Source organism: Nostoc sp. LEGE 12454 (assembly GCF_056620565.1).
On the sequence record NZ_JBWQXL010000004.1, the window covers coordinates 173,014 to 230,684 of the forward strand.

Below are 57,671 nucleotides of genomic sequence, written 5' to 3' on the forward strand. Positions count from 1 at the left end.
CTATTTGAAAAACGTGTCATACCATTTTGGATTTTAGATTTTAGATTTTGGATTGTGAAACATCCATTGCATAAGTGTTACAGTTTTCCATCTGTCGCAATCATTTTTCAAATTGGTATCAGATATATTTTGTTTTTCTTTCTCTAGTCTCCTATGGATATTGATATTTGAGGAACTTCCACAAGATGCATTACCGCAAGGCGGAAGTCAAAAGTCAAAAGTTTTGTACAAGGCTTTTGCAAGTTTTAAAATGGTAGCTTGATTTTTGCCGCGCTGTACTCGATTGGGCATGGGGCATGGGAAAGAGGCAGAGGGGCAGAGGGGATGGGGGGCAGAGGGGAAATACTTGCTGTAATTGCTCCCTTGCTCCCTTGCTCCTCTGCTCCCCTGCTCTCTTTCCCCCAGTTCCCAGCTTATTGGCAATGATAAAGTTCATATTCGTAGCCGTCTACGGTTGGCAAAGATTGAGTATCAGATGTTACACATGTTTTCACGGTTTCTGCTACGGGTGCGTGAAAGTTTACTAGCCATAAGTCAAAAGGTCGTGGTAATTTTTTTAAAGTATTTTCCAGAGCAATGGTGGAAGCATTCGGATCTCGATCTTGATGAGCAAGGAGAAACAGAGGATTTTGGAGTGAATTTGCAAGTTTAATCTCCCTTGCAACTCCCATCATTTCCCCAGTGTGTACATAAGTTTTGTGGGTGGTGGCAATCAGTACTGGTGTTGGGGATGTTTGTTGAATTAGTTGCACAAACAGGTCAGGACGATAATATTTTTGATAGCCGAGATTGCAGATTACTGTAACTGCACTGAACAATCCCATTAACCAAATTAAGATTACGGCTTTTTTCCCGTTTATTCCCCATTTACCTATGCTTGTTATTCCATTTTTCCCTTGCTCTGTTTCCATCTGGGGAGGATGCCAACAAACTGCGAGACTTGCGCCTAGTAAAACCACGATCGCGGGAAAGTAAACAAAGTTATATCTAGCACCCCTGGTGAGGTCAATACCCAAAAAGTACGTAAAGATAAAAAATATTGCGATCGCACTGCTCACTACTCCAGCAAACACCTGAATCATCATCCGGTTTTCTGGGTGCTGTAGTTGAATTTTAATCCCACGCAGCAAAATTGGTACTGCCCAAATAAAGAAAGTCAGCATCACTATTCCAGAAGGAATCACAACCAAAGCTTGAGAAGATTCAACTGGTAATAGGGAAATCATTGCAATCAATGTTCCCAATGCTTGAAAAATTGGGCTTAACCAATCTAGTCCAACGCGCGAACCTCGAATCCACTCGGTCAAAGCACCACGATTTTCATTCTCTAACAAGGTTGGTATCCAAATTAAACCCGCCACACAAGTACCTATAGCAACGGCATAGATGCGCCGCCAGGGAGAAGAGAAGAGGAGAGGAAATTTGCTGCTAGTTTGCAATTGAAGCCAAGCCAGAAAAATCAAAACTACGACTTCTGTGCAAAGGGTGAGGGTGAAAAAATAATGAGTAGCAATACCTAAAGCATTAATTCCTATCCAGAAAAGTGCTACCCATATAGGTAAAGGTGTGCGGTTTTGAATATGACGTGTGGCAATTACTAAGCAGGTGAGAGAACCAATTACCCATAAGATTGCCAAAGTGTAATGACGCGCTTCTTGTGCTAAAAATACGCCATAAGGTGATACTGCCATCATCGCAGCAGTCAAGTGTCCCACTAAGCGCGAACGAAAAGCTACTTTACCTAATACGTAAACACACGGGATAGAGGCAGCGCCGATTATCGCTGGTAGCAATCGCGCACCAAACAGCGATACTAATCCTTCATCGCTGGGAAATAATTTCATCCACAGGTAAGCCAGCACAAAATACAGTGGTGGATGACTATCTTGTGTCGCTAAGTTATGAATGACATCACCAATAGTTGCAGCTGGGTTTAGTTGCAGTGGTTGTAATAAGATATCAGGTGCGATCGCTCGATCTAGGGGAACTGATAAAAAAGTATTCCCCAGGCTAAACACCAAGGTGGCAAATTCATCAGTCCAAGGAGGCTTTGCAGTCAAGTTGACTAGGCGCAAGCTGATGCCGACGATCGACCATATTAAGATCGGCAAGAGATGAACCCAGTAAGGAGGAAGGCGAGTCTGCCAATTATGCCAATGCTTGCGTTGTGAGCCAGAATTTTTATCTGCCAGAGGCAGGAAATGTATAGCAGATGCAGGTAGCAACGAGATAATTTGTTTGTAAAAATAAAATGCACCTTGAAAAAAAACTCTCATTGCCAGGCCTCACAGTCATGGATTTGTAGATTTGACGTTTGAGATTTAAGTTCGTTCTAAAATCTAAAAACAAAAATCTAAAGCTCAAATCCCTCGTTGTGATTATTTCACGTCTGTGACGCGCCAGCTAAGTTTCAAATTAACCCAGAAATTCCAGATGGTAGCAACTGCGATCGCAATGAAGTTGGCAATATAACGGTTAGGAATGAGAAAATTGAATATTAAATTTAATATCAGTACGTTCAATATCAGTCCGGCAAGGCAAATAACGTTGAATTTCATAAACCGCTTCAGGCGTTGCTGCCATTCTTGCTGTCTGGCGCTGACATCAGCAAATGTCCAAGCGTCATTCCAGAAGAAATTATTTAAAATCGCAATTTCACCCGCAATAATTTTGCTACGCGTCAGCGGCCAAGCCAAGGTAGTCGGATCGCTGAGTAAGTAAAGTATTGCCATATCCACAAATACCCCACTAAAGCCAACCAACCCAAACCGGAGGAATCGACCAACTGGGAAATTAACTTTTCTACTCAATCGTCCTACTTTCCCTGTGGAAAGCCGCAATCGGACTAAGTGGTGGATGTAATCTATATATTGCTTCCATGTCACCTTACTCTCGCCCTCTTTGCGTTCGCAAAATACATACCCAACCTCGGCAACTTGGTCTACTTTTCCCCGGCCAATTACTTCTAGGAGAATTTTATATCCAACTGGATTGAGTGTTGCACCTGCGATCGCACTCCGGCGCACCATAAAATAACCACTCATCGGGTCAGAAACTCTGCCCAATACCCCCGGTAATATCAGCAAGCCTAACAACTGAGCGCCACGAGACAAGAAACGCCTAACAACACTCCAGCTACTAACACCCCCTCCTTCTACATGACGGCTAGCTACTGCCAAATCTGCTCCCTGCTCAATATTACGCAATAGTTGTATTAGTACCTCTGGTGGATGCTGCAAATCTCCATCAATCACCCCCAACACACTGCCCGTAGCTGCTTGCCATCCACGAATCACTGCTGATGATAGCCCCCGTTCTTGTTGGCGTCGCATCACTCGCAACTGGGGGTATTCTGTCGTCAAAGATTGCGCTATCTCCCAGGTTCGGTCTGGGCTATCATCATCTACTACTATTAGTTCATACTTTCCTGCAATAGATTCATCCAGTAATTGACTCAATATGCTGACTACATTCTTGATGTTGTCACGCTCTTTATAAGTAGGAATTACTAGAGAAAGATGAATAGAATGATCGTCTGTACTTACGGGGTTGGGGGGCAACTCTGAAATCTTTAGCGGGCCTGTTGATACTGTTAACACCGAGTTGGATGAGTTTGTTTTCATATTCCAAATTGCAAAACGAGGGTGTGTAAAGTCCGTGGAAAATAGAATCAAACATCTGGTGATTTTATTGACTGAACCTAGTTACTCAAAAGTTGAGGAATCCTTTTGTTACAGTTAATTGCCTTGAAAGTTTAGTAATTTCCGCACTTGGATTCCCAGTATTTTCCTAAATTCATCTAAATTTTACATCTTACCCCTTATTTTTATGATATTATACGAAAAATTACGTACTTTTAGCAAAACATCCTGTACTTTTAAGTAAACTAAGTCAGCAAATATACAGTTTATCCAGCATATCTTTATAATTCTTTAATGAGACTACGGGGAATATTAATTTAGTATGGAGTATCTGAAATTTTGTTAATGTGCTTATACATTATTGTTTTTACACCAAAGTAAGAATAAAGTGCAAATGCTGATTACATAAGCCTGTTACACCCGTAAAAACTTATTTGTTGATGCAATAAGGAATTAATTAAATACTACAAAACATAGAAAAGTCAAAACATTTTTTTGAGAAATAGTTATAGCTATTTCTTAACTGTAAGAGTAGCTATAAATTACTGTTTGATTTGTGAAAAAGCGAACTGCTCCATAAGGTAAGAAGTAGTTCAAGTTTGTTGATTATCTCTTTTTAGGAGTAATTTGATGAACAAAATGAGACGAGATAAGTACAGTCCCATTTTTTAAGCGTTTAGCAATATAAAAAATAAGCTTAACAAAAATTAATATGTTACTAAATAAGTATACTATTTAGTAGACACTCGATTGAAAATATGTCAAAAGTAACATTATAAAATCCCCCAGTAGGGCATTGCAAAAAAGAGAAAAATTTTGTTTGTTATTAAAATGATGGCGTAGTTTTATTGCTTGTTTTGAGTAAATGAACCTCTAAAAATACAGGGTAGATCATGCATATTCCTGATGGATTTGTTTCTATTCCGGTGGCCGGGGCTACTGGTTTAGCGAGTGCGGCAGCGCTGTTTGTTGCCTTCGGGCGATCGCAAGAGGCTTTTGGTATTCGTCGTGCCCCGATATTGGGACTAACCACCGCCTTTATTTTTGCTGCCCAGATGATCAATTTTCCAGTAGCAGGAGGTACTAGTGGTCACTTGTTAGGGGGAACCTTAGCTGCGATCGTTTTGGGCAGTCCTTGGGCAGGAACATTGTGTCTCGCCACAGTTTTAATTATTCAAGCCGTGCTATTTGCTGATGGTGGTATTACAGCCTTGGGAGCAAATATTTTGAACATGGCAGTAGTTGGGGTTTGGGTTGGCTGGATTTTAACTGAAACCTTGCAACGGCTGTTTGGGGGGTCTAAAGGGCGCTTACCCTTGGCTGCTGGGATCGCAGCTGGTGTGAGTGTAGTGGTAGCTGCGATCGCTTGTGCCATTGAATTAGCCCTCTCTGGAACTGCACCGATAGCGATAGTTTTACCAGCCATGACTGGCGTGCATATTTTGATTGGCATTGGCGAAGGAATGATTACCGGGGGTGTGCTGACTTATCTGGCCAGAGCCAGACCAGATTTGTTACCAGGCGAACAGCACGAGTTTCGCGGCTGGTCAGTGCCTATTGTCACTATTTTTTTGATTGCGGGTGTGCTGTCACTCTTTGCCTCAGCATGGCCCGATGGTTTGGAGAAAGTTGCCGAAAATACTGGCTTCCTCGACTTAGCCCAGAAAGTACGGATAATTGTGCCGACTCCCTTAGCTGACTATGGAATTGAGGGTTTAGGGCCAATTGGCACTAGTATCGCTGGACTAGTGGGAGCTGCGGTTTGCTTTGCTGTTGCCTTTGGAATTGCCAAGGTAGTGAAACCGAATAATGCTTAAACTTTCCTTACCCCTACGCTTACAACTGTCTCTAGCGATCGTGGTGGGAGCAGCTTTATTAAAGCATCATGCCTGGTATGGACTAAGTGTATATGGCGCGATCGCACTTTTATGGGCTTGCTTCTTGCGCGTACCAATTCGCCAATTGGGAGGATTACTCGGCACAGAATTGATTTTTTTATCATTGCTAGCATTGCCTTTGGGATGGGAACGAGCCAGTTTTTTGCTAGTTCGTTCGCTGGTTTGTCTGGTGACGATGAATAGTTTTTTGTTAACCTTACCGCCCCACAGTTTCGGCATTGCCCTTAAAAGCTTACCAGTACCAGCACCTTTAAAGGAAAACTTGTTATTAGCTGGGCAATATATGGAAATTTTGCTCTCAGAAGTAACGCGGATGCGGCGCAGCGCCCAACTACGCGGTCTGAATGGAACTACGGGATGGTTGCGCTATGCCAGTGCAGCCATGATTGGAGCTTTGTATCTGCGTAGTCTAGATCGAGCAGAGCGAGTCTATGCGGCAATGATAGCTCGTGGTTATAACGGACAATTACCCATAGATTCTACCCTTAGACCAAAAGAACGTTTTGCCTTATTACTAGCTTGGGCGATCGCTGCTAGCGTAACCCTAACTTCTTACAAAATTTAACCCACTCGCCAGTACAGACGCGACTAATCGCGTCTCTCCCTAAAACGCGATTAATCGCCTCTCTACTCCCTTACATATTGAGTTTGTAAATTTTGAAATCATTAACTTCTAATCCCCAATTATCAACCGATAATCCCCATGCAGCTGTAGTCGAGGTTAAGAACCTGGTGTATGCATATTCCCACCAGGAGCCAGTATTACAGGAAATATCTTTTACCTTGAACAAAGGCGATCGCGTTGCATTGATGGGAGCAACAGGTTCTGGAAAAAGCACCTTATTGGAGAACTTAATCGGCTTAAAACAACCGCAAACAGGAACAATTACTATTAATGGCATCCCCGTAGAACTGCAAACTTTACCCCAAGTGCGCCGTCAAATTGGCTTTAGTTTTCAAGATGCCAACGACCAACTATTTATGCCGACTATCTTGGAAGATGTTACCTTTGGGCCGCGTAACTATGGAATGTCACCAGCAGAGGCTAGCGATCGCGCTAGGCAGTTATTAGCTGATTTCGGTCTAGAAGCCTACGCCAATCGTTCCGCCCACGAACTTTCTGGTGGACAAAGACGCCTAGCCGCCCTAGCCTCAATTTTAGCCCTAGAACCAACAATTCTAATTTTGGATGAGCCAACTAACGGTCTCGATCCAGCATGGCGTCGTCATTTGGGGCAAGTATTATTAAAGTTACCTGTGCAAGCGATTTTGATTGCTTCCCACGATCTAAATTGGTTAGGCAGAGTCACTCAACGCGCTTTGGTATTGTCTAGTGGTCGTATTCAAATAGACAGCGATATTCAAGCACTGTTACAAGATGGTGCTACTTTAGACCAGTTGGGCTTGCCGATAGATTGGTGATTTGGGCATTGGGCAGGGGAGCAGGGGAGCAGGGGGGCAGGGGAGAAGTTGTAGTAAGTCTTTCCCCTCCGCCCCTTGGTCACTGAGCGTAGCCGAAGTGCTGCCCCTCTGCCCCCCTGCCTCTTGCCCCTAATCCTCCCATTTCCCCGTAATATTGGATACTATATTGTGGGTTGAATTGCTGTTGGGGTGTTAATGTCTGTTTTACATAAATATACTGTTCTTGCTCCTGTGAGCCTAAGTATTGCTTTGTTAGTTACTGGTTGCAGTGACAATAAAGTTGCCCAGTGCCAGCGACTGATTCGGGTTGTGAATGCTGGAACTTCTCTAATTGATAAAAATAAAGGAACGCAAGTGATAACTAGCATACAGTTATCTAAAGATTTAGACTTTGTGACTAAATCCATTGGAGAACTGAAGTTAAAAGATCCGAAGCTGAAAGAATTTCAAAGCGGTTTTGTGAAGATTTTTCAAAATCTTAGTCAAGCGATCGCTAAAGCAGGTAAAGCGCTTGGTGCAACTAAGACAGCACAAGCCTCAGAATCAGGGAGAGAAAAAATCCAAAAGGCAAGAGCCGAAATTGATTCAGCACTGACAACAGCTACAACTCTTGGCAAACAGTCAGATACATTAGTGAATCAGATGAATAAGTATTGTAGCGAGCCAGAATAATTTATCTGGGGCAGAGGTGCAGAGAGGCAGAGGGGCAGAGGTGCAGAGGGGAAAAACTTACTGCAACTTCTCCTCTGCTCTTTCATTCTCCCACTGACACGGTGATGCCTCTCGGATAAGCAGTAACTTTTATCACTTTTTTTCAAAAAAATTCCTGATATACACCAACTTTATCTGTCAAAAGAAGTATTGGTGCAAGTCAAATGAAATACCAGGAGTGATATGAGTCTACTGATGGCGAGTGTTCTGACAACAGTGCCAATATCTGCGGTCAATTTACCAGAAAAGCCGATAATTCTGCTAGAAAACCCGGTGCAGCAGTCAACACAGGATAATTTATCTCAAGTTGTCTCACCTGCTGAAATTACACCACCTGAATTCGTGCAACCAGATATAACCACCTCGTCAACTATAAAAAATAAGTACGAGAATATACTTAGAAAAAGTAGAGAAAAAATTCAACTCATCAGTTCCCCTAACTTACCTGAATTAAAAGATACTCAACCTGTAACAGAAGTTGTACAGAACCAGGAAAGCACAGAAGAATTTTCCCAATCTCTTCATCCCCCAGACTCAGACAACACAATGTCTCAAGTCACCTCAGTATCGCAACTCCAGGATGTGCAACCCTCCGACTGGGCTTTTGGTGCTTTGCAGTCTTTAGTAGAACGTTATGGCTGCATTGCGGGATACGCTGATGGGACTTATCTGGGGAATCGTAGCATCAGCCGTTATGAATTTGCGGCTGGTTTAAATGCTTGCTTGGAGAAGATTAACGATGCGATGCCTGCGGCGGGCTACGCCTACGCTAACAATAAAATTAATACAGTTAATAATGAAGATTTAATCCTGCTGCAAAGATTGCAAGGCGAGTTCAAAGCAGAGTTGCAGCAATTACAGCAGCGCGTCGAAGCTGTGGAAAAGCAGACTAGTGAATTACAAGGAAATCGGTTTTCCACAACTACTAGATTATTTGGTCAAGCCATTTTTAGCGTTCAGGGAACTAATAGCCCCGATGTCGATTTGTTTCCGAGAGATGGAGTACCTGAACGCCAAGGAAAAACCAATCTGACTTTTACAAGTAGCGCCCAACTAACCTTAGCAACTTCATTTACAGGGGGAGATTTGCTGCTAACAGGGCTGTCTGCGGGTAATTTGGGTTCTAATGCATCGTTGTTATCTACCAATATGGGGCGGTTGGGATTTGAGTCAAATACAGACAACAATCTAATTGTTAGTGACTTATCTTATCGATTTCTCGCCTCGCATAACTTGGGAATTGTCGTAGGTACGGCGGGAGTTAACCCGATTAACACCTTTCGCGGTATTAGCCCTTTAGAAGGTTCTAGCGATGGTGCAATTTCTCTATTTGGTCAGCGCAACCCGATTTTAAGTATTGGTAACGGCAGTGGTGGTATAGGCTTTGACTGGCAGATTAGCGATCGCATCAGTTTGCAAGGCGTTTATAGTGCCGAAATACCCAATTTTCCTGGCGATACCAAGCAGGGCGGACTATTTGGCGGTAGATATACTGCTGGCGCTCAGTTAAGTTTAGCACCCACAAATAACATCGATATCGGCGTACATTATCTCTATTCCCACTCCCCAGATGGCTTACTGGGAGGTGGTATTGGCGATTCTCAACTGATTTCACCTTTTGCAAATCCTACAGCTTTCGATACTCAAGCTATTGGTGCTACCGTTGCTTGGCGAATTAACCCTAACTTGCAATTGGGCGGTTGGGGTGGCTTTACTTCCTCCAAGCCATCCAACCTTTCTGGAAGTGTAGAAACTACCAACTGGATGGTATTTGCAGCTTTTCCTAATTTGTTGCGTTCTGGGAATTTAGGGGGCGTTCTCGTTGGACAACCGCCCAAAATTACTTCCAGTACTTTACCCGACGGCTTCAATTTTCCCAACTTTTCTGATGGCGGGACAGCAGGCGGACGTAGTGACACATCAATTCACGTAGAAGTTTTTTACCGCGCCCAACTGAGCGACAATATCGCCTTGACTCCAGGCTTATTCGTTATTTTCAATCCCGATCACAATGCCGCTAACGATGCATTAATCGTTGGGACATTAAGAGCAAGTTTCCGGTTTTAATTTTGTACTGATGTAAACGTTATAAAATACGCTATTTAAATACTGATGAATTCAGTATTAGATGCTTTCACGATCCATCAGGAGCAAGGAAAAGTCATGCGTAAACATACGCGTATTTTTTTTGTATGTGATTAAAGGAGCAAATTTTTCATGAAATTAAATTCATCAGTTCAGTTGGGTTGTATTCTTGTTAGCAGTAGCAGTTTAGCCGCAGTCTTCATCGGTTTAAGTGGAACAAGTGCTTCTGCTCAAATCACAATTCAAAGCACTGGCACATTATCGGGTACTATCCAACTCCCCAGAAATAATCCCAATTTCAATCAAAGGATTACTCGTGTTGATACAGACGATACGGGGACTTACTCTCGGAACTTAGGTACTAAGAACAATCCTAATTATGTTCCTATATACAAGTCAGACTATGTGCAGGTACAAACACGCTCTGATGGTAGTCTGCATTATTTTGTTGACTTTAAAGGCATTCCGATTGTCTCCTTTAATGGCGTTCTCACTTCGCCGATTCTCTCTGGCGGTGAGTTGACACCCTATAAATACCAGGGGCAATTGGCAGGAACCACATTTCAAGGAGTAGTTCAGGATGAATTTAATCTCACCAAAGCCTTATACACTGGTATTGTCACCGATCCAAACACTGGAAACCAGTATCAGGGCACTTTTGAAGTGAGTGGATATGGAGTCAGATATAGCGATCGCAATGGTAGCGCCACCCCCACAGTCTTTGATTTCAAATCCGATCTCCCAGGTTCGCCAAAGGTGACATCTTTGGAAATGACTAACTCACCCCTGGCAAGAATACAAATCAAAGTACCTGCAACTGCAACTCTCATAACTCCTACACCAACTACTGATAGTGGTAGTACAACCACTCCCCCACCAGTAACTAGCAGTGGTAGTACACCCACTCCCCCGCCAGTAATTAGCGGTGGTAGTACACCCATTCCTCCATCAGTAATTGATGGTAGTGCGATCGCTCCTACACCTGTAGTTAGCGGTGGTAGTGCGATCGCTCCTACACCTGTAGTTAGTGGTGGTAGCACACCCACTGTTGCAACGATAGTTGATGGTGGAAACACATTCACTGTTACGCCAATAGTTGATGGCGGTAACACATTCACTGTTACACCAATAGTTGATAGTGGCGCTTCCTCGACACCTACAACGTACACATCTGGGTCTAATTCTCCATCAATTTCTACTACACCTAATATGGAATTGAGTAACGGTAATTTCCTAGAGGTCAATCAAGTAGTTGTCAACCCTGCAACCCTTGCTCAAGCTGCTTGTTCGCAAGATTCTGCCAAGAGTTGTACAATGCCCACTTCACCAAAACAAGCGATCGGCCCTCGTAGTCGAGTGCTACTGCGTTAGTTAGGGACTTTTCAATAAAAAATATCCAACTACTTCTTGTGGGGTGGGCGTCTCGTTCGCCCCTAAGCAAAGGCTAACTTGACAAAAATTTTGAATCCTTCTGGAACTCTAGCAGGGCAAAATGAAATCAATATAATAGTTAGCACAGAGGCATACATTGCAATTAAAAAAGTCCACCATCGCTTATTCGCAGCGTTTTTCTTGCTCAGACTACCTTTCGGTGGTATCTTTTACCCTGATGAGTTTCTGGCTATACTAGTAGACTTAAGCCGATTGATTGATAAATTTCATCCTCCAGCATAAAATACACAAAAACTCTAAATTTTGGACATATATCAGTATGCATTTACTTTTAACTGACATAAAAATCTTGTTCGATCTTGGAGAAAATTAATTTTCTTGGAGGCTACAAAAACTCGATCGCTAAGGTTAACACTAACACTACAGAGTGAATTGACATCAATCAAACATCTTCCGAGTAAGCACCTATGAAAGAAGAATTGATAGCCAGAGTCGTGCAAGTCTTGCGAATTAATATGAGTTGGATGACTTGGAATTTGTTTCTGGCTTTTATACCTTTGGCTTTGAGTGTCTGGCTATTTCGCATGAGGCGCGGTGGCACTTGGCTTTGGTGGCTAGGATTCTTAGTTTTCTATGCTTTCTTACCAAATGCACCGTATTTGTTGACTGATGTAATTCACTTGATAGATGATATCCGCACGATTCAATCGGTGTGGATGATTACCTTAGTACTTATTCCTGTGTATTTGCTAGTAATTTTAAGTGGATTTGAAGCTTATGTAATATCGTTAATTAATTGGGGTCACTACTTACATCGCATCGGTAAGAGCCAATGGATTTGGCGCGTTGAGACGATTACACATTTTCTCTGTGCTGTTGGTGTTTATTGGGGGCGATTTTTGCGTTTCAACAGTTGGGATTTTATTACTCAACCCGATGCCGTAATAACCAAAGGGGTAGAAGAAATTCTGGGAAAACAGCCCCTGGTGATTATTGCTATCACCTTTGTGGTACTTGCAGGTTTGTACTGGATTATGAAACGAGTAACTTTAGGTCTTAGCCAATCAAATGGCAGAATAGGGATAAACTCAGGACGCACAAACTCTAATACGCCAAACATTTGATCGACGTGGCAATTTTGGCTCTTAATTTTGGGGTTTTAATTAGTAATTTCCTTGATGAATATTGCCTATCAAAAGAAAGATGCAACTAAACCCTCCTTGAGGTGAAATAAACTCAGAAGCAAACGGTTGAACTTCAACCGCCATCACCTGAAAATAACGTCCGATCAGATCCTTGAATATCGATGGTCTGGTCTGATGTATCTAGTCATGTTGATAGGAGGGATATAATATGCAATTAATCTCGAAAGAGGAAATCAAGACATTAATAGAACAGCCAAAAGGAAATTGTGTTTCCATTTATATGCCAACGCACCCAGCTGGGCCAGAAGTGCGACAAAACCCAATTCGCTTTAAAAATTTGGTCAGGGAAGCAGAGGCTCGTTTAATTGATGCGGGTTTGACACAGGAAGATGCGATCGCATTGGTGGAAAAATCCCAGGAAATTGATACCCAAGAGTTTTGGGAGCAAATCGGAGAGCAAGGGCTGGCGATTTTTATTTCTGACAATATTTTTCGCTATTATCCGCTACCAATTGATTTTCAAGAGTTGGTCGTGGTTACAGACCGATTTCACATCAAACCATTGCTGCCAATTTTAAATGGCAATGGTCGCTTCTATATACTGGCTTTGAGCCAACAAGATGTTAGGTTCTTTGAAGGAACACGCTACAGCATCAATGAAGTGGAAGTAGAAAATCTCCCTAAAAGTCTAGATGAAGCTCTCCAAAGAGACGATACTGCTAAAGAAGGTCAGTTCCGTATCGCAACATCAAAAGGGGGAACTTCCAATCCTTTTTCGCAACCAGGTTCGTTTCACGGACAGGGAAGCCCTGACAGGGATAGACGCCAAGAAGATATCCTCCAATTCTTTCAAATTGTCGATCGCGCATTACACGATAAACTGAAATTGCAAAAAGCGCCTTTGGTGCTGGCTGGGGTAGAGTATCTCTTGCCTGTGTACAGACAAGCAAATACTTACCAGCATTTGATGGATGAAGCTATTACCGGGAATCCAGAAATTCTCAGCGCCCAAGAATTACACGATCAAGCTTGGCCGATTGTCGAGGCTGATTTCCAAAAGTCACAGCAAGCAGTTTTGGAACAATTTCACGAATTGTTTGGTGGCGATACTGGTAAAGCATCTAACAACCTCGAAGAAGTTGTATCAGCAGCTTATTACCAACGAGTGGATTCATTACTAGTTGCAGTTGGTCAGCAACAGTGGGGTTTATTCGATCCAACCTCAGAAACGGTTTATTTGCACCCAGAAAAAGAAGCTGGTGATGAGGATTTGTTGGATTTTGTCGCTGCTCATACTTTATTAAATGGTGGCACGGTCTACGCTGTTCCCTTTGAACAGATTCCATATAGCACAGATGTTGCGGCGATTTATCGATATTAACAATTTCGGTTTTGCACGCGATCACTACCCCACCAAATGAGTATATTGAGGTGGGGTCTTTTGTAATATCGTTAAAAATTGACATTCCTGAAAGCTTCAGCTATAGCGGTTTATTGTACATGCTGAAGCAAGCCTTGCTTCATTGCCGCCATTTGTAACGGGGAACCCACTGAAGGATTTCTTTTGCAAGTTGAGTGTTAATCAAAGCTTTGTAAGGTTCATTTTCATATTCATCACCTCCGCGCCAATCCACTTCAGGTAGTAGAGATTGAGCCATTTCTTGACTAGTTCGATGCGCCGAAGAAATGTCATCTGCACATAGCAGTAAGGTAACATGACCAGGATTAGGACAGTGTAAAGCGTATCGTGCTGCTTGGGCGGCGTCTCTCACATCCAGAAAAGCGCCGTACTCCCAAAACGGATTCCACTCAAAATCGGGATTAGCTTGCCGATTAGAAATAATAAAATCGTAAGTTTCTTCATCAAATACACCAGGTGGTCGCAGACAAATAGTTGGGATACCTGTGCTATCGGTAAAATATCTGCACATTTCTTCACCAAGCTGCTTGGAAACAGCATAAGGAGTAGTTGGATAACAAGGATGATTGTCATCTAAAGGAAGATAATCCGGTTTTCTCTCACCTTTAAAGATTCCCAAAACATCAACACTGCTGAAGAAAATAACACGTTTGAGTTTTGCTTCTGCTGCTGCTTTTAGAATATGCCAAGTTCCGAGAAGATTCACTGCCATTATTTCATCCGGCAAATCCTCAAAGTTTCCAAGTAGTGCTGCAAGATGAATAACTGCATCGCAGCCAACAATTGCTGAACGAATTTCATCTGGATTCAGAATATTATGACCACTTGCAATATCAAAGCCAATAACTTCACATCCATCAGCACGTAAAACTTTTTCAACAACCGAACCAATCATTCCTTCGTTGCCAGTAACTAATACTTTCATAAAACTCATGATTGTTGATCGTATTTACACAGTAGTTTTTGCGCGAAACTGATTCTATTTAATAGGATTACTTTAATTCACGTCGTGCAGCTGCTAAAATCAGACGTTGTTCAGCACGAGCGATCGCTTGATATGTTCGCTCGACTGCTTCCGGTTCAACGGAAATGGAAGTTATACCCCATTCCACTAACTTATCAATAATTTCTGGATAGAGGGCTGGTGCTTGACCGCAGATTGAACAAGGGATACCAGCACTTTGAGCCATCTGGATCAGTTGAGCGATCGCACTCATAACTGCTGGATGACGTTCATTTAATACTTTTGCTAGCTGTCCTTGTTCTCTATCCACTCCTAGCAATAATTGGGTCAAGTCATTTGTACCAATAGAAATTCCACCCACACCTGCTTTCACATATTCCGGTAATAAAAACAGTACACTCGGCACTTCTGCCATCATCCACAATTGAAACTGCGCTACTTCGGTTAAAAAAGCTTGCTCAACTTTGCGACGGCAAAAAATAAATTCTTCTACAGTCCGCACAAAAGGCAACAGCAGGTTTACATTGGTGTAGCCACCTTGCTGTACGCTTGCCAAAGCTTGCAGTTCCAACTCAAAGACTGCGGGATTTTGTAAATAACTAAAGGTGCCACGTTCGCCCAACATCGACTGGGGCGAAGATTCTAAACTATCACGCAATGATGGTAAATCTTGCGATCGCCAATCTAAAGAACGATAAAAAACTGGTCTTGGGGCAAAGGCACGGGCAAATTGCATAATTTGCTCAGACCATAGCTCTAACAATTCTGCCTGACGCCCGCTTAAAATCCAAGTATTGGGATGTTGCCCGTTCAATATATTTAGTACCATCAATTCGGAACGCAACAATCCCACTCCATCCACAGGCAGGTTTTGCACTTGTTCTATTAAAGTGGACTGACTCAAGTTAACCAGCAATTGGGTAGCAATCATAGGTAGATGAGACGCAATAGCAGAATGAGGCGCTTTCGAGTTGGGGTGATGGGAGGTAAGAAGATTTTCTTCTCTTCCTTTGTCCATCTCTTTTTTTGAGTCTCCTTTGATGCGATAAACTTCTCCTCTGTCGCCATCAAGCAGCAATCGTTCGCCAGTTTGGATTAAAGTTGTGGCAGATGTTGCGTTTACTACTGCTGTGATACCTAATTCTCTAGCTAGAATTGCCGCGTGACTGGTTAATCCCCCTTGTTCAGTGATAATACCACCAACTTGTTGCAATAATGGCAACCAATCAGGTGTAATCGTTGGTACTACTAAAATTACTCCCTTCGGTAGTTGTTCGGGTTTCTGTTGTGGATTAATAATTACCAGGGCAGTGGCTACAAGCCGTCCTCCAGCTGCTCCTAGTCCTCGAATCAAGTGTGAGTGAGGAATTATAGATTGCGAAGGACTAACTTGTGTGATGTAGAGTTTGCCAGATGTAGTTTGCCCGGCAATAGTCCATTTAATGGTAAAAGTTTTACCTAGTTCACTTACCAGTTGAGTTCCCAGAGCAATTATTTGTTGTAAGTATTCTTCTTGTAAAGAGTACTGTTTTTGTTGGGCTTCTGGAAGCATATAGGTAATTAGACAGGTGCGATCTGGTGTTAACGCTGAGTTCGGCACGAGTTGCGAAAAAACTTTAGATGCTGCATCATCAACACCATAAGCCAGCATTTTATTGCCTAGTTGTTGCTCAAGCACAACCCCAGTTTCTGGTTGAATATAGTAAACATCTGGCTGTACTTCGCCAAGAGCGATCGCCATTCCTAATCCCAAAGTAGCTTCAATTTCCCACCCAGAGGCATTGGTTGTGAGCGAGCCGCTGGCGATCGCATTTTCAACAGGTTGCACCAAAATTGCGAAATTAATTTGTTGCAGATTAATTCCTGAGTGCTGCCAATATAATAGACTCCGGGCGCGAAATATTTGACTCCAGGTACGCTTTAGAGCCAGTGCGATCGCTTCCGGTTCGCACTGGCAAAATACCGACTCCAGTAAACCCGATATATTGTTTATCCCTGGAGTAGCAGTTGATACTCCTAAGGAAGGTCGAAGAATTAAACAGCTAGTTTGCCATTCTCTAGCTGCTTGGAAAATTGTACTCACCCACTCCTGGGTTACAGTCGCAGTCAGAATTTCTTGGCGCAAGCGACTAGCCACCTGCTGAAGTTGCCGCCAATTAGTGACATCCAGGTGTAGCGAAGAATGGGGTAAGTCAGCTACTAATGATTCTGAACTATTGAGATTTTCAAGAAATTGCCGCAAAATTTCTGCCGAAACTACAAAACCAGGCATCACCGGATAGCCACGCTGGATAATTTTGCTCAAGTAAAAGGCTTTGTCACCTACTTTGGCGCGGTCTTGTAGTTTAATTTGATCTAGCCAGTAGAGTTTATTCACTCAATTTGTTAGTTGTCTATTTGTAGCCACAGCCATTTCTTTTTGGTATGTTATCAGGTTAATCTACTGACTTCTGAATAAAAAGTATCCAGGGCTGACAGCAGTTTTCTTTTCGATGAATTACAAAGTTACGGGTTTTGAAGCAGGATAGAGGAGAATTCAGGAGTCAGAAATCAGAAGTAAAACAGGCTTTATACCTGGCTTTGAGACGAATCGTTGTGTACTTCAGTAATTTGAAATACGCTGTATAGCTGATTTGCTCTACTTATACATGGTCGTATCATATTTAATTGTTGAGTATATAGGTTAAATCTAACAATTTAAGGTATAATTCTCTGGCTAAGTCATTTTAAATAGCTGAAAAACTATTTAATAAACTTAAAATTCATCTAGTTTACCCAAATTACGATCGTTGCGACAATTTAACAATGCCAATCTCCATTCATTGATCAGAATAATATCTTATTGAAAAATAATCCTAATAATGGAAAATATTAATTCTCAGTTTCACAACCATTACTGAATCTATAGAATCCAAAGATGAGATAGGTTATTGCACTATACCTATTGGATTAAACTCTATTAATAAAACATTAGAATAGTTTTGCACTATTTTTATAAAAATATTACGATTTAACCTATTATATAAAATTCTCCATATCAGACTAAACATTGGCAAACACTTACTACCTTGCAACTGATGATTGGCTGAATATCAGCTTCCGGCTATGTATTGCATTGCTTATTGGAGCAATCATCGGCTTAGAACGTCAAATTAGACGCAAACCAGCTGGTTTAAGAACTCATATACTGGTGAGTTTAGGTTCAGCCTTATTTACCTTAATAATCATGCAAACAGGAGGACTGCAATCTAGCCCTGATGCACTTAGCCGTGTAATTCAAGGGATTGCAGCTGGTGTAGGATTTCTCGGTGCTGGAGAAATTGTGCGCCAATCTTCCCAAGAATCACAGCAACTTGAAATTCACGGACTCACCTCAGCAGCGGCTATTTGGGTTTCTTCTGCATTGGGAATTGCTTCTGGCTGTGGTTTATGGCAGTTAGGATTAATCGGTGCTATGCTGACTTTTTTTGTTCTCAGCGTTTTTAAAAGGTTTGAAAAACATCACAAAAAATCAGAGTAGAGGCATACAGATGGACGCTATAAATACCCGTATGAAATATCTTTAAATCAATACAGTTCAGAATGAGCAACAAAACCATGATTTAGAGACACTATTTATCGCGTTTTTAAAGACCAATTATCTACACAAATAACCTTTAACCCAAAGGGATCTATCTTTAAATAAATTTTTAATTTTTAATTGTTAATTCTCCTTCTTTCACCAAAATAATTTGGGATGAATTCAACCATTGGGAATCAAAAGACCCCAAGTGCGTGGTAGTAATCAAGGTTTGAAAGCGGTCTTGAATGGCATCAAGCAATTGATTTTGGCGGGATAAATCTAGTTCAGCAAGAACATCATCTAATAATAGTAATGGTGGCTCTTTGACGACTTCTTCAATTAATTGTAATTCGGCTAATTTTAAAGCTAGAACCAGGGTTCTTTGTTGACCTTGAGAACCATATTGACGAGCGGGTGTCTGGTTAATAGTTAATTCTATTTCGTCTCGATGCGGGCCGACAAGAGTCGTGCCTTGGTGCATTTCAGCAACGGCTCGCTGCTGAATTTTTGCTAAAAAAGCTTGCTGCACTTCTTCTGGCTGGTTATCCTCTACAGGAATATTCGGCACGTACTTGATTTGTAGAACTTCTGTACTGCCGCTAATACTGCCGTGCCAGGTGGTAGCAATGGGAGCTAATCTTTGGATAGCGCGATCGCGTCGTCTAATTACCCTAGTTCCTGTAGTCGCTAACTGTGCATCCCACAGCGCTAGTTCTGATTGTAAAGATGTTGCATCCAACGTCTCTACATGGCGTTTTAAAAAGGCATTGCGCTGGCGTAACACATGGTTATACTGCTGCAAAATGTGAGCATAAACTGGTTCGAGTTGAATTAAGAGTGTATCTAACCAGTTGCGGCGACCTTCCGGGCCGCCGCGTACTAGTTCTAAATCTAAGCTGGAAAATTGGACTGCATTAAGAACGCCGAGAAAGTCCATTTGACGGCGGATAGATTCGCCATTGAGAGCAACACTACGGCGACCATTGCGGCGCAAGGTTAAAGTCAGGTCGCTAACACCTGTTTGTCGTTCAAGAGTGGCATCAATTTGGGCTATGGCTTCCCCTTCTTGAACCAAATCGCGATCGCGGGTCATGCGGTGCGATCGCAATGTTGCCAGTAACTCCACCGCCTCCAACAAATTTGACTTTCCCTGAGCATTATTACCTACCAAAATTGTTTTGGCAGCATTAAACTCAACCTTTTGGTCTTGATAATTACGAAATTGTCGGAGGTTTAGAGTTTTTAGGTACATAACGAAAAGTTAGGAGTGAGGAATTAAGAGTTAGAAATTATGAGTAAGGAGTGAGGAATTTTAAGTTTTGAGTTTTGAATGCAAAATGTTCTTCAACTCATAACTCCTAACTTTTAACTCCTAACTCCTAACTCCTCACTTTTTCAAACCGCCTTCTTGCCCATAATCCGCAAAAATATCTTCTCCGCTTCAATCCAGACAAACATTAAGGCACTGAAGCCAATACAAACCGCCAATTCTTGCATATTCAGGTAATGAGTACCAAAGAAATCTCGCAGGGGTGGGACATAAACTAGCATCAACTGCAAAATCGTGGTGACGACAACAGCCGCTAATACAAAAATATTGGAGAATGGATTCATCTCGATGGCCAGTCGGTTGTTGGAGCGAATCGCGATCGCATGACCCATTTGGGCGATACACAAGGTAGTGAATACCATTGTCTTCCAAGCATCCCGATTTCCCTGATACCCAGCAGCATGGGTGTGTTGATAAGCCCACCACATCAAGGCAATGCTGATAATGGCAAAGATGATACCAATGCGAATCATATAAGAACCCAATCCCCTAGCGAAAATACTTTCACGGGGACTAAAAGGCGGACGTTGCATGACATCCGGTTCTGGAGGTTCCACAGCTAATGCCAAAGCTGGTAAACCGTCTGTCACCAAGTTCATCCACAAAATTTGTAAGGGAGTAAGGGGAACGCCTCCTAAACCAATTAGGGGTGCAGCTGCAATGGTGATAACTTCGCCAATGTTACTGCCCAGAATGTATTTAATAAAGCGGCGAATATTGGTGTAAACAACTCTACCTTCCTTGGTGGCGCTGACAATGGTGGCGAAGTTGTCATCAAGTAACACCATGTCACTGGCTTCTTTACTGACATCAGTGCCAGTAATGCCCATTGCGATACCAATGTCGGCTTGTTTGAGGGCTGGGGCATCGTTGACACCATCGCCTGTCATGGCGACAAATCTACCCCGGCGTTGCAGTGCTTGGACAATTCGCAGTTTGTGTTCTGGGGAAACTCTGGCATAGATGCTCACCAGGTCAACGTTTTGCTCTAATTCCTGGTCAGTCATCCGTTGCAATTCTTGACCTGTGAGAACGCGATCGCCTTCTTGGGCAATTCCTAAATCGGTAGCGATCGCTCGTGCTGTTAATTGGTGGTCGCCAGTAATCATTACTGGGCGAATACCTGCTTCTCGACACTCTTGGACTGCTGCCCTTACTTCTGGGCGTGGTGCATCTAACATTCCCACCAATCCCAGCCATACTAAATCTTGCTCGGATGTTTCATCTGAACCTTCCGGTGGAATCTGCACCAAGGGTTTGTAGGCAAAACCTAGCACTCTTAGACCTTTACTCGCCATCAGGTCATTTTCTGCCAAAATTTTCTGGCGTTGTGCTTCGGTTAAAGTAGCCGTGTCATTACCCAAATGAATCTGAGTGCAACGTGCCAAGGTTAACTCTGGAGAACCTTTAGTAAACATTAAGTAAGGTTCCGATTGCAGAAAACCAGCGATCGCTGGGTCAATGCCTCTCGAAGATGCGTCACCTGTGGCGACTCCCTCCACCTGAGCGATCGCGCTCATCCGCTTCCGTTCCGAGGAAAAGGGAAACTCCGCAACGCGAGGTAACTTACTGTTCCACTGGTCTTTTTCAATTCCGGCTTTTCCCGCCAGCGTGAGTAATGCCCCTTCTGTCGGATCTCCTAAAATTGCCCATTCACCTTGTTCTTTTTGCAACACTGAATCATTACAAATAGCACAGGCGACTGATAAAGCGGAGATTTCTGGAGATTCTTCTAGGGAAATTTTGTGACCATTGAACTGAAAGTCTCCTGTGGGGGCATAACCTTCGCCGGTGACGCGAAAAGTTTTGTTATTGGTGGAAATCGATTGCACCACCATTTTATTTTGAGTCAGGGTGCCGGTTTTATCAGAACAGATGGTTGTTACAGAACCCAACGTTTCCACTGCTGGCAATTTGCGAATCAAGGCATTTTGGCGCACCATTCGCTGGGTTCCCAGTGCCAAGGTGACGGTAATTACAGCTGGTAAACCTTCTGGAACTACAGCAACCGCCATACTCAAGGAAACTTCCAAGAGTTCTTGAATATTTTTAAAACCCCCGTCTCTGATGACACCGCCAGCGACAACGATCGCCACAAGTATTAAAGAACCTGTAACTAGGACATTACCCAGTTGAGTCATCCGCTGCTGTAAAGGCGTAGGTTCACTTTCCACCGCCTGCAACATCGCAGCAATTTTACCCAGTTCTGTAGTCATGCCAGTGTTCGTCACCAGAACCTTGGCGCGTCCTTGGACTACTTCAGTTCCTTGAAAGACAACATTGAGGCGATCGCCTAATGATGTTTCCTCCGGCAATTTTAGTGATGCCTGTTTATTCACCGCTTCGGCTTCACCAGTCAATGCCGACTCACGTACTTGTAAATTAGACTGTTCGATCAAGCGTCCATCTGCGGCTATTTGCATCCCAGCTTCCAGCAGCATGACATCCCCTGGAACTAGTTCCTTGGCTGCTATCTCCACCAGTCTGGCGTCGCGGATGACGCGTACTAAGGGAGAGGTCATTTTTTTCAAGGCTGCCAAGGCTTTTTCGGCGCGGCTTTCTTGGACGTAGCCGAGTATGCCATTGAGGATGACAATTGCTAGGATAGCGATCGTATCTTTAAATGGCACTTCACCAGGCTTCAAACTGCCCGCCCGTAAAGCCATTAAGTCTAAAAACCCAGAAATCAGAGCCACGCCAATCAGCATCAATAACATAATGTTCTTGAACTGATCCAGCAGAATTTCCCAAGCACTACGGCCAGCAGTTTCTTCGAGTTCGTTGGGGCCGTATTTTTGTAATCTCTGTTGAATTTCTTGGGGTGTTAAGCCGCTGTCTGCATTACTATCAAGCAGGTCTAGCGCTTTATCAACTTCTAAACTATGCCAAACGGCGGCACCTTCAGGCAGAGAATTAGCAGACATCGTATAGGTCACAGCAAATGGTTACAAAATTCGATCATAATTTAGTGATGGCAGGAATTCCATCTTCTAAAGTTACATTAAGCCGATCGCCCAGTTTTATGAGTGTATATGTAATTCTTAACATTTGTAAATTCCTCCTGTTTTGACATAGTATTATTTCTCACGAAAGAGTTTTTCGAAACACATTGTACCGATAATTATTAGTACCCCGCTGTAAACGTGGCGATCGAGAACCACTAATTGATGTACTTAGTAAGAGCAACGCCCATTGTGGGCAGTCTTTTAACTCAGCATTTTTCATCCACCCCGATCGGGGGAGCCATTGCTCGACTAGGATTTTCCATCTCAAGCAATTGGTGTGACGGCGGTAAAACCGCTTGAGTCATGTTTCCTCCCCGACCTAAAGGTGAGGGTTTTTTACACTTACCACAAGGTTTTATGAGTTTTGCACTCCCCACTTTGACCGTTAGCCAGATGTTTGGGCAAAAAACAATTCGACCGCTTACTGCTGCTACCCTCTGTGGCATTACTTTCATTAAAGATAGACTGATTGCCATTGACAGTATTAAAGGGCATCTACTGGAGATCGATCCCACCTCTGACAACAGTAAAATTCTCAATCCCCATCAAGTTGAAGAATTTACCGATGTCACTGGTTTAGCGGTGTGGGATGATACCCTGTGGGTAAGCCGAGAAAATAGTGTTTATTTGTGCAAGCTGAATGCTTTAGGTCTGGAACATTTTGTGACATTGCCTTATGCAGCTGATGGCGTTGCTGTTTGGGAAACAACGGTTTATGTTAGTTGCCAAAGGCTAGGCTACATTCTGGTTTTTGACCGCGAAACGCGAAAAGAAATTACCAGATTTTATGCACCTGGAGTTGGGATAGAGAATTTGGCAGTCAACCAAGAAATGCTATGGATTTGCGATCGCACCGAACAATCAGTTTACGCGATGGACAGAGCCACGGGAGAGCTGCAATTCAGCGTTCTGACACCCTTTGAATGTCCGACAGGCATAGCAATCCATAAAAATGCCGAAACAGGCAAAGAAAGTATTTACGTCGCCTACGCCTCAGAGGAGCCTTATATCCGGGATAACCCGAATGCCGATCCGAGTCATGAATTAACATTCCGCGATCGCACTTTTATTCATCCTCTGTATTATCATTACGATCCAGATAAGCGTTACGCACTTTCTAATGGCTATCTGATTGAAATGTCTTATGCTGAGGAAATTGCACCTCTAGACGAAGTTTTTTTACCCGATGTCGAATGGCGTATTGCCCTACCATCGGAAACTGAGCGTCAAAAGGTGAAACACGTTGAACCTATTGGTATACCCTTCACCGAAGAAGTAATAGAGGGGCAACGTGTAGCAGTTTTTAAATTTGATTCTCTTGCACCAGGAGAACGGCATATATTTGGCTGGAAAGCACTTTTGGAAGTTCGAGGTATTAAGTATCGCATCACACCCAGAGACGTAGAAAATATACCCGAACTGTCCCCAGAATTACAAACACGCTACCTAGTGGACGACGACGATTTAGCAATGGATACTACCATTGTTCGCCGTGCCGCCAGAGAAGCGATTGGTTCTGAAACCAATGTGTTGCGGAAAATGCACAGCATCCGCAACTACGTTTATGATGAGTTATCCTACGGTATTAAACCTTACATTGATACACCAGATACGGTTTTAGAACGGGGGGTTGGTTCTTGTGGCGAATATGTCGGCGTTTTACTTGCCCTATCTCGTTTAAATGGCATCCCCTGCCGTACTGTAGGTAGATACAAATGTCCTCCCCATAGTGACTTCGTAGGAGTACCGCTACAACCCGACTTTAATCATGTTTGGCTAGAATTTTACGTCCCAAATTTTGGCTGGTTGCCAATGGAATCAAATCCTGACGATATAGGTGAAGGTGGGCCTTATCCGACGCGCTTTTTTATGGGCTTATGCTGGTATCACATTGAAATTGGCAAAGGCATCACCTTTGAAACCGTGACAAGTAAAGGTGCGCGGCTAACCAAAGAAGATATTCCCATCGGTGATTTGGCAATAAATCATATCCGGTTCACAATTCTTAAAGAATTACCGCCTTTTTGAATTAGGGCATTGGTTATTGGGGAAAGACCCTGAGAAAATGAGTAGGGTGTGTCATGCCGTAAGCTAACGCACCTTAATACTCTCTGTTTAATCACAAATTTCGTCTACTTCTGAACTCTTGTTCTTATTCAAATATTCTTCAAATAATTCAAAAAATTTCTGTAGTGCCTCATGCTCATCTACAGAATAGAAAAGGATTATTTTAGACCATGACTGACCTGAGTTAATTCCATATTTTTCTTCAATCCATGATTGAAAACCTTCAAATTCTCTTTCTGGCTCAGTTGGAGTTACGCCAACTTCTCTTCGAGCCAGACTATATCCTCGCAAAAGCATATCAAGTCTAGTAATTGAACTACTTCCTAAATACATTCCTGGTCTTTTCTTTATAGCACCTAGAATCTCCTTGTAAATATTAAACCGAGGAAATATCAAATCCTGACGAAGCCTTAAAAGGTCTTCACTTCCTTGAATTTCTGAATCATTTTTCTGTTTTATAAATTTTTCAAATAGTTCAAAAAAACTATAGAAAGCATTTCTGTCACTACCACAGGAAAATATAAGTATTCCAGCCCAAGATTGAGTCAAATTAGTTTTTGCTCTTTCTTGTATCCATTCTTGAAATCCTTCCATTGGGTCGCCTTCAGGAGTTAATCCTAAGTCACTTAGTTGACTTAAATACCCACGTACAAAGAAATCAAGACAAGTAATTGATGGCTTATCTATATACATAACTGGATTTTCTTTAATCTTTTGGAGAAGCGTAGAAAGATTCATCATATTAATTACTCCAATTTAATTTAGGGACTAGAGTGTGCTATGCCGTAGGCTAACGCACCTTAATACTCTCTGCTTAACCACTATTTTCGTCTATTTCTAAAATCTTATTCCTATTCAAGTATTCTTCAAACAATTCAAAAAATTTCTGTAGTGCCTCATGCTCATCTACAGAATAAAAAAGAATTATTTTAGACCATGACTGACCTGAGTTAATTCCATATTTCTCTTCAATCCATGATTGAAAACCTTCAAATTCTCTTTCTGGCTCAGTTGGAGCTACACCAACTTCTCTTCGAGCCAGACTATATCCTCGCAAACGCATATCTAATTCAGTGATTAGACTATCTCCTAAATACATTCCTGGTCTTTTCTTTATAGCGCCTAGAATCTCCTTGTAAATATCAAACCGAGGAAACATCAAATCCTGACGAAGCCTTAAAATGTCTTCATTTTTTTGCATTTTTGAATTGGTTTTATGCTTTATGAACTTTTCAAATAATTCAAAAAAACTATAAAAAGCATCTCTTTCACTACTAGAAAGAAACAGAATTATCTCAACCCAAGATTGAGTTGTATTAATTTTTTCTCTTTCTTGCATCCATTCATTAAATCCTTCCAGTGAGTCGCCTTCAGGAGTTAATCCTAAATTACTTAGTTGACTTAAATACCCCCAGACAAAGGAACGAAGGCAGGTAATTGATGGCTTATCTATGTATATGACGGGATTTTCTTTGATCTTTTGGAGAAGTGTAGAAAGATTCATCATATTGATTACTCCAATTTAATTTAAGGACTAGAGTGTATTATGCTGTAAGCTAATGCACTTTAATACTCACTCCCTAACCACAATTTTCGTCTATTTCTAAACTCTTATTCCTATTCAAGTATTCTTCAAATAGTTCAAAAAATTTCTGTAGTGCCTCATGCTCATCTACAGAATAAAAAAGAATTATTTTAGACCATGACTGACCTGAGTTAATTCCATATTTCTCTTCAATCCATGATTGAAAACCTTCAAATTCCCTTTCTGGCTCAGTTGGAGGTACACCAACTTCTCTTCGAGCCAGACTATATCCTCGCAGAAGCATATCAAGTCTAGTAATTGAACTACTTCCTAAATACATTCCTGGTCTTTTCTTTATATTACTTGGAATCTCGTTGTAAATATCAAACCGAGGAAAACTCATCTCCTCACTAAGCCTTGAGATATCTTCATTTTTTTGAATGTTTGAATCATGTTTCTGCTTTAAGAACTGCTCAAATTCTTCAAAAAACCTATTAAAAGCAGCTTGTTCACTTCCAGAGTAAGAGAGAATTATCCCAGCCCAAGATTGAGTCGTATTAGTTTTTGCTCTTTCTTGTACCCACTCTTGAAACCCTTCCATTCCACAAGAGCTTATGTCAGTAAATCCGAGTGTAATTAAACTATCTATATACCCAGTTAAGAATGAATGAAGACAAGTAATTGATGGCTTGTCTATGTAGATAACTGGATTTTCTTTAATCTTTTGGAGAAGCGTAAAAAGCTCTTTCATGCCAGCAACCTCTAATTTGGTGAAGATTTAGTAATTGAACAACTACATCGCGCTTTTATTGAAATCAATCTTTCCTATCACGAGCGGGTGAATTATCTGGCAGTATATCAGCACGAACCACATCGCTAATCCATTCTCCCTCAATATTATTGTTAGAATAATTTGCATAATCATCCCATGTCATGGTGTCGCCAGTTGAATATTCATAAACGACGCCACGAGTTTGATTATTACCATCTCCATCATTTAAATGAATCCACGTTACATAATCACCAGATGGAGGATAACCACCACCAAATTCAATACCTGGAGGTTGAGCTAAACTTCTAATTGCCCCTGGCGCAGGTCGCCAACTTCGAAAATGATGAGTTACAAATTTGTCAGGAGAACCAGACCTCCTGTAATGTACTGTTTGGTGAAATTTGTAATTATAAAGAACTGAAGATTGACCTTGTGGCCCACAAACTAAATTAAGTGGATAGAAAGAACAATATCTCTCCTGAGCTTTATTTGGAACCTGCTCATTTTGAGCTTTTGTTGTGCTAATTGCAGCCTTCGCAGTAGAAGCTAATTCCGAGCCAGCAGCAGCACATTCAGCTTGAACAGCACAAGCGTCTAGAGACGACAGCAATGCATAAACAGTTTGAGGGAAAATGCCCTTAAATATTAGAAGTAAAAGAAACGTCGAAATTCCTACTAATCTAAATACGGATTTATTTACGGTTAATCGCACTAGTCTTAACTCCTTACAACCAAAGATAAAAATCGGTTTATCTGACATCTAGGTTGTCTGATAGGAGAAGAGAATCAGTCCAGTAAAAATACGAGTATTTAGTAGATTTTTTTGAAAATTGAACCAAGGTAAATAAATAAACTAATTAGCTATTAACTCTTAAACTTCTTAAGCTGGGCAGTGGATATGATTGATGCTGCTTAAAATCAGCAAACTCACAGATAGAGTTAAATGGGCAAAAGCGGCAGTGAGAACCAGGATTAGGAGGGAATATTTTACTGAAATTACTAGTTTCTTCCTGATATTTTTGCAAATCGTGCTGATGTTTATGAGCAATATTCGCCAACTCAAATTTTAAGGATTCTAATTCACTATTGTTAATACTAATTAAGTCTGATTTCTTACATATTTCTAAATTATAAAATGATGCAACAGCTTCTCGTCCAGGGTAAAGATAACGAGCAGCTAACAAGTAAACTAATGCCTGTCGTTTGTCAAAAGCCGACTTGCCAGTTTTGAAATCCAAAATATGTAAAGTGCTATCAGACTCAATAAAAACACAGTCCATAGCCGCGTATAAGCGAAAGCAATAATCTTCTTGTTCAACTACTATCGGTTTGGGAAAGCCTTCATCACCCGGAGTTAATTGGATAATATCTTTATCTAAAAGCAACGGCGAATCGTGATATTTTTGCAAAATTTGCAGCACGCGTTGCTGGACTTGAAGGCTTGAGTTGCCTAATTTTAGTAGCTGGGCAACTCTTTCTACACCATCTGCTTGCTTCAACAGATGCCTGTGATGATGAAACTCATAAACGCCTTTTTGAGCTAGTATGCCAATCCGCTGGGGTGCAGTGGCTTGCGTTAAAAGCGCTTTGACTTGTGGTTCGTGTTGCCGTGCTTTGATAAACCCCCGTCTCATCTGGCAATGCCAGCGTTCTTGCCCAGTCGCTGGGGCAACTAGAGACCAAAGGTGATAACTGGCAAAAGGTCGATCGGGGGTTGACATTGCTCAGAAACAGTGAGAGAAAATACGGTGGGGAGAAGTTTAAGCTAAGGCTTGCTTAGAAAAGAACTTCGGAGGATACTTGCTGCTACACACGCTTTGCGGGAAGCTTTTATAGTACTGATAATGTACCGGAGCAAGTGGCAAAAATGTCTAGCAAGATAAAATTTGGTACCGATGGATGGCGAGGGATTATTGCCGATGACTTTACTTTCCCCAATGTGCGGAAAGTAACAAGGGCAATCGCCACTTACTTAGAAACAGCCTACACAAAAGATAGACCAGTACTTATTGCCTACGATACTCGCTTTTTAGCTGACCAGTTTGCCCAAACAGCGGCCCAAGTATTAGCAGATTTGGGTTGGACTGTAAAAATTACCGATCGGGATTGTCCCACTCCAGTAATTGCCTACAATGCCCGTCACCTAAATTCCGCTGGGGCGTTAATGTTTACTGCTAGCCATAATCCAGCACCTTACTGTGGAATTAAATATATACCCGATTATGCTGGGCCTGCCACTCCAGAGATTACTGATACTATTGTGGCAAATATAGAAGGTGCATCGGATGAGTTGCCTGGGAGCAACCCATCAGGTTCAATTTCAATTTTCGATCCGAAACCAGATTACCTGCAATTTATCTACACTCTACTTGATGTAGAAAAGATCAGAAGCGCTAATTTAAAGGTAAAGTACGATGCTTTGTATTCTACCTCTCGCGGCTATTTAGATGAAGTTTTGCAACATAGTGGCGTTCAGTTAGAAAGTTTCCATGATTGGAGAGATGTTTTATTTGGGGGTGGAATGCCAGAACCCAAAGGAGAACAGTTAGTTGAGTTAGTGGAAGCAGTAGTTCGCGATCAAGCTGATTTGGGCTTGGCAACGGATGGAGATAGCGATCGCTTTGGTATCGTAGATGAACAAGGAACCGTCCTCACTCCGAATACCGTGCTGCTACTTCTAGCACGTCATTTAATCAAAAACAAAGGTAAAACTGGCGCGATAGTCCGCACTGTCGCTACAACCCACCTGCTGGATAATTTCGCTGCTAAAAATGGGCTGCAAATTTACGAAACAGCAGTTGGTTTTAAATACATCGGCGAAAAAATGCGGGAAACTGCTGTATTAATCGGTGGAGAAGAATCAGGTGGTTTAAGTATTATCGGGCATATTCCCGAAAAAGACGGGGTATTAGCCGATATGCTGGTGGCAGAAGCGATCGCTTATGAAGGCAAACCGCTAAGTCAACTTGTTAAAGAAGCGATTGCTGAAGCCGATGGCCCACTTTACAACAACCGCCTAGACTTGCACCTCACAGAGGCGCACAAAACCGCCGTCATCGACTCTTTTACTAAAAATCCACCTACAGAGGTAGCAGGAATTAAAGTCAAGGAAGTGGGGCGTAAAGACGGTATTAAGCTCTATTTAGAAGAAGGTAGCTGGGTTTTACTGCGTCCTTCCGGTACAGAACCACTGGTACGCGTCTACCTAGAAACCAACACTCCCGAAAAACTCACCCAAATCGCCCAAGAGTTAGAGAGTGCCATTGCTAAACTAGAGGCAGTAGCAGTTTAATCTGTCAGAGTTAGGAATTAAAAGTTAAGAGTTATGAATTAGGAGTTAAGAGTTGTAAATTAACAATTCTTAACTCCTCGTTTCTAATTTCGAGCAAAATATAACTCCTAACTCCTAACTTCTCATTTCGATCAAAATATGAAAATCGCTCCTTTTTTGACATCTCTAGTTGTAGCAGTTTGGGTAATCGCGATCGCAATTATTTCAGTTCAAAATGCCACACCCGTATCGTTAAAATTCTTAACATTCCAATCGATTCAGATACCAATGGGTTTAGTGCTAGCTTTTAGTGCCGTTGTCGGGTTAATTGGGATGGCACTGCTGCAACCTCTGTGGGGACTTGCTGGTATTGGACAGGGTAATTCTCGATTGGAAGACGATGCGGAATTTTTTGTTGACGATGAAGATTTTTGAGGCTTAAATAGCTGTGCAGTATCAAAACATTATTACAATCGAACCAGGAAAGCGAGGTGGTAAGCCTTGTATTCGAGGAATGCGAATTACTGTATACGATGTTTTATCATATCTTGCCTCTGGCATGACCTACGAGGAAGTGCTTGATGACTTTCCTTATTTGACACAAGAGGATATTTTGGCTTGCCTAAGCTATGCGGCTGATCGAGAACGGCAAATGCTAACAATGCAAGCATGAAGTTATTGTTTGACCATAACTTATCACCTCGGTTAGTTGATCGACTGGCTGACATGTATCCAAACTCTCAGCATCTTTTTCTTATAAGCTTAGATCAAGCAGATGATCTAATTGTTTGGGAGTATGCCCGACAAAATGGATTTACTGTTGTCACCAGAGATGCTGATTTTAATGAGTTGAGCATTTTGCGAGGATTTCCTCCGAAAGTGATTTGGATTCGTTATGGCAATTGTTCAACCAGACAGATTGAAGAGATTTTGCGATCGCATCTAGAGGATATCCAAGCTTTTGACCAAAATCCAGATTTGGGAGTCTTGACATTGTATTAAATTTGGAAATTATGGAAACTGAGTATGATTTTAGCCAGGGCAAGCGGGGAGCGATTGAATCAACACCAACAGGCAAAACTAGAATTACAATTCGCCTAGATGACGAAGTACTAGCATGGTTTCGTGACCAAGCTCACGCAGCAGGTGGGGGAAATTACCAAACTTTGATTAACGATGCCTTGCGTGAGTACATTCAGCAGCGCCGTGAACCGTTAGAAGATACATTACGGCGAGTATTGCGAGAGGAACTTGAGCGTATTGGAAAATAAGGATATTTTGGCTTGCCTAAGCTATGCGGCTGATCGAGAACGGCTATGAGCGCAACTTATAAAGCAGATTTTAACTTGTGGATTGAACAGACAGCCCAACTATTGCGATCGCATCGCTGGCATGAAAGCGATATTTGATAACTTTATTTGTCACTGTGTGGGTATTGGCGATCGCTATGATCTCAGAGTGCCTCTAGCCTGGAAGTTTCGCAGTACATGAAAAAAGCCTACGTCGGCAGGCTTTTTAGAAAGTTTTGGGAGAGCGATCGCACTGTTATAAAATCAAAATGTCCATTCGTGATTTGGATCATCTAGGGCAGCGCGAACAGAAGCTAAATTTGCAAGGTCTTTGAAAGGGCTTGATTTAGCAATTTCTGTGATTGAATTTAAGGTAATGGCTAGTTGCTCATTATTGCCGGATGCGATCGCATTATCAACGACAGCAAACAAAGCGCGAAAGTTTTCTGCACGTTCATCAAAAGAGCGATCTAGATACGCCATCAGTAACTCTCGTTGGGCATTAATCTTGGTGATTGTTTCGTTTTCCCAAACATCAATCTCTCGTCTCTTTGTCTGTTCCTGTTCGGCAATTATTTTATATTCACCATAAGCTGAAGAAACTATTTCAACACATTGTGTTTTTTCTAAAGCTGCTATCTCACGCCTTTTAGTCTGTTCTTGCTCTCCAATTTGCTTGTAACTGGAAACAATGGTCACTAACGATTTTGTGGCGTTAACCGCAGTACATATTGTACCGATACTTGGTAAAACCATTGCTAAATACCTCCCAGAGTTTTATATTTAGCTTGGATGGTTAAAGTAGAAGGGTTTAATAGTCCTTCATTATCTAAAATAGGAATTTTCATAATTTCTGCAAGTGCTTTAATTAAAAGTGCTATTTCTTGAAACTTCCTAGCATCGCGATCACGATTAAAAGGTTGGGCTTCAAGCTCTTGAAGTGCAGATTTAGCACGGTTGTTTAAATTACACACTAAATTAGCCAGTTCCACTATTCGCCATTTAACCTGTAATAGAAAATCTTGAGCTGCTTCGATATTGGCAATTTCTATGTTTACCCTAGCTTCATACTCTCGTGCTTTAGTCAAAGCTTCCTCACCCTTACCAGCAAGTTGAAAACCCCCAACCATTAACGCCGGGCCGAGTGTAATACCTCCCAATACAGCGCCACCAACCGCCATACTAGTACCACCACCTAACCAAGTTATGGCTCCAGTCCAAGCCGCAGCACCACCAACTTGTGAGATAGCGACTTCACTAGCCCACAATCCAAAGAACTTGGAAACAGTAACAGTACCTACACTCCTTGCTAAGGTAACTGCACCAGAGCCTGCTGCTGAGGCTGCAACGGCTGCTGACACACCACCTTCCACCCACTCTTCAGCTTTGATAACTTCTGTTTTGTACTCCTGAATTTGCTGAGTGGAGATGTCTAATCCAGTTAAAATATCCAGATTGTTTTGGGAAGCTCGCTGACCAATTCTCTCAATAAAAGCTATAAAGTTTGAAATTGTACCCTGCTTAATACGAAGTTGCATTTGACCATAGGTTTCTGCTGACTGGTTGGTAATTTCCCAGGTTGCTTTTAAATTTTGCAAGCTACTTTCGTATTTTTGTTGAGCCTGTTCACCAATTTCCTTTGCTTGATTCATATTGCCAATGCCTTCAGCACCTTTTAGCGCTCCGAAGGCTCCAGTAGCCAAAGCAGCAGCACCTAAAATCAGTGGAATCATGAAATACTCCTGATTATGATTAGTATTTGGTTAGTACTTGTCTACGGGTGAAATATAAAAGCGAGGCATCACCTTATACTTATTTTTCCCGGAGATACCAACTAATGAACATTCACAAGGTGTAAATTTGAGACTACGATTAATGCAGTTGTCAATCCTTTTCGTGTTGAGTGCAATCCCTGTAGGAGGCTAACATCTGAATGTAATGGACAAGCGATGTCCACGACGGGCTACGCCTACGCACTCGGCTTGACGCTAGAATATTAGTCGCAATCTTGTGGAGATGATTGGTAATGAAAATTAAAGCAGTTATCTGGCAAGAAGACGGTGTGTGGTGTGCTTCTGTACCTGCCCTACCAGGATGCCACACTTGGGGAGACAACTATGAACATTTGTTAGAGATGCTGCAAGATGCAATTCAAGGTTGGTTGGAAGTTGCTAACGAATGAGAAGAACTAGCATTATGAAAAATACTGGACTTACCGAAGATGATTTGGACTAAAAACGATCGCAATTATCCAAAGTTCACATAGCAGCACCTAAGTTTAGCAATTTTGGGTTAGTTGTAGCTTCAGGTAATCAATGAATTCCAGAATTTCTGTATCAGTGAGTTGTAGACGCGATCGCCTGCCATATTTCTGCTGCAAATAATCCCTTCCCTGCTCTGAAGTCCAATTTAATTGGGCTAAATATGTGTCAGTTTGAGCTATAAAAACATCACGGGGTTCAACCGTTTTGATATTGTCACTTGTTTCTGGTTGAGATTGATTTTTATCTTGATTAAAATTGTGAATTTTATTAATTTTTAAACTTACTTTCTGCCCTAAAGCTTGCCAATCAATTTCCCTATGTCCTTCCCAACTAACACCTATAGAGCAATAAGTAACTGGATCGTAAATATTACAAAAAACTACATTACTATTTCCTGGGCTAACGGCGATCGTCAGTAGATTAGACAGTTGTCCAGAAGTCAGAACATCTAAAGATAACAACAAACCTTGAGAAAAGTAAGATTCACTTCCTGAACGAATAATATAGGGTTTGTCTGCCAAAATATATAAATCAGTTTTTTCAACTACTCCAAACCTAGTTTCAACCCTTTTGTTAACTTCTATTCCTGTGATCGCTCCAGTTAAAGCTCTTTCATAAATTGGGATGCGTCTTTCATCTTCAGCAAGCATATACCAACAGTGATCGGATTCTTTACTGACAAAGACATATTGAGGTTTTGGGATTGCCCCAAATCCTAATTTAACTTCCATATTTTTGATGAAGGTTTTGGTAAATATATTTATTGAGCAACTATCTTTTACGTTTATACCGTCAAGCTATGAGTTACTTTATAGATATAATTCCCCAGCCAGGAAGCTAATTAACATTAAGGCAGCAAAAATTACAAAATTTGGTGAATCTATGACAACGTTTCTGGATCAACACCAAGTGCATTTAACCTTTCAATTAACATTTTCACCTGTTGTTCTGCTTCCACTCGTCGCTGTTCTTCAAAAGCTGTGCGTTCTTCCGCTTCCCTAATGCGTTCTTCTGGTGTCAGCAATCTTTGCCCTTCTTCGTCATACCAGTACAGCCACTCCCGTACTATACCTTGATAAATTCCTCGTTCTCGCCCAATTCCTAAGCCAATTTCTGGTAGCCAAACAGGATTTCCTGACATTAAGATATATTCCCCATCGACTAAGCGATACACTTCCAAAGGCGACTTTTTACGCCGCAGGGGACTATACACAACGTAGTACAAAATTCCTAAATCTTTGGCATAAAATTCTTTCTTGATGTTATATTCTTCTCGATATATTTGAGAAACAACTTCTAGCGCTAAAATTGGCAGTTGCTTTTCTTCCCACAGCACATAACTTAGGCGTAAATCCTCATCGATGAAGCGTTTAACTCCTAAGCTGAGAAACCCATCAGGGACAATAGCTGGTTTGTCTGGGTGATAATAAATACCCATATCAACACCAAAAAACCAATCCCAGCGATCGCACCAAACCAAAGCTAGTATCGTTTTTAGCAAGCCGGGAATTAAATTTTGGAGTTCATTATCCACAGCAGTATCATCTGAGTCGGGTAATTCTTCGGAAGATGGCAAACAATGCAGTGCATTGTAGTTTAACATGAGCGGTTTTGCCAAATCTGATTCTAGATAGATTGTACGTAATCTATTGATGTGCGATCGCAGCACAAGAATGAAAAACCATTTTTAGCGTAGACACCGCCTTCTATCTCTATTCTCAGTACCCAAATACTTATAAGTGTAAAATCTTTACATCAAACTCGTGGTTTTTCGGTACTGTTTCTCAGAGTGTCTAACTGACAATAGCAAAAAAGGGCGGAACTTTGTTCAAATAGAACATTCCAGAAGTCGCAGAGTATTCAATTTCATGGTGAATTTGGTAGCTGGGCTGATTACCTATACCTACCAGGAGAAAAAGTCTTCTCTCAACCTTGACTCAGAAAACGTGGCGTAGCTGGAAATTAGCTAATTTTCAGCCCAATTTTTGAGTTGTACCTAAGTATCAGATATGTCACCACAGATCCATTCACGAGTTTTAATCAAAAGCTTCCTGACGGTTTTTTTGCCGTTGTCAGCGTTAGTTGGGGTTGTTATTGGGACTATCTACTACCAACAAGTACAAACCGAGCAAGTTCTGTTCAAAACAAATGAACTCCGTAAGGTAGATTTACAAACTAAAGTAATCAGCGGAGACTTTCACTCGGTTGTCTCAGATTTGATGGTTATCTCTAAACAAAACGAGCTAGAAAGAATTTTAGACGGAGTGGATGGGCAACAACAGGCACTTTCCCAAGAATTATTATTATTTTCTGGATATAAAAAACTTTACGACCAAATTCGCTTTTTAGATCGATCGGGTAAGGAAATTGTCAGAGTCAACTTTAACCAGGGTGAACCAGCGATTGTCCCCGAAGAAAAACTGCAAGTTCAAGCCAAGCGCTACTGGTTTAATGACACTTTGCGGCTAAACCAAGGACAAGTATTTGTTTCTCCTCTCGACCTCAACATCGAACGAGGTCAGGTTGAACAACCCTTGAAGCCAATGATCCGCTTTGGCGCTCCCGTTTTCGATCGTAGTGGACAGAAACGGGGCATTGTGGTGTTAAATTATTTCGGCGCAAAACTGCTGGACAATTTTAATCAAGCTTTCGCTAGCGCCTCTAGCCAGGGAATGTTACTGAATGCCGATGGCTACTGGTTAAAAGGAGCGAAGCCTGAAGATGAATGGGGATTTATGTTTCCCGATCGCAAAAACCGCACTTTTGGCAAAACTTTTCCCCAAGCATGGCAGCGGATTTCTCAACAAGAATCGGGACAATTCCAAACTGCTGAGGGAATGTTCACTTTTACCACAGTCTATCCACTTGTCGAAGGGCAAAAATCTAGCACGGGAGCAGGACAAGCTTTTGCGCCAAGCCAAAATCAAATTGATACTAAATCCTATCACTGGAAGATTGTCTCGTGGGTGTCGCCAGAAACGTTGACAACCAAATCAAACCGATTTTTGAGTCAATTGTTACTGCTATATGCTGGGTTAGTAGGACTAATTGGCATTGGTTCTTGGCTACTAGCAAAAGCTAGTGTCAATCGTCAGATGGCCCAGCTAGAGTTAAAGCAGTCTGAAGTCGAATTGCGAAAGCTAGTTGAACGGGAGAAAATTCTTAAAACTCGTTTATCTAGTCAAATTCGCAACTCGCTGGATCTAAATACCATTTTAAGTACAGTAGTAGTTGAAGTTCGGCAACTGCTACAGATCGATCGATGCCAGTTTTTTTGGTGTCATCAAGAAGATGAATCTATTAGCTTAGAACTGAGTCAGCAAGCTTTCGCTCCCGATTTAACAGAACCTTTAGGCTGTTCTCCTATCCAGAATGTGGAAGCGCTGAGTGAAGCTGTTATGCAAGGGAATTTGCTTTGCTTTGATGACATTGCAAGCGATTCGTGGCTTGATTTCAAGAGTCGGAATTTACTGGTGACATTGGGTCTTAAGTCTCTACTAACAGTTTCGGTTCAAACTCAGTCGGGTCGCTTGGGTGTGATTGTCTGCGAACATAGTAGAGAGCTTCGCCCCTGGAGTGATGATGAGGTGGAAATCATTCGAGGTGTGGCTGACCAGTTAGCGATCGCTATTGACCAAGCCCAATTATATAATCAAAGCCGCGCTGCTACTGCTGCTGCTACTATTCAGGCAGAACAACTCAACCAAGTTCTACACAATCTCAAACAGACTCAAGCTCAACTGATTCAGACCGAAAAAATGTCGAGTTTAGGTCAATTAGTGGCGGGTGTCGCTCATGAAATCAATAACCCAGTTAACTTTATCTACGGTAATTTGACCCATGTAAATGAATATACACTGGGCTTATTGAAACTAGTAGAACTTTATCAACAGTCCAATGCTCATTCAACACCTGAAGTAGAAGCTCATATAGAAGCGATCGACCTTGACTTTATGGTTGAGGATCTACCTAAAATACTAATTTCAATGAAAATGGGAGCTAATCGCATTCGTGAAATAGTTCTCTCCTTGCGGAATTTTTCTCGACTTGACGAAGCGGATATGAAGCCTGTCAACATTCATGAAGGTATTGATAGCACACTACTGATTTTACAAAATCGCTTCAAACAAACGTCTGGAAATGCCGGAATTGAAATAGTCAAGGAATATGGTGATATTCCCTTAGTAGAATGCTATGCCGGACAATTAAATCAGGTATTTATGAATCTGATTGGTAATGCCATTGATGCCCTGGATAGTTATAACAGTAAGCGAACTCTGGAGGAAATAGAAGCTAAACCCAGCCAGATTGTAATTCGTACTCAGTTACGCAACTTGGATCGTATAACTGTAAAAATTGCAGATAATGGCCCTGGTATGAGCGAAGCAGTTAAGCAACGATTATTTGACCCTTTCTTTACCACAAAAGCCGCAGGTAAAGGCACTGGATTAGGATTAGCAATTAGCGCTCAAATTGTCACAGAAAAACACAACGGAGCTATTTGGTGTGTTTCGGAACCTGGACAAGGAGCAGAATTTTGGGTTGAGATTCCGATTACGCAAAGTTCTAAACTAGTCACTGCAAGTACTGCTGCTCTATCTATAATTTAATGTTACTCTGGGCAAATAAAAAATGACATAGCTAATATTAGCAATTGCGCTGATTTTGATAGCCCTTGGAAAGAAATTATAGAAGCTTATTTTCCCCAAGTTTGTTAGATTTTACTGCTATGGAAGATTTACTTAACTGGTTGCAAATAAATCAATCAGCTTAAAATCTATCTATTTTTATGAAATTTGAGCAGGAGCGGACTATGAGATACGTAACTACAGGTGAGCGTATCGGCTACGAGCGCGGAAAACAAGAAGGTGAACAACGACTTATTTTAAGGTTACTACAAAGACGAGTGGGAGAATTATCACCAGAATTGCAAGAGCGCATCAAATCTCTTTCTTTAAATCAGTTAGAAAACCTTGGCGAAGCTTTGTTAGATTTTACTGCTATGGAAGAGTTACTTAACTGGTTGCAAACAAATCAATCAGCTTAAAATCTATTTTTATGATAGTTGTAAAAAATACATCTCATTATTTATTTACCAATATAAAGTTTTTTTAACTCAGTTCGATGGTTGATTTTTTACTTTACCGAATCGAAAATTTCGAGTGAGTAACAAAAAGGGCAGGTAGAAAACCCGCCCTCAAATTAATCAATATTTAAACTAAACTAGCGATCGCAACTTAATTACCAATCTCCGGCGCACTCAAAGAAACCTTTAGTGCATCATCTTTTTGCTGTGCTAATGTCGGTACGGAATCACGCAATCTTGCTGTCAATTGTACAGTTGTAGCGTCATACATCTGAGTCAGCAATTTTGGATAGAAACCAATACCAATAATTGGAATTAACAAACAGGCGATGATAAATACTTCACGGGGTTCAGCATCTATCAAAGCTTGGTGAGAAACTAATTCCTTGTTCTCTTCTCCGTAGAAAATTTCTCGCAACATTGACAGCAGATAAATCGGAGTTAAAATTACTCCCACTGCCATCAAGAATACAACAATGACTTTGAAGGTAGAGCTATAAGCATCGCTAGTAGCAAAGCCGACAAATACCATTAATTCTGCCACGAAACCGCTCATCCCTGGCAATGCCAAAGAAGCCATCGAACAAGTGGTGAACATGGCGAAAATCTTCGGCATTCTCTTTGCAACACCGCCCATTTCATCCAACATCAGGGTGTGTGTGCGATCGTAAGTTGCGCCAACCAGGAAGAACAAACTCGCCCCAATTAAGCCGTGGGAAACCATTTGCAACACTGCTCCACTCAATCCCAAATCGGTGAAGGAGGCAATACCAATCATCACAAAGCCCATGTGAGAAATTGAGGAGTAGGCAATTTTTCGCTTCAGGTTGCGCTGGGCAAAGGATGTTAAGGCTGCGTAGATGATATTAACTACCCCCAAAACCACGAACACTGGTGCAAAATAAGCGTGGGCATCGGGGAGCATTTGGGCATTCATCCGAATTAAGGCGTAACCGCCCATTTTCAGAAGAATACCTGCTAGCAGCATGTGTACAGGCGCTGTTGCTTCACCGTGGGCATCAGGTAGCCAGGTGTGCAAGGGAATAATCGGCAACTTGACGGCGTAGGCAATCAGGAAGCCAGCATAGACGGCAAGTTGGAAATTGAGGGCGAAGTCTTTTAAGGCGAGCGATCGCATGTCAAACGTCACCGTATCGCCGTAAAATCCCATTGTCAGGGCAGACAGCAAAATAAACAGCGAACCGCCGGCGGTGTATAAAATAAATTTAGTCGCTGCATACTGCCGTCTTTTGCCTCCCCAAATCGACAGCAGAAAGTATATCGGTACTAGTTCCAGTTCCCACACCAGGAAAAATAACAGCATATCCTGGACGGCGAACACGGCTATTTGACCGCCATACATCGCCAAAATCAAGAAGTAAAATAGCTTCGGCTTGAAGGTGACAGGCCAAGCTGCTAAAATCGCCAGCGTGGTAATGAATCCAGTCAAAATAATTAGGGGCATAGATAAGCCATCTGCCCCTACTGACCAATTCAAATCTAGTTGGGGTACCCAGGGGTAACTCTCGACCAACTGCAAATCTGGATTGGAGAAATCATACCCAGTATAAAAAGCATAAACAATTAGTGCAAAATCTATCAGCCCTACAATGAGGGAGTACCAGCGCACTGTTTTGCCTTCTTTATCCGGGATGATGGGAATCAGTAGTGAAGCGGCTATCGGCAACAGAATAATCGTCGTCAGCCACGGAAAATTAGCTGTATTCATCACAATTCGTCTGCTATCAAAATCATGTTTGGCAAAAAGTCACTAGTTATTAAGTAACAGCTTTTTGAGGATTTCGTCTTCCTCGTTAGGTTGATTTAATTAAATTGGTAATCTCCTATTTTTTATCTTGAGTGTCTTTTTTGACAGTTGCGGGTGCGGGATGTGCGTTGTGATACTCCCAGTCAATTCAAAAATTTACCCTAAAAGAGTTGGTAAAATTATAGTTTAGGGGTGCGATGTCTACGCGTAGTCGAACCCTAAAAATACAAAATGCTGTTTGGTGGTTGTTGAAAAAAACGATTTGGTACAAAAAATCATCACAGGAGAACTAAGCATAATGATAATTGCACAAATTGAAAGTCAGATTCGTTATGTGACCAACATAAATGGAGAAACAACAGATGTACTCGTTCCTGTAGAACTTTGGCAACAGCTTATAAGTTCCATAAATTCTAATAACGTTAGTGGTTTAGCTTGGATTGATGAACAAGAACCAAAAGCACAAATATTAGCCGATTTGCAAGAGTCTGTGCAACAAGCAGCAGTAGGACAAACTTTCCCCGCTTCAGAGCTTTGGGACTACAGTAAGCGATTTGATTGAGTTTTTTTAGTAAAATAGACAGGGAAAGTTGATAAAGGAAATTCGATTATGTCATCTCCAGCGATCGCTACTGTAATTAAGATGATGGAATCTTTATCTGAAGATGTGCAAGAAAGAGTAGCAGAACATCTCCGAGAGTACCTAGAAGATTTGCAAGATGAATTGAAATGGAATAAATCATTTAAGAAAACTCAACAACAACTAATTGCATCTGCCCAATCTGCTAAAAGAGAGATTGCAGAAGGACTTGCAAAACCAATGAACTATGAAAAGTTATGAAGTCTGCGACTCTTCCTTTTTTTGGGATTAAGATTATATTATTAATTTTTTGATAATTAACTGAAAAAAATGGATTTTACTTTATCAAATGCGCCTGAATATGTAATAAAAAACATTGATAATTTACAACAAGTGTGGTTGCGAAGATGCGATGCTATTGAAAATAACCAAAAAGGATCTTATAGTCGCCATTTATTATTAATTTTACACGATTTGCGTGAAGAGATACAGAATAATAAAAATCGGTTTTCTCAAAATGCTTACGGAAAAAAGTTTTTTAAAATTCAATTTTCTAGTTACTGTAGTTTTAAAAAAGAGCAACTTGATGATATAGACAAAATTAGAAAAGCCTGGACAAAAGAAGTAGATCAAGAATTATATTTCATTACTGAAGCTTTATCTGACAATAAGAGTAAATTTGAATTAGACGACATTTTAATATTACTTAAACGTATAGAAATAAAAATAACGTCAGAAAATAGCTTGAGGCAAATTATTAACCTTTTATACGAAAAAATACTTGAAAAAGACTTAAATGTTATTCAGATAGAATTTCTTGTAGATACGATAATTATATTATTTAATGCTAAAGGAATGTTGGAATTGAAATCAATACTAGATGATCAATTTCAAAAATTTGAAGATATAGCAACATATCCTAGTCCAGGTAATTTGTATCCAACTTTATTTGGATCACCATCAAAAGATACAGAATCAATTGATGAATATAAGGAAGAACTTAGAAAATATTATGAGTATTCAACTATTAAACAGAGACTTAATTTTCTAAGAGAAATTTATTCTCTGGAGCCTCAAACTTATACAGTTATTTTCAAGATAACAGGTGTTGAATTCAAAAACAAAATTAATATAGGTAAAGTTGAACTATATCGTCCTAAAATAGATGGAAAATACATTAAGAAAAATGAGATTCTCAGCATAACTGTTGAAGATAATTCGGATTACTGTGTTGCAGTGGATATCCGAGGTGTAGATAGTAAATTTATGAAAATTAAAGCCCAACAAATGGCTGAAAGAACTATAGCTGTCCTCTCAACACGAAATAGAAAAGACCAGGCTATTATTTTATCAAGTGATTGGGTTATTTGTGATTCTCAAGGAGAAATTCGAGCTTTTAACTTTAAAGGTAGGGATAAGCCGCAAACTATCAGATATAACTCTATTGACTCACAAAATGATCAACAAAGGCTTGGTCAGTGGATATATTCTGAAGATATATGTCATCCAACTGTAGCGAAATGGCTTGCTTCTATCGACTGGTATAGACGAGCAACTGAAGCTTCACAAAGTTCTGAAGAAATATTAAATTCATGGTTTGCTGTAGAAAAGTTTTCTGATGATTCTAAAACAATTTCTAAAAAGCTTCCCGAACTATCAGATGGTCTTAAGAATAAAAATAAGATTCTTAAAGAAAATATAGATTTATGGCTTGATAGTGAAGGTATTAGAACAGTACAGTTACTTCTTACTTTGAGTGAATTAAAGTTTAATTTATATCATGAAGTAAGACAAGTTGGACGCGTTTTTACTACACCTCTAACATTTTCTGAAATGGATATATTTAAGTCTATAGATCAGGATTTACAAGACTACTTATCTGCTAATAAAGATAAAATAGATTTTTTAGAAAAATTTATACAAAAAGTCCCTGAAATAAAGAAACAATTAAATTCTAAAAACATAGTGTTGCCAGATTTAAATCAAGTCAATGAAATTTTTTATAATAATAATTATTGTGAAAAATACTTGGTTGAGAAAATTATTGACCTCAAAGATGATGTTTATAACATCTATCGTATTCGTAATATGCTAGTTCATTCTAGTAGTACCACCAGTAGACTATTCGATTATTATGCAAAACGTAGCCGAGAGTATTGTCACTCTTTGTTAGATGCCATTGCATATAAAATATATCAGACTTATAACGATGATGAAATTATGCCTTTGGAGTCTTATTTTAGAGAAATGGTAATTGACGCAAATATTGCTTTAGAGGCGGTAAAGGACAATAAAATGGACAAGTTTATAAATTGGGCTTTATCGTAAATAATTTTAATACCGACTTTTCAGGCACGTTATACTTTTTGAATAATATATTTACCATCACTGATAGATTGGGTGTCTACATGGTAAATATAATAGATATTTTTATAGCTTATATAGCAATTTTAGAACAAATAATCTTATAAAGATGCACGAACTCGTTGAAACACTTCTTCAGCCGGAATACCAGTAATTTGATTGGCGTTCATATCTTCATCACGCATCTGGGCTTCTTCAGCCCAACTAGCCGCAATTTCTTGATCTATTCCACTTTATTGACCCAATCTTTCCAGTAATCTTGCTAATAAAATCACTTGAGAATCTTTTGGAAGTGCAAGAACTTCGGCTTCAAGCTGTTCAAGGGTCATACTGAGTACCTAAACTCTCTAGTACATTACCTCTTATTCTAAGCATTAGCCTGCTTCATTGTTAAGCATTTTAATAATATGTTTTGCAAGTTGCTCCTTGATTTCTCTATGTCTGGGAACAGCTTGAGAAATTTTTGTTATTGGATTCTGATACCAATCATGTTTGCCACCATGACGAACGAAGATACAACCCATTTCTTCAATCTTACTGATTAAATCTCTTCGTTTCATGAAACTTCAAGTTCTGCAACTCTACGAATATTTTGGATAGTTCCACTTGTTAATTCATTGTAAATATCGAGTAGATTTTCTCTTAACTCCTCTTCAGTTTCACCTTGAGTCCAATAGTCGGGATATTCTTCGAGATAACCTAACCACATATCATCATCTTGCCAGTAAATGTATTTCTTCTTTGTCATGTGCCTATTCACCTGCCTTTTTCTGAACTATCGAATTACTGAACTATCCGCCAAAAAAAGAGCCTAAATTTAGACTCTTAAAAAAACTTAGGGGTGGACGATCGCCCACCCCGATTAAAATCAGGTAACACCAAAGACAATCACTAAACCCAAAACCGCCCCAAACACAATCAAGGCATAGAATTGAGCGCGACCGTTTTCTAGGTACTTCAGACCTTCACCGCTAACAAGGGTGAAAAAGCCTGTGAGGTTAACAGCACCATCGACAACACGGAAGTCAACTTCCATAACTTGTCTGGCTACGCGACGCAAGCCGAGGACAAAAACCCGATGGTAAATGTCATCAAAGTACCACTTGTTGAGGGATAACTCGTAAAGTGGTTGGATTTTAGCAGCGATCGCAGCCGGATCAATTTTACGGCGCAAATACATCAGCGAAGCCAGGGTAATCGCAATCAAAGAAATTCCGACTGAGGCACCCGCCATGATGTAGAATTCCGTCGGATTGAACTCGGAAGCCTTTTCTATAACTTCGGAGAGAGTTTCGCTAGGAGGAAAGATAAACTCTTCAAAATAATTGGCGTAGGGAGTTCCTACCAAACCAATCAAAATCGAAGGCACAGCCAACAGTGCCAACGGCAGGGTCATTGTCCACGGCGATTCGTGGGGGGAGTCGCTGTGATGCTCGTGGGAGTCATGGGAGTCATGTTGCTGACTAGTTGCCGCCAATTCTCCTTTCTTCATTGCCCCAGGCCCAAAATTCGGGACTGGTTCTTCTGACTCTAATTCCAGGACAATTGTCGCCGCAGCTTTTTTAAGTTTTTCCTTGATTTTCTCGTCAGTACCCCGGAATTTGCCTTCAAATGTCATGAAATACATTCTAAACATATAGAAAGCCGTAATCCCGGCAGTTAGCCAGCCGATAAACCAGAGGAATGGGTTAGCCTCAAAAGCCTTCCCTAGAATTTCATCTTTTGACCAGAAGCCAGCAAAGGGTGGAATACCAGAAATTGCCAAGCAACCAATCAAAAAGGTAATTGAGGTGACGGGCATATATTTCCGCAGTCCGCCCATCAGCCGCATATCTTGCGCTAACGCGGGGTCGTGACCGACGACACCTTCCATACCGTGAATTACAGAACCTGAACCCAAGAACAGCATCGCCTTGAAATAGGCGTGGGTCATTAGGTGGAATAGTCCAGCACTGTAGGAACCTATTCCCATTGCCATCACCATGTAACCAAGTTGGGAAATGGTGGAGTAAGCTAGGCCCTTTTTGATGTCGTTTTGGGTAATGGCAATGCTAGCCCCCAAAAACGCCGTAAACGCCCCAGTAAAGGCAATGACATTCATTGCGGCTGGAACGTCTTCAAATACTGGGTACATCCGGGCAATCAGGAAAACACCCGCCGCCACCATTGTTGCCGCGTGAATCAAGGCAGAAATGGGGGTGGGGCCTTCCATCGCATCTGGTAGCCAGACGTGGAGGGGAAATTGGGCTGATTTTGCTACTGGGCCTAAGAAAACTAAAATCGCAAACAGGACAGCGAGAAAATTGCTGATAGAACCTGATTCGACAAGTTCGGCGAGGCGATCGCCCATGATATTAAAATCAAAGCTTCCTGTTGCCCAGAACAGCCCCAAGATGCCGAGTAATAGACCAAAGTCGCCCACGCGGTTGGTTACAAACGCTTTTTGAGCGGCATCTGCTGCTGACTTGCGATCGTACCAAAAACCGACCAGCAAGTAGGAACACATCCCCACCAGTTCCCAGAATATATAAATCTGTACTAGGTTGGGGCTGACCACCAGACCTAACATTGAAGAGCCAAACAAACTGAGATAGGCGTAAAACCTCACGTAACCGGGATCGTGAGCCATATAGCCATCGGTGTAAACCATGACTAAGCAGGCTACCGTTGTGACAATCACCAGCATTAGGGCTGTCAGGTGGTCAATAGTGTAGCCCATGCTCAGGTGAAAATTACCTGCTGCCGCCCACTCAAAGGTGCGAATATAAGACGGGTGTCCTTGAATTTGACTCCAGAGCAAGGCAAACGACATCCCCATAGCTGCTGCCATCATGGAGATAATCACCACAGCATTAAGCTGGCGGAGGCGGTTTGTCACCTGATTCAACGAGATTAACCCTAGACCGACCAGCATTGCCCCAAGAAGAGGGAACACCGGAATCAGCCAGGCATACTGATAGATTACTTCCATCACTGACGCCTACTTTTAGAATTCTTGATTAGCGTGTCGAAACTGTTAATAATTGTGACTACACCCTTTAGGATAAAATAACCCACCCAAGACTGATTGGGTGGGGTATTAAGCATGGTTTTAGATTTGGTCATTAGTCATTGGTCATTAGTCATTAGTCATTTGTTCAATGCCCAATGCCCCATGCCCCATGCCCCATACCCAATATCCATCAGGCCGATCGACATTCTAAGTCCACTGTTTTTGAACTTTTGTAGATTTTGGGGTAATTGCTGTAGCTGGCTTTAATCTCTTCTAAAGCTAGACGTAAATCTTCTCTGCCGCGAAAGCATTCCAAGCGATGGCGAATAGTGCCATTTTCAATCAATAGTAAAGTGGGTAGTGATTTTAGCCTATAGGTAGTAGACAATTTAAAATTTTGATCGGCGTTAACCCCGACTAATTTAATTTCATCGCCGCACTGGGACTGAAATTGCAACAACAGCGGGTGGATAACTCGACACAAGCCACACCAAGGTGCTTCAAAGTTAACTAAAACAGGAATAGGAGATTCTAAAACTTCTTGAGTAAATGTCCGCTCACTAACCGACAACACCATGACGCCTCTTGGATTATAAGGTTTTTATATCAAACTAGCTATCAGTACTGAATTGAGTAGTGCTGAGTTCCGAGTTCTGGTTGCTGAGTAGAAGTCCATAACTAAAGCTAGCGGATTGAATGAGGAACTCGTTTATTTTTCTTTTAGAGTAAAGGGGGGATTGGGACTAATTGCCAAGCAATGAATACTAAGTTGCTTGCTTTTACTCAGGACTCAGAACTCAGCTACTACTTCAGTGGAGGATTGGCAAGTCAGTAACTGCCGATAGATGCATTCAGGACACAAATATTCAGGACACAGAAGAATTGGAAAAAATTGAGTGCGTTAATGTGTCTCTGACAGAAAAGCCACCTTAGAAGTCGCGTTGGCTTTTTTGGATGTTTAACTCCTGATTGCCTTGACTGCATGGGGATTTGACTGAATCTACCACTTTCTTTCAAGGAAAGGCAACTGACCAACGACTACCAATATAAAATCTTAAGCTGACTGAACGCACCCTCCACTGAATAGATGTTTGAATTTATCCTACATTGATTTGGAGCAATTGATAAGCTGAAATTTCCATCTATTTGGGATTTTCTGCTGACACTGGGCATCGTCTAAAGTTACCATCCTATCCTACTAGTTGCTTCCAGTAACAGAGGGTGCGACCACCAAAGCAAAGCTATAAAAATGGCAACTCCCAAATAGGAAGGGCGAATAAATTCCTGCCATTTGAGAGATTGACGCCCGTCGAGAATTGCTTTAAAGGGAATAATTGAAGTCCGTTGTTTGGCAATTTCAAAAGCTTCCCCATAACGATCGCTCAAACGGCGATCCCCGTGCCAAACCCCAAACAAGTGATGCAATATCAATCCAATGGAAGTCACAAGGGTAAAGGTAGTACCCAGCCAGAGAGTATGGGCAACACACCAAATTATTTGTCCTACCATCTGGGGATGACGGGTAATCCGAATAATTCCTGTTTCGTAGAGATGAACTTGGGGCTTTTGAATAGCAGCAATTTCTAGTAGATTGAAGGTAGCAGGATATAAAAACAAAAACGAGATTGCTGACAGCAGCCAAACAAATTCTCGCACTCCTGGCACTCCTTGTACCTGCCAAATTTGCAAACCATCATAGCGGTGCCCAAAAAAGTAAATAATTAATATCACAGCCAACGGTAGGCTGACTAATGCAAAAAGAATGCGATAAAACCTTGGGCCAATGTATTTTTCTGCCCAAGGGCGTAAAGCAGCGCCTCCACTGTGAGCGATCGCAAAAACTATTTGTAACCCTAGTATGACAAAATGACTGGGTGTCAACCAAGAAATCAGCAGCATATACACAGGTGAAGTAATTTAAAGAAAACTGAATTCAGTACAACCAATACCACAAAGTATTCAAAAGGGGACTTTAGTCAAGATGTTGTGCTACTGTCTTTTTCGAGTCAAGCCTTCAAGTTTAATATGCAACAAATCATGTCCGGCTAACTGTTGCCAAACCGGATTTATTACGTGCATCTGCTCCTTTAAAAGTTTGTGGGTTGAGCCTTATGTCTGACCTTCCTTTCACTTTAGATCAGTTACGTATCCTGAAAGCGATCGCCCAAGAAGGAAGCTTCAAGCGTGCCGCTGATAGTCTTTACGTTTCCCAGCCCGCCGTCAGTTTGCAAGTCCAAAATCTCGAACGGCAGCTCGATGTCCCCTTATTCGACCGTGGAGGACGACGCGCCCAATTAACCGAAGCTGGGCATCTACTCTTAAACTACGGTGAAAAAATCCTCAGTCTCTGTCAGGAAACCTGCCGTGCAATTGAGGATTTACAAAATCTCCAAGGTGGTACTTTAATTGTCGGTGCTTCTCAAACCACCGGCACTTATCTTTTGCCCAGAATGATCGGTATGTTCCGACAAAAATATCCAGATGTGGCAGTGCAATTACACGTCCACTCTACCCGACGGACTGCTTGGAGTGTCGCTAACGGACAAGTCGATCTGGCAATTATCGGCGGTGAAATTCCCGGTGAACTATCAGAATCTTTAGAAGTGATTCCTTACGCTGAAGACGAGCTAGCGCTAATTTTACCTGTCTTTCATCCTTTTACCAAACTTGAAAAAATCCAGAAAGAAGACCTATATAAATTACAATTCATTGCTCTAGATTCCCAATCGACTATCCGCAAAGTCATTGACCAAGTGCTAGCACGCTGTGAAATCGATACCAGACGTTTTAAAGTTGAAATGGAATTGAATTCCATTGAAGCGATTAAAAATGCTGTGCAATCTGGCTTAGGGGCAGCCTTTGTTTCAACTAGTGCGATCGCTAAAGAGTTACAAATGGGCGTTCTGCACCGTACTCCCATTGAAGGCGTTGTTGTCAAACGGACGCTGTGGCTGATTTGTAATCCCAATCGCTATAGATCCAAGGCCGCAGAAGCCTTTAGTCAAGAAATTCTGCCCCAGTTTGCTAACCCAGGATGGAATCAAGATGTGTTAAAATTAACACAAAAAAGTCTAGTGTTAACTACATTGGAGGTAGCAACACCTACCTTATCTGGCGAAGACTAAAATCAGGTTATTAGTCCCTTGTCATTTGTGCTTTGTTTTTTGTAAATGACCAAATAATTCGTAATGACGCTCCTCTGTCGCTAACTTAATTCGTAATTATTAACCCATTGTGTTCGTGCAAAGTGCTGTAGGCAAACCCTTGGTTTGACATCAGGAAAAAAATTTCGTGTTCCTCATTAACAAATTTAGTTTCTCTGTAACCTGAACTAATTACGAATTACGTAGCTTGCTTCTTGCCACTCGCGTAGCATCTCGTAGATAAGGCGAGTATCATCAATTACGAATGATTTTGACTAATCACGAAAATGGAAGTTTACTGCACTCGTCCACGTTGTCCACGCCCACAAAACTATTTTGCTGATTTAGATGATGTTACGACACTAAAAACAACCCAGCAAAAGTATTGCACTACCTGTGGTATGCCATTGATGCTAGATGGTCGATACGTGCCAACTAAACTGCTGGGAAGGGGCGGGTTTGGAGCAGCATTTTTGGCACGCGATCGCCGAATACCAGGAATGCGTCAATGCGTGGTTAAGCAGTTTCAACCAGCAGGAAATTTAACATTGAATCAACTGCAACAAGCACAGTTGATGTTTGAGAGAGAGGCAGAAGTTTTAGCACAACTTGGTAACGATCACGAGCAAATACCAGACTTGTTTGCCTTCTTTCCAGTGATAGTTAATAGTTTGCAACCAGGACAGCAAGACCAATTTTTTTACTTAGTACAAGAATATATTGATGGGCAAAACTTAGAGGAAGAATTAGTTCAACAAGGCAAATTTTCTGAACAGCAAGTGTTGGAGGTGCTGGAAGAAATTCTGAAGGTACTAAAGTTTGTCCATCATAGAGGTATTATCCACAGAGATATTAAACCCTCTAACATCATGCGCCGTCGTGATGGTAGACTTTTTTTACTAGATTTTGGTGCAGTTAAGCAAGTAACAAATGTTGCTCTTGGTTCTGCTGCTTCTTCCACAGGAATTTATTCGATGGGATTTGCACCGCCTGAACAGATGGCTGGGGGTCAAGTATTCCCATCTACAGATTTATACGCTTTAGCTGTAACTCTTATTACCTTGTTGACAAATCAGGAAGCAGTTAAACTATTTGATGCCTATAGCAACCAGTGGAAATGGCGATCGCAAGTGACTGTTAACCCTCGCCTTGCTGACATATTAGACAAAATGTTGTTACCTGCTGCCAATCAGCGCTTCCAGTCAGCCCAAGAGGTTCTAGATGCACTTAACTCACAGCTTCAAACCCCTACACAACTTAATTCGCCCTCTGTAACCCTCCCGCCACAACCACCCCAAGGTTCTAGTCCTGTTGTTCCCCGTCGTCCACCAACTCAGCCAGCGTTTTCGACATTGGAATTATTGGGTGGGGCGGCATTTAGTGGATTTGAGGGTGCATTGATCGCGATCGCTCTCTTCAGTCTCGTAAAATCAGAAATAGTTACTTTAAGTGTTGCATGTGTGATTTTAGGAATACTGATATTTGCCCAAACGAGGCGGTGGATTGAGAAGTTCGATTTATTAATTATTCCGGCAATTACTTTTGCGATTATTTTTTTTCTCCCCTTTTTACAGGGTGGTCTTGGTATCGTGAACGTAGTAATTTTATCAATTGCATCAGCCTTAGTAGCTATTTCACTGACAGCTATATTTAGACTTATTTATAAATTATTATCTCTGATACTTTAAAATTTTTTCTTTATTCAAATTTGTTCATGTCACAAAAGAATGAAACCACAATTTTAGCTTTGGCTCTGCTGATGACAGTTGGCATAGTTGGCGGTGGGTTTTGGTGGTTTAGTAACAATGGGGCCAAAATTGGTAATAACATCATTCCAAATCAACAACCAGGCAACAATTCATCGTTACAAGACCGCATTATTTTTGGGGAAAAATATTTTACTCCGGGTGACATTTCTGCGGTGAAAAAAGAAGGAGTACAGGCGATCGCAGCTAAAAGTTATGATAAAGCGATCGCCAATTTCACAGCTGCTCTAAAACTCAACCGAAACGATCCAGAAACGTTAATTTTTCTTAACAACGCCCGCATTGGTTCTTCCAAGAGCTATACCATCGTGGCTTCTGTACCATTTGGCACTGACCCCAATGCTGCTTTAGAAATTTTGCGTGGTATCGCCCAAGCTCAAAATCAAGTCAATAGCTCAGGAGGAATCAAAGGAGTACCGTTGAGGGTAGGGATAGCTAATGACGACGACAATCCAGAAATAGCCAAGCAAATCGCTTCCAACCTAGTCAGCAATTCCGAAGTATTAGGTGTAGTTGGGCCGAATACTAGCGATTCCACCTTAGCCGCTGGTGCTATCTATACTTCTGGACAACTTGTAGCCATATCTCCGACTAGTACATCTGTCAAAATTTCTAACTTTAGCCGCTACGTTTTTCGGACAGTTCCCAGTGATTTTATGGCTGCGAGAACTTTAGCTAACTATATGGTGAGAACCTTGCAGAAAAAAAATGCAGTGGTTTTCTTTAATTCTCAAAGTAACTATAGTCAGTCTTTGAAGTCGGAGTTTGTTTCATCCGTTTCCCTAGAGGGTGGACAGGTAGCCAGCGAATTTGACTTATCCAGGGCAGATTTTAGCGCAGCTAAAAGTGTAGAACAAGCAACTAAACAAGGTGCAGAAGTATTGATGTTAGCTGCTAACACTGAAACTCTCGATAAAGCGCTGCAAGTAATTCAGATTAATCAGAAAAAGTTAACTTTGTTGGCGGGAGATGATGTTTACACCGCTAAAACTTTAGAAATTGGTAGAGAACAAGCTGTGGGGATGGTAGTGGCAGTTCCCTGGCATATTGATGGCGCTCCCCAGTCAGATTTTCCCCAGAAATCGCGGCAGTTATGGGGCGGTGATGTGAGTTGGCGAAGTGCCCTCAGCTATGATGCCACTGTAGCTCTGATTGAGGCATTAAAACGCAATCCCACGCGAACTGGAGTCCAACAAGCACTCTTATCCTCTGACTTTTCTGCCACTGGTGCTTCTGGTACAATTCGATTTTTAGCATCAGGCGATCGCAATGCCTCAGTGCAACTTGTAAAAATTGTTCCTGGTTCTCGCTCTCGCACTGGTTATGACTTTGAACCAGTGCGTTAATCAGCAATAAAAAATTAAAAATTAACCAATCGTTAACCTGGTAAAACTCTCAAGATGAGAAATTGAGCTTTATGGGGAAAATTCTTAGTATCAACTAACAATTTATCCTCACCAACACTCAAGCCTTGAGAAAAGAGACGATTAATCCAGGGAAAATTTATTATACCTTGGCATCTATTGTAGTCAGAAGTGAGAATTTGTCAGCATTTTTAACAAAACACCCGTCCTCCAAATACAATCTCAAGTAGCAAGCACTTGTCAAGTCAAGCACTTATATTGAATGGACGCACGGGTAATTATACTATGTCCCAAAAAAATGAAACAACCATTCTTGTATTATCCATCCTAATCACCGTCGGGCTAATAGCTGGCGGTTTTTGGTGGTTTACTAGAAAATCTGGTGTCGATCTAAATACAATTAATTTTGGTAGCACCAAAACGCCCCAAACCGGATCGGAACAACCTAGTGGCAATACTTTCACTTCAGTAAAGGATGTTCCTACAGGATTATTCAATTACGGAGGCAGTACATCTTGGGCACCGATTCGACTAGGAGTCGATCCGGCAATTCAAGCCGCGCGGCCAGAGTTACGGCTGCGCTATGTAGAACCCAGCAATGCATCGCCTGGTTCTGGTACTGGCATTCAATCCTTGATAGACGGTCAACTAGCCTTTGCCCAGTCCTCCCGACCAGTTCTAGATCCGGAATTAAGCCGTGCCCAGCAGCGTGGGTTCAGTTTGAAACAAATTCCTGTGGCAATTGATGGTTTAGCGGTTGCAGTTAACCCAAACCTGAATATCCCAGGACTAACGGTAGAACAGTTAAAGTCAATTTACACAGGCAAAATCAATAATTGGAGCCAGGTGGGCGGCCCCAATATCCCGATCGAGCCCTATTCCCGCCGCATTGCTGATGGCGGTACTGTCGAACTTTTTGCCCAAGACATCTTGGGTGGTCAAGCTTTCAGCTCCAATGTAGAATTTATCTCCACAACCACCCAAGCCTTGCAAAAATTGGCTGATAGTCCTGGTAGCATCTACTACGCTTCTGCCCCAGAGGTGATTCCTCAATGCTCAATCAAGGCCTTGCCGTTGGGGCGCACGCAAGGGCAATACATTGCTCCATACCAAGAACCTTCTGTCCTCCCGTCTGAATGTCCTGGTAAACGGAACAAGTTGAATATTGAGGCATTTCAATCAGGAAAATACCCGATTACCCGCAATCTGTTTGTGGTGGTCAAACAGAATGGTCAGACTGAGCAGCAAGCAGGTGTCGCTTACGCCAACTTACTGCTGACTGAGCAGGGACAGCAACTGATTACCCAAGCGGGATTTGTCAAAATTCGCTGACATTTGCGCTCGCTTCCGGCGGGGTCTAGCTCATCGCCTCAAGACAGAGTGGCGGAAATCGCCGCTCTGAACTTTACCTTAACCAGCTCTATTAATCGACTCTGCTGGCAAGCAAATGAGATTATCCCCTTGAGTCAAGATTAAACCACGTTGACGTAGCTTACCCATCAAGCGGGTGACGGTGACACGAGTGGAACCAATCGCGCTACCAATTTGGGCATGAGTGAGGGGAAAAGGCAGACAATAACCGCGAATCACATCAGGATCGGTGTCGCTCATTGCTGGCTCTCCATATTCCTCAATTAACAATGTGAGAAATCCTAAGAGTCGGTCAATTGTGCGGCGTTGTCCTAAGGCACTCAACCACAGCAGCTTACGCTGGTGCTGATACCTAAAGGCATCCATAACTTCGCGACGGAAGTGAGGCCAATTGTCTAAATCATGCCAGTACATCCACAGCACCGCAGTTTGATCGACATGGGCGTAAGCCTGGAGTGTGAATGGTGACTGAGCAACAATTTCAAATGGCTGTCCCGCTCCTACAAAACCCAAGAACGCTTCTTCTGGAGTTCTGTTGATTCGTCGAGACGTTAGCTGACTAGCAGTCGCACTAACTTGGGCGGTTCCTACCATGCGGATGGCACCCCTTTGCACCAAATACAGCAATCCAGGCCGGGCTGGAATGCGCTCATCTTTGCTAAAGGTGCGGCAACGATAGTGTTCTTGAGCCCAGTCAAGAATGCGTTGCCAAGTCAAAAAAGGCCGTGATGCCTCAGAAAAGGAGGATGGAGATTGCATAGGTAACAAAGAGCGTTCGGCTGAAGACAAAGACGTAAATAAAAGGGTGCAAGGAGTGTCTTTGTGTTGACGAGGCAGGCTTAACGCCTAACAGCGCCAGCCAATCCAAAGAATAGAAAGCAAATTACTCTCTACTCTTTTGTTATACTTCCTACTGTACAATGGTGGTAGTAAAGTTTACTTACTATTCATCGATTATTCATCAAATTTTATCCTCTTCTCATTTTTCTTCATCTAAATTAAATTTATACCGCAAGGTAGATGACAGAAATGTAACAAATATATCTTACATCACTATTTAAATAATATTACGTGCATTATAAATTACCAGTTAGCAAATATACGTCAATAAAACAGCTATTATATAGTTATCTAATCAAATCGATAAGCATTGATACTTATAGAATAGAAAATAAATGCATAAAAGACGAGAAAATTCCTCTATATAAAGGTAGAGATGACAACAGAGTTTTCTATACCTCAAGTGTGTCTCTGCGACTATCAAAATCTCAGAATCGAAAAACGATGGAGCTTGCCAGTGCGATCGCTTCAGATTTATCAGGGATTTGTGAGGACGTTTTTAGCATCCAAATAGTTCCCCCTGGTTGGATAAATTTGGAATTAACTCACTCAGCCTTAGCGACTTGGTTACAAAGTCTCGTAGTCGGGAGTTCTGGGGGAGCAGGGGAGCATACTTCGACTACGCTCAGTAACCGGGGGAGCAGGGGAGCAGAGGAGACAATTAATGCTCAATGCCCAATGCCCCATGCTCCATACCCAATCCCCAATTCATTGTTTGCTGTTCAATATGCTCATGCACGCTGCTGTTCGCTAGTGCTGCTGGCTCATCGAGAGGGGTTGATTAAACTTAGAGAACAAGTTCCAAATACTAGTCCAGCTTTTTGGGATGTTATTTTTCCTAACCCTCTACCTTGGCTTAATTGCGACGGAACACTACAACTCAATCACCCAGATGAGCGTCGTCTAATTGGCGAATTAATACAAGTGGTAGACAACATAGAGTGCCCTGATGTTAGCGGTTCGGTGAAATGGGAAAAAGTAGCGCTGAATTTGAGCCAAGCTTTTGAAAAGTTTTGGTCTAATTGTCGGATTTGGGGTGAAATCAAAATTACGTCACCAGAACTGGCTCAAGCTAGACTCGGATTGCTCATGGCTACTCAGTCAGTATTAAGATTTGTTCTAGAGGAAAATCTGGGGGTTTTTGCGCCTTTGGAGTTATAAATCGGTAATGTCGCTTAGGTAAAAATAAAAACTTTTTATATAGCTATTGACTCAATGCACCACCTCGGATACATTAGCAGGTGTGTGAGGAGCGAACCAGCAGGGGCACCGAGACGAAACACGGCCAGTCGTCGGTGTCCTTTCTGATTTGTATGGGTTAGATTTGAAAAAATGCCCTGACTACAGCAAAAACTTTTCAATTGCTACTGCTGCCCCATCTTCTTCTACGCTAGGAGCTACCCACTTAGCGATCGCTTGCACTCCTGCTGGTGCGTTGCCCATAGCTATACCAAGTCCGGCATACTCCAGCATTTCCACATCATTAAAGTTATCGCCAATCGCCATAACGTTGGCTAACTGTAATCCCAACAATTCTTCGGCTAGGTAACGTACAGCAGTTCCTTTATTTACAGAGGCGTTAGTTGCTTCAAAAAAGGTAGCAACAGATGTTGTGAGATAAAGTTCAGCAGGTGTGTATTGACGGCGCAAATTTCCTAATAGCTTATCGATTACGTCAGTGTCATCAGATAAAGCAAGAATTTTTGTCGGTTCATTCGTTAAGGCTTGACGCAAATCACCTACAGGAATCGCAATAATACCAGAACGTTCTGCATAAATTTTGGTTTCTTTAGTTAACTCACGGACGTATAGTTGATCGTTGATGTAAAAGTGAACAGATAGAAGCGATCGCAACTCAGGCTTTTCAAAATAGTCGAGTAACTGGTGGGCGATTTCTCTGGAAACAACCCAATGGCGATGAATTTTTTGGATGATTGGGTCTTGAATCCAGGCTCCTTGATAGGCCATTAATGGTAGGGTAGAGCCGATATCTTGGTGGAAGCGCAAGGCTGAACGATACATTCGACCTGTAGCGATCGCCACTTGAATTCCTCGTGCTTGCGCTGCAAAGATTGCTTGCTTTACAGGTTCGCTGATAGTGTTAGAGTGTCCAGCGATCGTGCCATCTATATCCAAAACTAGTAGTTTAATGTCTTTTGCAGCAGCCTGACGATCGGTAGATGCTTTCGGCATAATTTCCTAAATTATAAGTTCCAGTAAGAGGTTAACAGCCTCTGGCGACCAGTGGGGAGTCATATAAAAAATTGGGTTCTCTAATCAACAGCTTCATATCAATAATTGTTTATGGCGATCGCCAAGAATAGAATTTTATAAATTTTATTAAAAAATCCGGCTAATAGGCACAATAAAAAACCCGATTTTTTCGAAAAAATCGGGTTTTTTAATTTAAATTAGAGAGTCTGCTTGATAGATAGGATAGAAGAAATCTACCTATTTAATAAAGTCTATTAATTAAACATCCCAATCCAGCTTTTTTTACGTTGTGACAACAAACAAAGCCCAGCAATTAAACCAATTCCTAGTGTGGCAGAAGACTCAGGTACTGCTTTCACCTCATCGTAGTCATAAGTTACTTTGATACCTGCTTTGGCATAAGTATCAATATAGGATCTC

General features: G+C 41.6%; 52 protein-coding genes and 2 pseudogenes (1 of these 54 running past the window's edge). 29 read left to right on the forward strand and 25 right to left on the reverse strand.

The annotated features are described in order from the left end of the window. Window positions 1-413: 413 nt before the first annotated feature. Both AC1F2U_RS06245 and AC1F2U_RS06250 read right to left on the reverse strand, forming a co-directional pair. Window positions 414-2,276: a glycosyltransferase family 39 protein gene (locus AC1F2U_RS06245; RefSeq protein ID WP_480260320.1), complete on the reverse strand. Its 1,863-nt coding sequence runs from the start codon at window positions 2,274-2,276 to the stop codon at window positions 414-416. A 102-nt stretch (window positions 2,277-2,378) separates the two neighbouring features. Then, complete coding sequence (locus tag AC1F2U_RS06250; RefSeq protein ID WP_480260321.1) at window positions 2,379-3,623, reverse strand: glycosyltransferase; 1,245 nt, start codon at window positions 3,621-3,623, stop codon at window positions 2,379-2,381. A gap of 911 nt (window positions 3,624-4,534) precedes the next feature. Between AC1F2U_RS06250 and AC1F2U_RS06255 the strand changes: the two genes are divergently transcribed. The 9 genes from AC1F2U_RS06255 (at window position 4,535) to AC1F2U_RS06295 (ending at window position 13,675) form a co-directional block, all read left to right on the forward strand. Then, window positions 4,535-5,458, forward strand: a complete 924-nt coding sequence (locus tag AC1F2U_RS06255) for an energy-coupling factor ABC transporter permease (RefSeq protein WP_480260322.1) — start codon at window positions 4,535-4,537, stop codon at window positions 5,456-5,458. After that, the gene (locus tag AC1F2U_RS06260; protein ID WP_480260323.1) at window positions 5,451-6,104 is read left to right on the forward strand and encodes an energy-coupling factor transporter transmembrane component T family protein; all 654 of its coding nucleotides are present in this window, start codon (window positions 5,451-5,453) and stop codon (window positions 6,102-6,104) included. Before AC1F2U_RS06255 ends, AC1F2U_RS06260 begins: the two co-directional genes overlap by 8 nt. A 92-nt stretch (window positions 6,105-6,196) precedes the next feature. Next, complete coding sequence (locus AC1F2U_RS06265; protein WP_480260324.1) at window positions 6,197-6,961, forward strand: energy-coupling factor ABC transporter ATP-binding protein; 765 nt, start codon at window positions 6,197-6,199, stop codon at window positions 6,959-6,961. Between the two features lie 195 nt (window positions 6,962-7,156). After that, window positions 7,157-7,633, forward strand: coding sequence for a hypothetical protein (locus AC1F2U_RS06270; protein WP_480260325.1), 477 nt, complete (start codon window positions 7,157-7,159; stop codon window positions 7,631-7,633). 222 nt (window positions 7,634-7,855) lie between these two features. Beyond that, entirely contained in the window at window positions 7,856-9,739 is a 1,884-nt protein-coding gene (locus AC1F2U_RS06275) for an iron uptake porin (RefSeq protein ID WP_480260326.1), read from the forward strand. 150 nt (window positions 9,740-9,889) lie between these two features. After that, window positions 9,890-11,128 carry a hypothetical protein gene (locus AC1F2U_RS06280; protein ID WP_480260327.1) on the forward strand — a complete coding sequence of 413 codons (1,239 nt, stop codon included), beginning with the start codon at window positions 9,890-9,892 and terminating at the stop codon, window positions 11,126-11,128. 78 nt (window positions 11,129-11,206) lie between these two features. Then, window positions 11,207-11,431 carry a hypothetical protein gene (locus AC1F2U_RS06285; RefSeq protein WP_480260328.1) on the forward strand — a complete coding sequence of 75 codons (225 nt, stop codon included), beginning with the start codon at window positions 11,207-11,209 and terminating at the stop codon, window positions 11,429-11,431. Between the two features lie 185 nt (window positions 11,432-11,616). Further along, window positions 11,617-12,273 carry a DUF1361 domain-containing protein gene (locus AC1F2U_RS06290; protein ID WP_480260329.1) on the forward strand — a complete coding sequence of 219 codons (657 nt, stop codon included), beginning with the start codon at window positions 11,617-11,619 and terminating at the stop codon, window positions 12,271-12,273. Between the two features lie 229 nt (window positions 12,274-12,502). Further along, window positions 12,503-13,675: a baeRF3 domain-containing protein gene (locus AC1F2U_RS06295; protein WP_480260330.1), complete on the forward strand. Its 1,173-nt coding sequence runs from the start codon at window positions 12,503-12,505 to the stop codon at window positions 13,673-13,675. Between the two features lie 139 nt (window positions 13,676-13,814). On the opposite strand, the gene AC1F2U_RS06300 is transcribed toward AC1F2U_RS06295, so the two are convergent. Both AC1F2U_RS06300 and AC1F2U_RS06305 read right to left on the reverse strand, forming a co-directional pair. Then, window positions 13,815-14,639 carry an NAD-dependent epimerase/dehydratase family protein gene (locus AC1F2U_RS06300; protein ID WP_480260331.1) on the reverse strand — a complete coding sequence of 275 codons (825 nt, stop codon included), beginning with the start codon at window positions 14,637-14,639 and terminating at the stop codon, window positions 13,815-13,817. Between the two features lie 67 nt (window positions 14,640-14,706). Continuing rightward, entirely contained in the window at window positions 14,707-17,055 is a 2,349-nt protein-coding gene (locus AC1F2U_RS06305; RefSeq protein WP_480260332.1) for a putative PEP-binding protein, read from the reverse strand. Window positions 17,056-17,727: 672 nt separating this feature from the next. On the opposite strand from AC1F2U_RS06305, the gene AC1F2U_RS06310 reads away from it, so the two are divergent. Then, complete coding sequence (locus tag AC1F2U_RS06310; protein ID WP_480260333.1) at window positions 17,728-18,198, forward strand: MgtC/SapB family protein; 471 nt, start codon at window positions 17,728-17,730, stop codon at window positions 18,196-18,198. A 169-nt stretch (window positions 18,199-18,367) separates the two neighbouring features. Here AC1F2U_RS06310 and recF read toward each other — a convergent pair whose 3' ends face one another. Both recF and AC1F2U_RS06320 read right to left on the reverse strand, forming a co-directional pair. Next, window positions 18,368-19,492, reverse strand: coding sequence for a DNA replication/repair protein RecF (recF, locus tag AC1F2U_RS06315; protein ID WP_480260334.1), 1,125 nt, complete (start codon window positions 19,490-19,492; stop codon window positions 18,368-18,370). 143 nt (window positions 19,493-19,635) lie between these two features. Continuing rightward, window positions 19,636-22,494 (reverse strand): cation-translocating P-type ATPase, encoded by a 2,859-nt coding sequence (locus tag AC1F2U_RS06320; RefSeq protein WP_480260438.1) that lies wholly within the window; start codon window positions 22,492-22,494, stop codon window positions 19,636-19,638. Window positions 22,495-22,932: 438 nt separating this feature from the next. On the opposite strand from AC1F2U_RS06320, the gene AC1F2U_RS06325 reads away from it, so the two are divergent. Next, on the forward strand, window positions 22,933-24,603 hold the full coding sequence (locus tag AC1F2U_RS06325; RefSeq protein ID WP_480260335.1) for a transglutaminase domain-containing protein: 1,671 nt from the start codon (window positions 22,933-22,935) through the stop codon (window positions 24,601-24,603). Between the two features lie 87 nt (window positions 24,604-24,690). Here the strand turns inward: AC1F2U_RS06325 and AC1F2U_RS06330 are convergent, their stop codons facing one another. From AC1F2U_RS06330 to AC1F2U_RS06350, 5 genes are all read right to left on the reverse strand, one after another. Further along, the gene (locus tag AC1F2U_RS06330) at window positions 24,691-25,383 is read right to left on the reverse strand and encodes a hypothetical protein (protein WP_480260336.1); all 693 of its coding nucleotides are present in this window, start codon (window positions 25,381-25,383) and stop codon (window positions 24,691-24,693) included. Between the two features lie 73 nt (window positions 25,384-25,456). Beyond that, entirely contained in the window at window positions 25,457-26,149 is a 693-nt protein-coding gene (locus AC1F2U_RS06335) for a hypothetical protein (RefSeq protein ID WP_480260337.1), read from the reverse strand. 73 nt (window positions 26,150-26,222) lie between these two features. After that, window positions 26,223-26,918 carry a hypothetical protein gene (locus AC1F2U_RS06340; RefSeq protein ID WP_480260338.1) on the reverse strand — a complete coding sequence of 232 codons (696 nt, stop codon included), beginning with the start codon at window positions 26,916-26,918 and terminating at the stop codon, window positions 26,223-26,225. 64 nt (window positions 26,919-26,982) lie between these two features. Beyond that, the gene (locus tag AC1F2U_RS06345; protein ID WP_480260339.1) at window positions 26,983-27,651 is read right to left on the reverse strand and encodes a hypothetical protein; all 669 of its coding nucleotides are present in this window, start codon (window positions 27,649-27,651) and stop codon (window positions 26,983-26,985) included. A gap of 145 nt (window positions 27,652-27,796) precedes the next feature. Next, the gene (locus tag AC1F2U_RS06350; protein WP_480260340.1) at window positions 27,797-28,660 is read right to left on the reverse strand and encodes a PD-(D/E)XK nuclease family protein; all 864 of its coding nucleotides are present in this window, start codon (window positions 28,658-28,660) and stop codon (window positions 27,797-27,799) included. Between the two features lie 146 nt (window positions 28,661-28,806). On the opposite strand from AC1F2U_RS06350, the gene AC1F2U_RS06355 reads away from it, so the two are divergent. From AC1F2U_RS06355 to AC1F2U_RS06380, 6 genes are all read left to right on the forward strand, one after another. Continuing rightward, complete coding sequence (locus tag AC1F2U_RS06355; RefSeq protein WP_480260341.1) at window positions 28,807-30,231, forward strand: phosphoglucomutase/phosphomannomutase family protein; 1,425 nt, start codon at window positions 28,807-28,809, stop codon at window positions 30,229-30,231. A 138-nt stretch (window positions 30,232-30,369) separates the two neighbouring features. Next, on the forward strand, window positions 30,370-30,645 hold the full coding sequence (locus tag AC1F2U_RS06360; RefSeq protein WP_322650706.1) for a LapA family protein: 276 nt from the start codon (window positions 30,370-30,372) through the stop codon (window positions 30,643-30,645). Window positions 30,646-30,658: 13 nt separating this feature from the next. Next, window positions 30,659-30,883 (forward strand): DUF433 domain-containing protein, encoded by a 225-nt coding sequence (locus AC1F2U_RS06365; RefSeq protein WP_094347786.1) that lies wholly within the window; start codon window positions 30,659-30,661, stop codon window positions 30,881-30,883. Beyond that, window positions 30,880-31,212, forward strand: coding sequence for a DUF5615 family PIN-like protein (locus AC1F2U_RS06370; RefSeq protein WP_480260342.1), 333 nt, complete (start codon window positions 30,880-30,882; stop codon window positions 31,210-31,212). The genes AC1F2U_RS06365 and AC1F2U_RS06370 overlap by 4 nt, the downstream gene beginning before the upstream one ends. Window positions 31,213-31,223: 11 nt before the next feature. Then, on the forward strand, window positions 31,224-31,481 hold the full coding sequence (locus tag AC1F2U_RS06375; RefSeq protein WP_480260343.1) for a BrnA antitoxin family protein: 258 nt from the start codon (window positions 31,224-31,226) through the stop codon (window positions 31,479-31,481). Window positions 31,482-31,526: 45 nt separating this feature from the next. Beyond that, window positions 31,527-31,619 carry a DUF29 family protein gene (locus AC1F2U_RS06380; RefSeq protein ID WP_480260344.1) on the forward strand — a complete coding sequence of 31 codons (93 nt, stop codon included), beginning with the start codon at window positions 31,527-31,529 and terminating at the stop codon, window positions 31,617-31,619. 144 nt (window positions 31,620-31,763) lie between these two features. Here AC1F2U_RS06380 and AC1F2U_RS06385 read toward each other — a convergent pair whose 3' ends face one another. Both AC1F2U_RS06385 and AC1F2U_RS06390 read right to left on the reverse strand, forming a co-directional pair. Continuing rightward, the gene (locus AC1F2U_RS06385; protein ID WP_480260345.1) at window positions 31,764-32,255 is read right to left on the reverse strand and encodes a hypothetical protein; all 492 of its coding nucleotides are present in this window, start codon (window positions 32,253-32,255) and stop codon (window positions 31,764-31,766) included. Window positions 32,256-32,257: 2 nt separating this feature from the next. Beyond that, window positions 32,258-33,232: a hypothetical protein gene (locus tag AC1F2U_RS06390; RefSeq protein WP_480260346.1), complete on the reverse strand. Its 975-nt coding sequence runs from the start codon at window positions 33,230-33,232 to the stop codon at window positions 32,258-32,260. A gap of 293 nt (window positions 33,233-33,525) precedes the next feature. Between AC1F2U_RS06390 and AC1F2U_RS06395 the strand changes: the two genes are divergently transcribed. Then, window positions 33,526-33,681, forward strand: coding sequence for a type II toxin-antitoxin system HicB family antitoxin (locus AC1F2U_RS06395; protein ID WP_480260347.1), 156 nt, complete (start codon window positions 33,526-33,528; stop codon window positions 33,679-33,681). A gap of 96 nt (window positions 33,682-33,777) precedes the next feature. Here the strand turns inward: AC1F2U_RS06395 and AC1F2U_RS06400 are convergent, their stop codons facing one another. Next, a complete protein-coding gene (locus AC1F2U_RS06400) occupies window positions 33,778-34,494 on the reverse strand; it encodes a hypothetical protein (RefSeq protein WP_480260348.1) in 717 nt (238 codons plus the stop codon). A gap of 149 nt (window positions 34,495-34,643) precedes the next feature. Continuing rightward, on the reverse strand, window positions 34,644-35,366 hold the full coding sequence (locus tag AC1F2U_RS06405) for a Uma2 family endonuclease (RefSeq protein ID WP_480260349.1): 723 nt from the start codon (window positions 35,364-35,366) through the stop codon (window positions 34,644-34,646). Between the two features lie 214 nt (window positions 35,367-35,580). Here AC1F2U_RS06405 and AC1F2U_RS06410 point away from each other — a divergent pair. The 3 genes and pseudogenes from AC1F2U_RS06410 to AC1F2U_RS06420 form a co-directional block, all read left to right on the forward strand. Beyond that, window positions 35,581-35,718: pseudogene (locus tag AC1F2U_RS06410) on the forward strand (IS982 family transposase); the annotation flags it as partial. A gap of 54 nt (window positions 35,719-35,772) precedes the next feature. Beyond that, complete coding sequence (locus AC1F2U_RS06415) at window positions 35,773-38,373, forward strand: ATP-binding protein (protein WP_480260350.1); 2,601 nt, start codon at window positions 35,773-35,775, stop codon at window positions 38,371-38,373. Between the two features lie 176 nt (window positions 38,374-38,549). Beyond that, window positions 38,550-38,810, forward strand: a pseudogene (locus AC1F2U_RS06420) (DUF4351 domain-containing protein); the annotation flags it as partial. Between the two features lie 190 nt (window positions 38,811-39,000). Here the strand turns inward: AC1F2U_RS06420 and AC1F2U_RS06425 are convergent. Next, window positions 39,001-40,578 carry an NAD(P)H-quinone oxidoreductase subunit 4 gene (locus AC1F2U_RS06425; protein ID WP_480260351.1) on the reverse strand — a complete coding sequence of 526 codons (1,578 nt, stop codon included), beginning with the start codon at window positions 40,576-40,578 and terminating at the stop codon, window positions 39,001-39,003. Between the two features lie 337 nt (window positions 40,579-40,915). Here AC1F2U_RS06425 and AC1F2U_RS06430 point away from each other — a divergent pair, with 337 nt between their 5' ends. The 3 genes from AC1F2U_RS06430 to AC1F2U_RS06440 all read left to right on the forward strand — a co-directional run bounded on the left by AC1F2U_RS06430 (window position 40,916) and on the right by AC1F2U_RS06440 (window position 43,525). Beyond that, entirely contained in the window at window positions 40,916-41,179 is a 264-nt protein-coding gene (locus AC1F2U_RS06430) for a hypothetical protein (RefSeq protein WP_480260352.1), read from the forward strand. 48 nt (window positions 41,180-41,227) lie between these two features. Beyond that, window positions 41,228-41,458, forward strand: coding sequence for a hypothetical protein (locus tag AC1F2U_RS06435; RefSeq protein ID WP_298914270.1), 231 nt, complete (start codon window positions 41,228-41,230; stop codon window positions 41,456-41,458). A gap of 69 nt (window positions 41,459-41,527) precedes the next feature. After that, window positions 41,528-43,525 (forward strand): hypothetical protein, encoded by a 1,998-nt coding sequence (locus AC1F2U_RS06440; protein WP_480260353.1) that lies wholly within the window; start codon window positions 41,528-41,530, stop codon window positions 43,523-43,525. 137 nt (window positions 43,526-43,662) lie between these two features. Here the strand turns inward: AC1F2U_RS06440 and AC1F2U_RS06445 are convergent, their stop codons facing one another. From AC1F2U_RS06445 to AC1F2U_RS06470, 6 genes are all read right to left on the reverse strand, one after another. Beyond that, window positions 43,663-43,788, reverse strand: coding sequence for an addiction module protein (locus tag AC1F2U_RS06445; protein WP_480260439.1), 126 nt, complete (start codon window positions 43,786-43,788; stop codon window positions 43,663-43,665). Window positions 43,789-43,935: 147 nt separating this feature from the next. Further along, on the reverse strand, window positions 43,936-44,121 hold the full coding sequence (locus AC1F2U_RS06450) for a type II toxin-antitoxin system HicA family toxin (RefSeq protein ID WP_334895763.1): 186 nt from the start codon (window positions 44,119-44,121) through the stop codon (window positions 43,936-43,938). Further along, on the reverse strand, window positions 44,118-44,309 hold the full coding sequence (locus tag AC1F2U_RS06455; protein ID WP_094329072.1) for a type II toxin-antitoxin system HicB family antitoxin: 192 nt from the start codon (window positions 44,307-44,309) through the stop codon (window positions 44,118-44,120). The genes AC1F2U_RS06450 and AC1F2U_RS06455 overlap by 4 nt, the downstream gene beginning before the upstream one ends. Window positions 44,310-44,429: 120 nt before the next feature. Further along, window positions 44,430-46,532 (reverse strand): NAD(P)H-quinone oxidoreductase subunit 5, encoded by a 2,103-nt coding sequence (locus AC1F2U_RS06460; RefSeq protein WP_480260354.1) that lies wholly within the window; start codon window positions 46,530-46,532, stop codon window positions 44,430-44,432. Between the two features lie 211 nt (window positions 46,533-46,743). Continuing rightward, window positions 46,744-47,130, reverse strand: coding sequence for a thioredoxin family protein (locus tag AC1F2U_RS06465; RefSeq protein ID WP_194043509.1), 387 nt, complete (start codon window positions 47,128-47,130; stop codon window positions 46,744-46,746). Between the two features lie 605 nt (window positions 47,131-47,735). Continuing rightward, a complete protein-coding gene (locus tag AC1F2U_RS06470) occupies window positions 47,736-48,452 on the reverse strand; it encodes an NnrU family protein (RefSeq protein ID WP_480260355.1) in 717 nt (238 codons plus the stop codon). A 212-nt stretch (window positions 48,453-48,664) separates the two neighbouring features. Between AC1F2U_RS06470 and AC1F2U_RS06475 the strand changes: the two genes are divergently transcribed. From AC1F2U_RS06475 to AC1F2U_RS06490, 4 genes are all read left to right on the forward strand, one after another. After that, entirely contained in the window at window positions 48,665-49,678 is a 1,014-nt protein-coding gene (locus AC1F2U_RS06475; protein WP_335007605.1) for a LysR family transcriptional regulator, read from the forward strand. Between the two features lie 305 nt (window positions 49,679-49,983). After that, window positions 49,984-51,384, forward strand: a complete 1,401-nt coding sequence (locus tag AC1F2U_RS06480; RefSeq protein ID WP_480260356.1) for a protein kinase domain-containing protein — start codon at window positions 49,984-49,986, stop codon at window positions 51,382-51,384. 26 nt (window positions 51,385-51,410) lie between these two features. Then, window positions 51,411-52,808, forward strand: a complete 1,398-nt coding sequence (locus AC1F2U_RS06485; RefSeq protein ID WP_480260357.1) for an ABC transporter substrate-binding protein — start codon at window positions 51,411-51,413, stop codon at window positions 52,806-52,808. Window positions 52,809-53,111: 303 nt separating this feature from the next. Beyond that, window positions 53,112-54,158: a PstS family phosphate ABC transporter substrate-binding protein gene (locus AC1F2U_RS06490; protein ID WP_480260358.1), complete on the forward strand. Its 1,047-nt coding sequence runs from the start codon at window positions 53,112-53,114 to the stop codon at window positions 54,156-54,158. Between the two features lie 78 nt (window positions 54,159-54,236). Here the strand turns inward: AC1F2U_RS06490 and AC1F2U_RS06495 are convergent, their stop codons facing one another. After that, entirely contained in the window at window positions 54,237-54,956 is a 720-nt protein-coding gene (locus AC1F2U_RS06495; protein WP_012412419.1) for a Crp/Fnr family transcriptional regulator, read from the reverse strand. A gap of 525 nt (window positions 54,957-55,481) precedes the next feature. On the opposite strand from AC1F2U_RS06495, the gene AC1F2U_RS06500 reads away from it, so the two are divergent. Then, the gene (locus AC1F2U_RS06500; RefSeq protein ID WP_480260359.1) at window positions 55,482-56,198 is read left to right on the forward strand and encodes a DALR anticodon-binding domain-containing protein; all 717 of its coding nucleotides are present in this window, start codon (window positions 55,482-55,484) and stop codon (window positions 56,196-56,198) included. A gap of 180 nt (window positions 56,199-56,378) precedes the next feature. Here AC1F2U_RS06500 and AC1F2U_RS06505 read toward each other — a convergent pair whose 3' ends face one another. Together AC1F2U_RS06505 and AC1F2U_RS06510 are read right to left on the reverse strand one after the other, a co-directional pair. Further along, a complete protein-coding gene (locus AC1F2U_RS06505; protein ID WP_480260360.1) occupies window positions 56,379-57,230 on the reverse strand; it encodes a Cof-type HAD-IIB family hydrolase in 852 nt (283 codons plus the stop codon). A 275-nt stretch (window positions 57,231-57,505) separates the two neighbouring features. Beyond that, window positions 57,506-57,671 carry the 3' portion of a choice-of-anchor E domain-containing protein gene (locus AC1F2U_RS06510; protein ID WP_480260361.1) on the reverse strand. 539 nt of this gene lie beyond the right edge of the window, so only the last 166 of its 705 coding nucleotides appear in the window; the start codon falls outside the window, past its right edge; its stop codon occupies window positions 57,506-57,508.

Excerpts from the sequence above, each read along its gene's own strand:
- AC1F2U_RS06485 (WP_480260357.1), top strand. The coding sequence starts at position 51,411 with ATGTCACAAAAGAATGAAACCACAATTTTAGCTTTGGCTCTGCTGATG.
- AC1F2U_RS06380 (WP_480260344.1), top strand. The coding sequence starts at position 31,527 with ATGAGCGCAACTTATAAAGCAGATTTTAACTTGTGGATTGAACAGACA.
- AC1F2U_RS06500 (WP_480260359.1), top strand. The coding sequence starts at position 55,482 with ATGGAGCTTGCCAGTGCGATCGCTTCAGATTTATCAGGGATTTGTGAG.
- AC1F2U_RS06280 (WP_480260327.1), top strand. The coding sequence starts at position 9,890 with ATGAAATTAAATTCATCAGTTCAGTTGGGTTGTATTCTTGTTAGCAGT.
- AC1F2U_RS06460 (WP_480260354.1), bottom strand. The coding sequence starts at position 46,532 with ATGGAAGTAATCTATCAGTATGCCTGGCTGATTCCGGTGTTCCCTCTT.
- AC1F2U_RS06275 (WP_480260326.1), top strand. The coding sequence starts at position 7,856 with ATGAGTCTACTGATGGCGAGTGTTCTGACAACAGTGCCAATATCTGCG.
- AC1F2U_RS06390 (WP_480260346.1), bottom strand. The coding sequence starts at position 33,232 with ATGATTCCACTGATTTTAGGTGCTGCTGCTTTGGCTACTGGAGCCTTC.
- AC1F2U_RS06395 (WP_480260347.1), top strand. The coding sequence starts at position 33,526 with ATGAAAATTAAAGCAGTTATCTGGCAAGAAGACGGTGTGTGGTGTGCT.
- AC1F2U_RS06360 (WP_322650706.1), top strand. The coding sequence starts at position 30,370 with ATGAAAATCGCTCCTTTTTTGACATCTCTAGTTGTAGCAGTTTGGGTA.
- AC1F2U_RS06325 (WP_480260335.1), top strand. The coding sequence starts at position 22,933 with ATGAGTTTTGCACTCCCCACTTTGACCGTTAGCCAGATGTTTGGGCAA.
- AC1F2U_RS06450 (WP_334895763.1), bottom strand. The coding sequence starts at position 44,121 with ATGAAACGAAGAGATTTAATCAGTAAGATTGAAGAAATGGGTTGTATC.
- AC1F2U_RS06300 (WP_480260331.1), bottom strand. The coding sequence starts at position 14,639 with ATGAAAGTATTAGTTACTGGCAACGAAGGAATGATTGGTTCGGTTGTT.
- AC1F2U_RS06260 (WP_480260323.1), top strand. The coding sequence starts at position 5,451 with ATGCTTAAACTTTCCTTACCCCTACGCTTACAACTGTCTCTAGCGATC.
- AC1F2U_RS06270 (WP_480260325.1), top strand. The coding sequence starts at position 7,157 with ATGTCTGTTTTACATAAATATACTGTTCTTGCTCCTGTGAGCCTAAGT.
- recF (WP_480260334.1), bottom strand. The coding sequence starts at position 19,492 with ATGTACCTAAAAACTCTAAACCTCCGACAATTTCGTAATTATCAAGAC.
- AC1F2U_RS06415 (WP_480260350.1), top strand. The coding sequence starts at position 35,773 with ATGTCACCACAGATCCATTCACGAGTTTTAATCAAAAGCTTCCTGACG.
- AC1F2U_RS06400 (WP_480260348.1), bottom strand. The coding sequence starts at position 34,494 with ATGGAAGTTAAATTAGGATTTGGGGCAATCCCAAAACCTCAATATGTC.
- AC1F2U_RS06480 (WP_480260356.1), top strand. The coding sequence starts at position 49,984 with ATGGAAGTTTACTGCACTCGTCCACGTTGTCCACGCCCACAAAACTAT.
- AC1F2U_RS06290 (WP_480260329.1), top strand. The coding sequence starts at position 11,617 with ATGAAAGAAGAATTGATAGCCAGAGTCGTGCAAGTCTTGCGAATTAAT.
- AC1F2U_RS06385 (WP_480260345.1), bottom strand. The coding sequence starts at position 32,255 with ATGGTTTTACCAAGTATCGGTACAATATGTACTGCGGTTAACGCCACA.
- AC1F2U_RS06375 (WP_480260343.1), top strand. The coding sequence starts at position 31,224 with ATGGAAACTGAGTATGATTTTAGCCAGGGCAAGCGGGGAGCGATTGAA.
- AC1F2U_RS06465 (WP_194043509.1), bottom strand. The coding sequence starts at position 47,130 with ATGGTGTTGTCGGTTAGTGAGCGGACATTTACTCAAGAAGTTTTAGAA.
- AC1F2U_RS06475 (WP_335007605.1), top strand. The coding sequence starts at position 48,665 with ATGTCTGACCTTCCTTTCACTTTAGATCAGTTACGTATCCTGAAAGCG.
- AC1F2U_RS06505 (WP_480260360.1), bottom strand. The coding sequence starts at position 57,230 with ATGCCGAAAGCATCTACCGATCGTCAGGCTGCTGCAAAAGACATTAAA.
- AC1F2U_RS06440 (WP_480260353.1), top strand. The coding sequence starts at position 41,528 with ATGGATTTTACTTTATCAAATGCGCCTGAATATGTAATAAAAAACATT.
- AC1F2U_RS06350 (WP_480260340.1), bottom strand. The coding sequence starts at position 28,660 with ATGTCAACCCCCGATCGACCTTTTGCCAGTTATCACCTTTGGTCTCTA.
- AC1F2U_RS06245 (WP_480260320.1), bottom strand. The coding sequence starts at position 2,276 with ATGAGAGTTTTTTTTCAAGGTGCATTTTATTTTTACAAACAAATTATC.
- AC1F2U_RS06435 (WP_298914270.1), top strand. The coding sequence starts at position 41,228 with ATGTCATCTCCAGCGATCGCTACTGTAATTAAGATGATGGAATCTTTA.
- AC1F2U_RS06495 (WP_012412419.1), bottom strand. The coding sequence starts at position 54,956 with ATGCAATCTCCATCCTCCTTTTCTGAGGCATCACGGCCTTTTTTGACT.
- AC1F2U_RS06490 (WP_480260358.1), top strand. The coding sequence starts at position 53,112 with ATGTCCCAAAAAAATGAAACAACCATTCTTGTATTATCCATCCTAATC.
- AC1F2U_RS06425 (WP_480260351.1), bottom strand. The coding sequence starts at position 40,578 with ATGAATACAGCTAATTTTCCGTGGCTGACGACGATTATTCTGTTGCCG.
- AC1F2U_RS06455 (WP_094329072.1), bottom strand. The coding sequence starts at position 44,309 with ATGACAAAGAAGAAATACATTTACTGGCAAGATGATGATATGTGGTTA.
- AC1F2U_RS06430 (WP_480260352.1), top strand. The coding sequence starts at position 40,916 with ATGATAATTGCACAAATTGAAAGTCAGATTCGTTATGTGACCAACATA.
- AC1F2U_RS06470 (WP_480260355.1), bottom strand. The coding sequence starts at position 48,452 with ATGCTGCTGATTTCTTGGTTGACACCCAGTCATTTTGTCATACTAGGG.
- AC1F2U_RS06330 (WP_480260336.1), bottom strand. The coding sequence starts at position 25,383 with ATGATGAATCTTTCTACGCTTCTCCAAAAGATTAAAGAAAATCCAGTT.
- AC1F2U_RS06335 (WP_480260337.1), bottom strand. The coding sequence starts at position 26,149 with ATGATGAATCTTTCTACACTTCTCCAAAAGATCAAAGAAAATCCCGTC.
- AC1F2U_RS06370 (WP_480260342.1), top strand. The coding sequence starts at position 30,880 with ATGAAGTTATTGTTTGACCATAACTTATCACCTCGGTTAGTTGATCGA.
- AC1F2U_RS06295 (WP_480260330.1), top strand. The coding sequence starts at position 12,503 with ATGCAATTAATCTCGAAAGAGGAAATCAAGACATTAATAGAACAGCCA.
- AC1F2U_RS06405 (WP_480260349.1), bottom strand. The coding sequence starts at position 35,366 with ATGTTAAACTACAATGCACTGCATTGTTTGCCATCTTCCGAAGAATTA.
- AC1F2U_RS06320 (WP_480260438.1), bottom strand. The coding sequence starts at position 22,494 with ATGTCTGCTAATTCTCTGCCTGAAGGTGCCGCCGTTTGGCATAGTTTA.
- AC1F2U_RS06255 (WP_480260322.1), top strand. The coding sequence starts at position 4,535 with ATGCATATTCCTGATGGATTTGTTTCTATTCCGGTGGCCGGGGCTACT.
- AC1F2U_RS06340 (WP_480260338.1), bottom strand. The coding sequence starts at position 26,918 with ATGAAAGAGCTTTTTACGCTTCTCCAAAAGATTAAAGAAAATCCAGTT.
- AC1F2U_RS06355 (WP_480260341.1), top strand. The coding sequence starts at position 28,807 with ATGTCTAGCAAGATAAAATTTGGTACCGATGGATGGCGAGGGATTATT.
- AC1F2U_RS06250 (WP_480260321.1), bottom strand. The coding sequence starts at position 3,623 with ATGAAAACAAACTCATCCAACTCGGTGTTAACAGTATCAACAGGCCCG.